53 protein-coding genes and 1 pseudogene are annotated in these 55,235 nt (G+C 62.4%); 45 read left to right on the top strand and 9 right to left on the bottom strand.

Annotated elements, in window-relative coordinates; translation table 11 throughout:
- The 3 genes from ACED67_RS20825 to ACED67_RS20815 form a co-directional block, all read left to right on the top strand.
- The coding region (locus tag ACED67_RS20825) for a hypothetical protein (RefSeq protein ID WP_395543661.1) at positions 1-239 on the top strand (239 nt) is incomplete at its 5' end.
- 4 nt (positions 240-243) lie between these two features.
- Positions 244-504: an I78 family peptidase inhibitor gene (locus ACED67_RS20820; protein WP_395543660.1), complete on the top strand. Its 261-nt coding sequence runs from the start codon at positions 244-246 to the stop codon at positions 502-504.
- 132 nt (positions 505-636) lie between these two features.
- Positions 637-915, top strand: coding sequence for an I78 family peptidase inhibitor (locus ACED67_RS20815; protein ID WP_395543657.1), 279 nt, complete (start codon positions 637-639; stop codon positions 913-915).
- Between the two features lie 78 nt (positions 916-993).
- Here the strand turns inward: ACED67_RS20815 and ACED67_RS20810 are convergent, their stop codons facing one another.
- Positions 994-1,446, bottom strand: a complete 453-nt coding sequence (locus ACED67_RS20810) for a c-type cytochrome (RefSeq protein ID WP_395543656.1) — start codon at positions 1,444-1,446, stop codon at positions 994-996.
- Between the two features lie 136 nt (positions 1,447-1,582).
- A complete protein-coding gene (locus tag ACED67_RS20805) occupies positions 1,583-2,401 on the bottom strand; it encodes an LOG family protein (RefSeq protein ID WP_395543655.1) in 819 nt (272 codons plus the stop codon).
- 154 nt (positions 2,402-2,555) lie between these two features.
- Here ACED67_RS20805 and ACED67_RS20800 point away from each other — a divergent pair, with 154 nt between their 5' ends.
- From ACED67_RS20800 to ACED67_RS20775, 6 genes are all read left to right on the top strand, one after another.
- On the top strand, positions 2,556-3,167 hold the full coding sequence (locus ACED67_RS20800; protein ID WP_395543654.1) for a hypothetical protein: 612 nt from the start codon (positions 2,556-2,558) through the stop codon (positions 3,165-3,167).
- Position 3,168: 1 nt separating this feature from the next.
- Entirely contained in the window at positions 3,169-3,948 is a 780-nt protein-coding gene (locus ACED67_RS20795) for a COG4705 family protein (RefSeq protein ID WP_395543653.1), read from the top strand.
- Positions 3,949-4,009: 61 nt separating this feature from the next.
- Positions 4,010-4,834, top strand: a complete 825-nt coding sequence (gene dapD / locus ACED67_RS20790) for a 2,3,4,5-tetrahydropyridine-2,6-dicarboxylate N-succinyltransferase (RefSeq protein WP_395543652.1) — start codon at positions 4,010-4,012, stop codon at positions 4,832-4,834.
- Between the two features lie 390 nt (positions 4,835-5,224).
- Positions 5,225-6,076 carry a DUF535 family protein gene (locus tag ACED67_RS20785; RefSeq protein ID WP_395543651.1) on the top strand — a complete coding sequence of 284 codons (852 nt, stop codon included), beginning with the start codon at positions 5,225-5,227 and terminating at the stop codon, positions 6,074-6,076.
- 49 nt (positions 6,077-6,125) lie between these two features.
- The gene (locus ACED67_RS20780; RefSeq protein WP_395543650.1) at positions 6,126-6,470 is read left to right on the top strand and encodes a DUF8846 family protein; all 345 of its coding nucleotides are present in this window, start codon (positions 6,126-6,128) and stop codon (positions 6,468-6,470) included.
- A 56-nt stretch (positions 6,471-6,526) separates the two neighbouring features.
- Positions 6,527-7,264, top strand: a complete 738-nt coding sequence (locus ACED67_RS20775) for a DUF421 domain-containing protein (protein WP_395543649.1) — start codon at positions 6,527-6,529, stop codon at positions 7,262-7,264.
- Here ACED67_RS20775 and ACED67_RS20770 read toward each other — a convergent pair.
- The gene (locus ACED67_RS20770; RefSeq protein ID WP_395543648.1) at positions 7,204-8,214 is read right to left on the bottom strand and encodes a Hint domain-containing protein; all 1,011 of its coding nucleotides are present in this window, start codon (positions 8,212-8,214) and stop codon (positions 7,204-7,206) included. The two genes, ACED67_RS20775 and ACED67_RS20770, sit on opposite strands and share 61 nt — an antisense overlap.
- Complete coding sequence (locus ACED67_RS20765) at positions 8,211-8,651, bottom strand: Hint domain-containing protein (RefSeq protein ID WP_395543647.1); 441 nt, start codon at positions 8,649-8,651, stop codon at positions 8,211-8,213. The genes ACED67_RS20770 and ACED67_RS20765 overlap by 4 nt, the downstream gene beginning before the upstream one ends.
- A gap of 286 nt (positions 8,652-8,937) precedes the next feature.
- On the opposite strand from ACED67_RS20765, the gene dapE reads away from it, so the two are divergent.
- From dapE to ACED67_RS20745, 4 genes are all read left to right on the top strand, one after another.
- The gene (gene dapE / locus ACED67_RS20760) at positions 8,938-10,086 is read left to right on the top strand and encodes a succinyl-diaminopimelate desuccinylase (protein ID WP_395543646.1); all 1,149 of its coding nucleotides are present in this window, start codon (positions 8,938-8,940) and stop codon (positions 10,084-10,086) included.
- Entirely contained in the window at positions 10,083-10,502 is a 420-nt protein-coding gene (locus tag ACED67_RS20755; RefSeq protein ID WP_395543645.1) for a GNAT family N-acetyltransferase, read from the top strand. Before dapE ends, ACED67_RS20755 begins: the two co-directional genes overlap by 4 nt.
- Positions 10,503-10,606: 104 nt before the next feature.
- Positions 10,607-12,835 carry a ribonuclease R gene (gene rnr / locus ACED67_RS20750; protein WP_395543644.1) on the top strand — a complete coding sequence of 743 codons (2,229 nt, stop codon included), beginning with the start codon at positions 10,607-10,609 and terminating at the stop codon, positions 12,833-12,835.
- A complete protein-coding gene (locus ACED67_RS20745; protein WP_395543643.1) occupies positions 12,832-14,061 on the top strand; it encodes a lytic murein transglycosylase in 1,230 nt (409 codons plus the stop codon). Before rnr ends, ACED67_RS20745 begins: the two co-directional genes overlap by 4 nt.
- 192 nt (positions 14,062-14,253) lie before the next feature.
- Here ACED67_RS20745 and maiA read toward each other — a convergent pair whose 3' ends face one another.
- From maiA to fahA, 4 genes are read right to left on the bottom strand one after another with little or no spacing between them, the layout of a single operon-like run.
- Positions 14,254-14,901, bottom strand: a complete 648-nt coding sequence (gene maiA, locus ACED67_RS20740) for a maleylacetoacetate isomerase (RefSeq protein WP_395543642.1) — start codon at positions 14,899-14,901, stop codon at positions 14,254-14,256.
- The gene (locus tag ACED67_RS20735; protein ID WP_395543641.1) at positions 14,898-15,593 is read right to left on the bottom strand and encodes a fumarylacetoacetate hydrolase family protein; all 696 of its coding nucleotides are present in this window, start codon (positions 15,591-15,593) and stop codon (positions 14,898-14,900) included. Before ACED67_RS20735 ends, maiA begins: the two co-directional genes overlap by 4 nt.
- A 15-nt stretch (positions 15,594-15,608) precedes the next feature.
- Positions 15,609-16,472, bottom strand: coding sequence for a fumarylacetoacetate hydrolase family protein (locus ACED67_RS20730; protein ID WP_395543640.1), 864 nt, complete (start codon positions 16,470-16,472; stop codon positions 15,609-15,611).
- Positions 16,472-17,740 carry a fumarylacetoacetase gene (gene fahA, locus ACED67_RS20725; RefSeq protein WP_395543639.1) on the bottom strand — a complete coding sequence of 423 codons (1,269 nt, stop codon included), beginning with the start codon at positions 17,738-17,740 and terminating at the stop codon, positions 16,472-16,474. The genes ACED67_RS20730 and fahA overlap by 1 nt, the downstream gene beginning before the upstream one ends.
- A 257-nt stretch (positions 17,741-17,997) precedes the next feature.
- On the opposite strand from fahA, the gene ACED67_RS20720 reads away from it, so the two are divergent.
- The 7 genes from ACED67_RS20720 to ACED67_RS20690 all read left to right on the top strand — a co-directional run bounded on the left by ACED67_RS20720 (position 17,998) and on the right by ACED67_RS20690 (position 25,725).
- The gene (locus ACED67_RS20720) at positions 17,998-19,617 is read left to right on the top strand and encodes an ABC transporter substrate-binding protein (protein ID WP_395543638.1); all 1,620 of its coding nucleotides are present in this window, start codon (positions 17,998-18,000) and stop codon (positions 19,615-19,617) included.
- A 105-nt stretch (positions 19,618-19,722) separates the two neighbouring features.
- The gene (locus ACED67_RS20715) at positions 19,723-20,688 is read left to right on the top strand and encodes an ABC transporter permease (protein ID WP_395543637.1); all 966 of its coding nucleotides are present in this window, start codon (positions 19,723-19,725) and stop codon (positions 20,686-20,688) included.
- The gene (locus tag ACED67_RS20710; RefSeq protein WP_395543636.1) at positions 20,685-21,590 is read left to right on the top strand and encodes an ABC transporter permease; all 906 of its coding nucleotides are present in this window, start codon (positions 20,685-20,687) and stop codon (positions 21,588-21,590) included. The genes ACED67_RS20715 and ACED67_RS20710 overlap by 4 nt, the downstream gene beginning before the upstream one ends.
- Positions 21,590-22,711 (top strand): ABC transporter ATP-binding protein, encoded by a 1,122-nt coding sequence (locus ACED67_RS20705; protein WP_395543635.1) that lies wholly within the window; start codon positions 21,590-21,592, stop codon positions 22,709-22,711. Before ACED67_RS20710 ends, ACED67_RS20705 begins: the two co-directional genes overlap by 1 nt.
- Entirely contained in the window at positions 22,708-23,820 is a 1,113-nt protein-coding gene (locus ACED67_RS20700) for an ABC transporter ATP-binding protein (RefSeq protein WP_395543634.1), read from the top strand. The genes ACED67_RS20705 and ACED67_RS20700 overlap by 4 nt, the downstream gene beginning before the upstream one ends.
- On the top strand, positions 23,820-24,977 hold the full coding sequence (locus ACED67_RS20695; protein ID WP_395543633.1) for an alpha/beta hydrolase family protein: 1,158 nt from the start codon (positions 23,820-23,822) through the stop codon (positions 24,975-24,977). Before ACED67_RS20700 ends, ACED67_RS20695 begins: the two co-directional genes overlap by 1 nt.
- A 25-nt stretch (positions 24,978-25,002) precedes the next feature.
- Entirely contained in the window at positions 25,003-25,725 is a 723-nt protein-coding gene (locus ACED67_RS20690) for a GntR family transcriptional regulator (RefSeq protein WP_395543632.1), read from the top strand.
- A gap of 514 nt (positions 25,726-26,239) precedes the next feature.
- On the opposite strand, the gene ACED67_RS20685 is transcribed toward ACED67_RS20690, so the two are convergent.
- Positions 26,240-26,962 carry a helix-turn-helix domain-containing protein gene (locus tag ACED67_RS20685; RefSeq protein WP_395543631.1) on the bottom strand — a complete coding sequence of 241 codons (723 nt, stop codon included), beginning with the start codon at positions 26,960-26,962 and terminating at the stop codon, positions 26,240-26,242.
- Positions 26,963-27,196: 234 nt separating this feature from the next.
- Between ACED67_RS20685 and ACED67_RS20680 the strand changes: the two genes are divergently transcribed.
- From ACED67_RS20680 to ACED67_RS20560, 25 genes and pseudogenes are all read left to right on the top strand, one after another.
- Entirely contained in the window at positions 27,197-29,926 is a 2,730-nt protein-coding gene (locus tag ACED67_RS20680; protein ID WP_395543630.1) for a nitrate/nitrite transporter, read from the top strand.
- A gap of 12 nt (positions 29,927-29,938) precedes the next feature.
- The gene (locus tag ACED67_RS20675) at positions 29,939-33,673 is read left to right on the top strand and encodes a nitrate reductase subunit alpha (protein WP_395543629.1); all 3,735 of its coding nucleotides are present in this window, start codon (positions 29,939-29,941) and stop codon (positions 33,671-33,673) included.
- On the top strand, positions 33,670-35,196 hold the full coding sequence (narH, locus tag ACED67_RS20670) for a nitrate reductase subunit beta (RefSeq protein ID WP_395543628.1): 1,527 nt from the start codon (positions 33,670-33,672) through the stop codon (positions 35,194-35,196). The genes ACED67_RS20675 and narH overlap by 4 nt, the downstream gene beginning before the upstream one ends.
- Positions 35,193-35,912, top strand: coding sequence for a nitrate reductase molybdenum cofactor assembly chaperone (gene narJ / locus ACED67_RS20665; RefSeq protein ID WP_395543627.1), 720 nt, complete (start codon positions 35,193-35,195; stop codon positions 35,910-35,912). Before narH ends, narJ begins: the two co-directional genes overlap by 4 nt.
- A 12-nt stretch (positions 35,913-35,924) precedes the next feature.
- Positions 35,925-36,644 carry a respiratory nitrate reductase subunit gamma gene (gene narI / locus ACED67_RS20660; RefSeq protein WP_395543626.1) on the top strand — a complete coding sequence of 240 codons (720 nt, stop codon included), beginning with the start codon at positions 35,925-35,927 and terminating at the stop codon, positions 36,642-36,644.
- Positions 36,641-37,438, top strand: a complete 798-nt coding sequence (locus ACED67_RS20655; protein WP_395543625.1) for a peptidylprolyl isomerase — start codon at positions 36,641-36,643, stop codon at positions 37,436-37,438. The genes narI and ACED67_RS20655 overlap by 4 nt, the downstream gene beginning before the upstream one ends.
- A gap of 135 nt (positions 37,439-37,573) precedes the next feature.
- Positions 37,574-38,364: pseudogene (locus tag ACED67_RS20650) on the top strand (IS3 family transposase); the annotation flags it as partial.
- A gap of 124 nt (positions 38,365-38,488) precedes the next feature.
- Positions 38,489-39,181 (top strand): DUF1989 domain-containing protein, encoded by a 693-nt coding sequence (locus ACED67_RS20645; protein ID WP_395543624.1) that lies wholly within the window; start codon positions 38,489-38,491, stop codon positions 39,179-39,181.
- An 823-nt stretch (positions 39,182-40,004) separates the two neighbouring features.
- Positions 40,005-41,162, top strand: coding sequence for a transporter substrate-binding domain-containing protein (locus tag ACED67_RS20640; protein ID WP_395543623.1), 1,158 nt, complete (start codon positions 40,005-40,007; stop codon positions 41,160-41,162).
- A gap of 14 nt (positions 41,163-41,176) precedes the next feature.
- Positions 41,177-41,812, top strand: a complete 636-nt coding sequence (locus tag ACED67_RS20635; protein ID WP_395543659.1) for an ANTAR domain-containing response regulator — start codon at positions 41,177-41,179, stop codon at positions 41,810-41,812.
- 179 nt (positions 41,813-41,991) lie between these two features.
- Positions 41,992-43,278, top strand: coding sequence for a transporter substrate-binding domain-containing protein (locus ACED67_RS20630; protein WP_395543622.1), 1,287 nt, complete (start codon positions 41,992-41,994; stop codon positions 43,276-43,278).
- A gap of 126 nt (positions 43,279-43,404) precedes the next feature.
- Positions 43,405-44,298 (top strand): urea ABC transporter permease subunit UrtB, encoded by an 894-nt coding sequence (gene urtB, locus ACED67_RS20625; protein WP_395543621.1) that lies wholly within the window; start codon positions 43,405-43,407, stop codon positions 44,296-44,298.
- Between the two features lie 10 nt (positions 44,299-44,308).
- Positions 44,309-45,406: an urea ABC transporter permease subunit UrtC gene (gene urtC, locus ACED67_RS20620; protein ID WP_395543620.1), complete on the top strand. Its 1,098-nt coding sequence runs from the start codon at positions 44,309-44,311 to the stop codon at positions 45,404-45,406.
- A gap of 44 nt (positions 45,407-45,450) precedes the next feature.
- On the top strand, positions 45,451-46,212 hold the full coding sequence (gene urtD, locus ACED67_RS20615) for an urea ABC transporter ATP-binding protein UrtD (protein ID WP_395543658.1): 762 nt from the start codon (positions 45,451-45,453) through the stop codon (positions 46,210-46,212).
- A complete protein-coding gene (gene urtE, locus ACED67_RS20610; RefSeq protein ID WP_395543619.1) occupies positions 46,205-46,900 on the top strand; it encodes an urea ABC transporter ATP-binding subunit UrtE in 696 nt (231 codons plus the stop codon). Before urtD ends, urtE begins: the two co-directional genes overlap by 8 nt.
- Positions 46,901-46,909: 9 nt before the next feature.
- Positions 46,910-47,368, top strand: coding sequence for an urease accessory protein UreE (ureE, locus tag ACED67_RS20605; RefSeq protein WP_395543618.1), 459 nt, complete (start codon positions 46,910-46,912; stop codon positions 47,366-47,368).
- On the top strand, positions 47,361-48,044 hold the full coding sequence (locus tag ACED67_RS20600) for an urease accessory protein UreF (RefSeq protein WP_395543617.1): 684 nt from the start codon (positions 47,361-47,363) through the stop codon (positions 48,042-48,044). The genes ureE and ACED67_RS20600 overlap by 8 nt, the downstream gene beginning before the upstream one ends.
- 16 nt (positions 48,045-48,060) lie before the next feature.
- Positions 48,061-48,753: an urease subunit beta gene (gene ureB, locus ACED67_RS20595; RefSeq protein ID WP_395543616.1), complete on the top strand. Its 693-nt coding sequence runs from the start codon at positions 48,061-48,063 to the stop codon at positions 48,751-48,753.
- Between the two features lie 3 nt (positions 48,754-48,756).
- Positions 48,757-50,469, top strand: a complete 1,713-nt coding sequence (ureC, locus tag ACED67_RS20590; protein WP_395543615.1) for an urease subunit alpha — start codon at positions 48,757-48,759, stop codon at positions 50,467-50,469.
- 8 nt (positions 50,470-50,477) lie between these two features.
- On the top strand, positions 50,478-51,134 hold the full coding sequence (gene ureG / locus ACED67_RS20585; RefSeq protein WP_395543614.1) for an urease accessory protein UreG: 657 nt from the start codon (positions 50,478-50,480) through the stop codon (positions 51,132-51,134).
- On the top strand, positions 51,127-52,002 hold the full coding sequence (locus ACED67_RS20580; protein ID WP_395543613.1) for an urease accessory protein UreD: 876 nt from the start codon (positions 51,127-51,129) through the stop codon (positions 52,000-52,002). The genes ureG and ACED67_RS20580 overlap by 8 nt, the downstream gene beginning before the upstream one ends.
- Complete coding sequence (locus tag ACED67_RS20575; protein ID WP_395543612.1) at positions 51,999-52,643, top strand: HupE/UreJ family protein; 645 nt, start codon at positions 51,999-52,001, stop codon at positions 52,641-52,643. Before ACED67_RS20580 ends, ACED67_RS20575 begins: the two co-directional genes overlap by 4 nt.
- A gap of 103 nt (positions 52,644-52,746) precedes the next feature.
- Positions 52,747-53,448: a helix-turn-helix domain-containing protein gene (locus ACED67_RS20570; protein WP_395543611.1), complete on the top strand. Its 702-nt coding sequence runs from the start codon at positions 52,747-52,749 to the stop codon at positions 53,446-53,448.
- Between the two features lie 250 nt (positions 53,449-53,698).
- Positions 53,699-54,103, top strand: a complete 405-nt coding sequence (locus ACED67_RS20565; protein ID WP_395543610.1) for a nuclear transport factor 2 family protein — start codon at positions 53,699-53,701, stop codon at positions 54,101-54,103.
- A gap of 144 nt (positions 54,104-54,247) precedes the next feature.
- Positions 54,248-55,093 carry an IS3 family transposase gene (locus ACED67_RS20560; RefSeq protein ID WP_395543609.1) on the top strand — a complete coding sequence of 282 codons (846 nt, stop codon included), beginning with the start codon at positions 54,248-54,250 and terminating at the stop codon, positions 55,091-55,093.
- Positions 55,094-55,235: the final 142 nt, after the last annotated feature.

Below are 55,235 nucleotides of genomic sequence, written 5' to 3'. Positions count from 1 at the left end.
GGGCCTTCAAGGTTCACTTCCATGATTTCAAGCGGTTTTCCGGCGGCAACGGCAACGGCGGCACGGGTGCGCATGGGGTGTTTCCTTCCTTCTGTCGTTTCGGCGCAAGCTGTGCCAAAGATCGTGCAAAAGCAACGCAGGAAACGACCCCTCATGCCGCAAAACCCGCGCCTGCCCCGCCCGCTCTGGCTGCTTCTTTGCCTTTCCGCCGCGGCCTGTGCCGCACCGCCCGCGCCTGAACCCATGCCCAGCGCCGCTCCGGTCTTCGACCCGTCGGTCGATGTCACCCCCGGCTTCAACGATCGCGAGCCCGACACCTGCAAGGCCTCCGGTCTGCAGGGCTATGTCGGCCAGCCGGTCGCGGTGGTGCAGGGTCTGGGCTTGCCCGGCCCGCTGCGCATCATCGCGCCGGGCGAGATGTACGACCAGGAAGAATATCACGCGAACCGGGTCGATGTGCGCGTCGATGCGACGGAGACCATCACCTCGATCAGCTGCGGCTGACGCGGTTCGGCGGATTTCTGCGCTGGTGGGGATGTCCTGACTGCATCCTTTCGCGCTTTCATGCGTTGGTCCGCGCAGAAGGGGCGCGCGGACCAGCCCACGGGTCCGGTTACGAGAGCAGAGGATGACGCCATGACCTACAAGATCTTGCTTGCCACCGGCCTTGCGATAGGCCTTTCGGCCTGTGTCGAAACCATTCCAGCCGAGCCTGAGCCCAACCCCAATGCCTGCGGCGCGGCAGAGTTGCAGTTCCTTGTCGGGCAGAACCGGTCTGTGCTGGCCATGATGACGCTGCCCGCCCCGGTACGGGTGATCGAGCCGGGCACCGCCGTGACGATGGACTATGTCGAATCGCGGCTGAACATTGAGCTCGATGCCAAGAACCGGATCACCCGCGTCTATTGCAGCTGACCCCACGCAAGAAAAACCCCCGGCCTTGCGGGCCGGGGGACGACTTTGCGATCTTCAGGCTGATGCGGCAGGGCCGGATCAGTTCATCACGCGATACTCGGTGTGGCAGTCCTTGCAGGCCGCGCCCAGCGCGCCCATCGAGGCCTTGATCGTGTCGACCGAGGACACGTCCGCCGCGTCCGCCGCGACTTTCAGCGCTTCGGCATCCTTCAGGAAATCGTCCCAATTGGCCCAGATTTCGGCCTTGGCCTCGCTGTTCGGGTCGGCCGCGCCCTGCGTGGCGAAAGAGGTCGGGATCTCGGCGACGGCGGTGATGAGCTTGGCCTTGGCCTCTTCGGCGGCGGTGGCGTCATAGGCGGCCTTGCCGCCTGCCATATCGCCCAGGACTTTCATGCTGCCGCCAATGGCCTTCATCGTGGTCTGCCGCAGCACAGCATTCGGATCGGTCGCTTCGCCTTCGGCGAAGGCGACACCTGCGGCGAGAAGGGCGCCGACAAGGGCAGTGCGGGCGGCAATGCGGGCAAATTTCATATGGTAGGCTCCATGAGTGAAAAAACGGCGGTTGGCGGCGCAAAGCTGGCACGAACCCCAGGGCCTGTCCTTTCACAGTCATGTGTAGGGCGAGCAATATCGGCGGAAATCCGGTCAACAGCCGCTGCCTGCCACATCATACCGCAGGCCAGCCGTCGATTTCGGACAAGGCCTCTTCCGCCGTCTCGACCAGGCGGAACAATGACAGGTCACTTTCCGAGATCACTCCGGCTTCGGCCAGCATCGGCCAGTCCACCACGCGGGTCCACCAATCGCGTCCGAAAAGCAGGAAGGGCACGCGCTTCATCCGCCCGGTCTGGATCAGGGTCAGTGCTTCGAACATCTCGTCCATCGTGCCGAAACCGCCGGGGAAGACACAGACCGCCGCCGCGCGCATCAGGAAATGCATCTTGCGGATGGCGAAGTAGTGAAAGTTGAACGACAGCGCGGGCGTCACAAAGGGGTTCGGCGCCTGCTCATGCGGCAGAACGATGTTGAGCCCGATCGAAGCACCGCCCGCCTCGGCCGCGCCGCGGTTGCCCGCCTCCATCACACCGGGGCCGCCGCCAGTGCAGATCACCCATTTCGTGCCATAGCTGTCCAGGCTGCGCTCAGTCATCGCGGCGGCAAAGCGACGCGCCTCGTCATAGTAATGCGACAGCGCCGCCAGGGCCGGAGTGCGCGCGGTGTCGCGATGTTCCGGCGCGGGGATGCGCGCACCGCCAAACATGACAACGGTCGATTCGATGCCCTTTTCATCCATGAGCATCTGCGGCTTGAGAAGCTCCAGTTGCAGCCGCACCGGCCGCAACTCCTCGCGCGTCATGAAATCATGGTCGGCAAAGGCCAGACGATAGGCTGGCGAGAGGGTCTGTGGCGTATCGGGGATACGCTTGGCGGCCTCGATGTCCTGTGTCGAATCGCGGAAGGGATGGTTGCGGGGTTCGTCTTTCATCTCGGCTCCGGTCCCGGAAAGTGTAAGCACAGGCTTATCCGCTTAAGCGGTTGAAAACCAGTTGCGGTCAGAAAGACCGTCTCACGGCGGCGTGACTTGCGGGCCGCCTGCCAGCGGGCGCAGGCCTTGCACCCATGGCATCGGAGGATGAGGCGTGAGGCAGTTTCTTCTGGCGACGGCGCTGGTGGGCGGAGCGGTGGCCCTGTTCTTCGGCGGTCGGGCGTTTCTGCTGCCCTTGGCAGCGCAGCCCCTGGGCGACCTTTCGGCCCTGTCGACGATCGTGAGCGATGTTCAGGACATCGCCGGAACGGGCAACCTGGCCGGGGCCAAGGTGCGGATCAAGGATCTTGAAACCACCTGGGACGCGGATGAGGACGCGATGCGGCCAAAGGACCCCGAAGCCTGGGGCCGGGTCGATGCGGCGGCGGATGACGCGCTGTCTGCGTTGCGCGCGGTTCAGCCCGATGATGCCAAGGTCACCAAGACGCTGGCCACTCTGCAGACCGTGCTGGCCGATCCAGCCGGGGGCGGGGATGTCCCCGGGGGCGTCCAGATGGTGAAAGGCATCGCGGTAAGCGATGCGTCGGGCCATCCCTTGCCCTGCGAGGTGATGATCCAGCAGGTCCGCGATGAGCAGACGGCCAAGCCCGGCAGCGCTGATGTGGCCGATCTGCTGTCGAAAGCGACCGAGCGCTGCAACGCCGATGACGACAAGAATGCCAATTCCTTCAGCGCGCAGGCGCTTGCGGCGCTGGCAGGAGGCTGAGATGGAAAGGACCGCACCGATGGCCCGCAGCGAACCCCTACCCCCTGCCAACCGGGTGCCCGAGGTGACGTTGGATTTCTGGCTGATCAAGCTTTTGGCCGTGACCATGGGCGAAACGGCGGCCGATTATCTTGCCGTCAACCTTGGCCTTGGCCTCGCCGCGACCTCGATCCTGATGACCGGGGTTCTGGTCGTGGCGCTGCTGTTGCAATTCGCCCAACGCCGCTATGTGCCGTGGAGCTATTGGTCGGCCGTTGTCCTGATCAGTGTCGTCGGCACCCTGGTGACCGACAATCTGGTCGACAATCTGGGCATACCACTTTGGGCAACGGCGGTGGCCTTCACCCTTGCGCTGGCCGCGACCTTCCTGCTGTGGTTCCGCGCCGAAGGCACATTGTCGATCCATGCTGTCACGACTTTCCGGCGCGAGGCGTGGTATTGGCTGGCGATCCTGTTCCCCTTCGCACTGGGAACGGCGGCGGGCGATCTGATGGCCGAACAGTTCGGTCTGGGCTATTTCGCCACCGGCATTCTCTTTGCCATGATCATCGCGGCGCTGGCGCTTGGCTATTTTGTCCTGGGCCTGGATCCGATCCTGGGCTTCTGGCTGGCCTATATCTTCACCCGGCCGCTGGGCGCCTCGATCGGGGATTTCCTGTCGCAACCGGGCGATTATGGCGGGCTTGGGCTGGGCACGGTTCTGACGAGCGCGCTGTTCCTTGGGGTGATCGCGCTGATCGTCATGTACATGACGACGCAGCAGGCGCGGCGGACAAGCTGACAGATTGCGGTGCGGCGCCTGGCAGGCTAACAGGCTGGGCATGTCCGGGAAGGAGAACCCCATGTCGAACGCCGCGCTTGAGACCGCCATCGAAGCCGCCTGGGAGGGCCGCGACGCCATCACCCCCGCCACCAAGGGAGAGACGCGCGATGCGGTTGAGGCAACGCTTGCGGCTTTGGGCGCGGGCACGCTGCGCGTGGCCGAGAAACGCGGTGGCGACTGGCATGTGAACCAATGGGCGAAGAAGGCGGTGCTCTTGGGCTTTCGCCTTCAGGACATGGGCCTGCAATCGGGCGGCCCGCAGGGCGGCAGCTGGTGGGACAAGGTCGACAGCAAATTCCTGGGCTGGGGCGAGGCCGAATTCAAGGCCGCGGGCTTCCGCGCCGTGCCGAACTGCATCGTACGCAAATCGGCCCATATCGCCAAGGGCGTGGTGCTGATGCCCAGCTTCGTCAATCTGGGCGCCTATGTCGATGAAGGCACCATGGTCGATACCTGGGCCACTGTCGGCTCCTGCGCACAGATCGGCAAGAACGTGCACCTGTCGGGCGGTGTCGGGATTGGCGGCGTGCTGGAGCCGATGCAGGCCGGCCCGACCATCATCGAGGACAATTGCTTTATCGGCGCCCGCTCCGAAGTGGTCGAAGGCTGCATCGTGCGCGAAGGATCGGTCCTGGGCATGGGCGTGTTCATCGGCAAGTCGACCAAGATCGTCGACCGCGAGACGGGCGCCGTCATGTATGGCGAAGTGCCTGCGGGCTCGGTCGTCGTGGCAGGGTCGATGCCGTCGAAGGGCGGGATCAACCTTTACTGCGCGGTGATCGTGAAAAAGGTCGATGCGCAGACCCGGTCGAAAACCTCGATCAACGAGCTGCTGCGCGACTGAGCGGGTGGGGCGCCCCCTGAGCCATCGCTCAACCACAGGCGGCATTTGTATGCGCCTGCCGCACCAATTGACGCCCTCTGTTGCCCGGCACGGTTGCGGATGCGATTGACGCGCAGAGCTTATCCGCAGAGATTTAGCGTGGAAAGCAGGGCATCGGGCTTATCCCCGATGTCCTTTCCGCCGGGTCGGCAGCCATCGCGCCGTTGGCCCCAGTGCAAGCAGGCCGGATGATGCGAGCAAGGTTTGAGACAAGACCAGATCAGCATTGAGGTTGGCTCGATTGCCGGCATAGGCTTGGACAACGACCTCCGTGGAAAGGCGGGCGTTCTGGCCGCTCTTGCTGCTGGTCTTCGGTCGGATGCGGGCGTTTACAAACCGTGGAGCATGGTGATGCGTGCGGTCCGGCGCGCTCATGTTGCGGGCAAGAACCACGATCACGCCGCCCTGTTGGCCTCGCCCAGCCTGATCCGCCACGCAGCGGCCGAAGGCGAAGGCGACCCGCTTTTCTGCTTGTCGCATCGCTATTATCTGGCCAAGGGACTGTCGCCCCAAGAAAGGCTTGTGGCGGCGCGGCACCACTATGAGCAGGAAGACCGGCTCTACCGCAGTGCCTATTCCGAACAGGTCTATCAGGCAGGCGGTCTGGTGCTGTGGAGCGCCGACAGCCCTTTGCACCATTACGACATCGTGTTGCAGCCGGGCCGGGACGTCGCCTATGAGGGCGGTTTGAGCCTGGCCCTACGCATGGATGGCGGCTGCCTTTGCGTTCTGTCTTTTTCCCAGATCCCCACCCGGATCTTCCATGCGGGCACGGACCTGCCGGACACGATCCATCTGGTCAGCCGTCGGCACCTGACCAAAGAGCGTGATCATCAGGCCGATTATAACAAGACCTTCCATCGCTCGACCCCGGCGCATATGGTCTTTGCCGCGTTGGAGGGGCTTGTCCTCGCGCAGGGACGCAGCCATGTTCTGGGCATCGCACCAGAGCGGCACCCGTCAGACCGCAAGGATTTGAACCCCAGGTTTCGCGAGAGCTATACCGAGTTCTGGACCTCGCTCGGGGGAAAGTCGCTTGGCCCGGCCGGGTATCTGGTCGAGTTGCCGATGCGGCTTAGCTCGCTGCACGACCTTGACGCCTCGAAACGCAAGCGCGCCCTGCAGCGCCGGGCGCATCTTGACGCCGTGCGCCAGACCGCCCGCGCCAGGATTGCGGCGATGCTTCTGCCGCAAAGGGCTTGACGGATCGCCTGCCTCGCCTCAGGGATCACAGCAGTATGCGAGGATCGCGATGGACGAGAAGCCCGAACCCGAAGCCAAAGCCAAGCGGCGCCAGCAGGTTTACACGCTGGTGGTCGAGGTCGGGCGCAAGACAGGCGACGGTCTGCCGGACAAGGCGACAGGCGCCGCCCTGATCTGCTATGCCAGCGGCGTCGACGAGGCCGAGGCCGTACGCGAGACGGTGGCCATCCTGAAGGATGCCGATCTTGCACCGCTTGAGGTGCAGGGGCTTGGCACGCTGGAGGAGCGCCGCAAGGCCGGTGAGGAGATCGGGGCCGAGGAAGAAGGCCTGATGGATCGGGCCCTGGCCGAAAACTCGGTCGTCGTGGCGCAGATGACGCCCTTCTACGACTAGGGAACCCGCAGCTTCGCGCCCGCGTTGCCAGCCGACAGTTGCGGCAGAGGCGCGTTTTGGAGAGCATCATCCCGTTTGATTGGCCCCGGATCTTCTGGGGCGCGGCGCCACCGCTTTTCCTGGCCGAAATCGCCTTTCGTGTTCTGGTGATCTGGCTTTGGACCGTTTGTCTTCTCCGCTGGATCGGCGGCCGCAGCATTTCGCAGCTTTCCCTGGTCGAGTTCCTGCTGATCATCGCGCTTGGCTCTGCGGTCGGCGATGCGATGTTCTACCCCGAGGTTCCCCTGATCCATGCGATGCTGGTGATCCTCGTTCTCGTCCTGCTGGACAAAGGGGTCGACCTAGCGATCCGACGCTGGCAGGGGGCCAAGCGGGTGATCGACGGCACGCCGCTTGAGGTGATCCGCGACGGGCGCATCCTCTGCGACGGGATGGCGGTCCGCGGGATGGGTGCCTCGGAACTGATGGAAATCCTGCGGATGAAGGGCATCGAGAACCTTGCCGAAGTGCGCGCGGCCTATCTGGAGCCTTCAGGGATGGTGTCGACGTTCCGGGCCGATGCGCCCGGCCCCGGCCTGCGCATCTGTCCGCCGATCGAGATCACCAAGCCCGAGCCGCCGCAGCCCGGCAGCCCCGCCTGCTGCCGTTGCTGTGGTCATGTGGCAACCGATAGTGCTGTTTCGTGTGGGGAATGTGGCGGGAACGCCTGGGTGCGGCCCGAGCTTCCCGCCCGCTATGCAGCGTCCGACGGTCGCAGTCGGCGCAGCAGCGACATGAGCGGCGCAGCCTCGTAATCGCGAATCGCGCGCAAGGGCATCAGTGGCGTCAGTGCGGCCGGGCCGTGATGCGCGGACATCAGAACGCAACCGCCTGCATCGATCAGATGCAACGCGCCACCGAAATCCAGCGAGATGCCCTTGGTCACGGCGCGGCGATTGTCCTGCACGGCGCTGCGGCCATCGGCCAGGCCACCCGCCGCGACCAGGACGTCTTCCTCGCCAAAAAGATACTCGGCCTCGGGCCCACCCAGCGCCACCATCTGATCGGCCGAGACCAAGATGTCGCAGTGCCTGGCGTGGTAGGGCGCCCGCAGGACGATGGCGGCATGGCTGCCCCGGCTGGGCATCACCAGTTCCCGCACCTCATGCAGACGCATCGGGCCCGCATCCTGCGTCATCACCCAGTTCCCGGCCCGCAGCGCAGAGGCCGGAACCATGCCCGAGGGCGTCAGGACGGGCGTCGACCGCCCAATCCAGGGGGCGCGGGTCGGTGGGGCATCGCCATCAAGCAGTCCGAACCACAGAACCGCTACATCGCGCCGCGCCACGCCCTGCCCCGCCGCCATCAGCGATACCGCCGCGAGCGAGGGGACCGCAGGGTCAAGGCCCATGGTGGCTGCGATCTCGGTGCCATCGCCGCCGTCCAGCCGCAGATGCCAAGTGTCGGCACGTAGGTCCCAGCGAAAAGTCAGGCGCGCCACCCGCACGCCATCGGCCGAAAGGCTGCCGGGCAGCAGGTATCGGCGGAGTTGTGTCCCCTCGCGCCACAGAAGCGCAAGGCCCGACTGGCGCGAATGAAAGACCGATAATGCCCGGTCGGCACCGGAAGGATCGCGCCAGTCCAAAAGCACGCCCTGGGGCAGCGGCCAGGAGAATTCGGCCACCAATGCGGCGCGCGGCAGGGGGGCCGCCTCTTGCGCGCGCGGCTGCTCACAATCTGACAGGATCAGCCAGCGCGCGCTCATGCCTCCACCTGCGGGGCGCCGATCCGCGCGCGGGTCTCATCGCTCTTGAGGCAGTGGCGAGCCGGCGAGCCATAGCCCTTGCCCGTCCGGGAACAGGGCGCGGGGAACAGGACGTGCAGATCATTCACGTCGCCCCCAGGCAGGCGCCGGACCGAATGATCATTCACAAGGTCTTTGGCCGCGGCCGAAAGCTCGCCACGAGTGCCGAAGGTCCCGACCCTGATGCAGACCGACGCCTGCGGTCGGGTGGCGGGCCCCCTGTGGCAGCCGATCCCGCGCGGCGGTTGCGGAGCATCTTCAAGCGTCTCCACCGGCACTTCGTCCTGCGGCGGCCAGATCAACGTTCCGGGAACGGTGAGGCCACTGCCAAGGATCGTATTGGCCATCGGAAACGCCGAAGCGCTGGTATCGTAGGATAATTCGGCGCCTGTCGCCATCGTCCCGCCCTGTGCTGCCCGTGCATTGCCGGTCCCGGGACATGGGTTCAAACGCCGATCGCGCGCCCGGTTTTCCGGGTCGTCGCGGTCTTTCCTGCTCGGGTCGGGCGCTTTGGCCCGGCGTCTGCCCTGCCTCGGGGGCTTGTTATTGCGGCGAGTCTAGGGCGGACAGGCGATCCTGTCACCTGCGCGGGCGGTCAGCCCGGCGCTGAGGTGGCGATTGGGTCACAGTTTGCGGTCCGGGCGGCGGCGCGCTAGGAACGGGAGAGAGAACCGGAGATGCCTGATGACCGCCCCCCTTGATCCCGTCGCCCTCACCGCTGCCTTGATCCGCTGCCCCTCGGTCACCCCGGAGGAAGGCGGCGCCCTGCAGCTTCTCGAGCGGGAATTGTCGGCGGCGGGCTTTGCCTGCACGCGGGTCGACCGGGGCGGCATTGCCAATCTGTTTGCCCGCTGGGGCGCGCGCGGCGCCAATCGCAGCTTCGGCTTCAACGGCCATACCGATGTGGTCCCTGTGGGCGATGCCGCCGCCTGGACGCAGGATCCGTTCGGGGCGGCGGTGGTCGATGGCTGGATGTACGGACGCGGCGCGACCGACATGAAATCCGGCGTCGCCGCCTTTGTCGCCGCGGCGGTGGATTTCGTGCGCGAGACGCCGCCCGATGGCGCGGTGGTGCTGGCGATCACGGGGGATGAGGAAGACGTGGCCACGGATGGCACGGTCGCGCTGCTGGACTGGATGGCGCGGAATGGCGAGCGGATGACGCATTGCCTCGTGGGTGAACCCACCTGCCCCGAACGCATAGGCGAGATGATGAAGATCGGCCGTCGCGGCAGCCTGACCGCGCGTTTTGCCGCGACCGGCGTTCAGGGCCATTCGGCCTATCCCCATCGGGCGAAGAACCCGATGTCGGCGCTGGTCAAGCTGATGGCGCGGCTTGAGGACAAGCCGCTGGACGAAGGCACCGGCCATTTCGACGCCTCGACCCTGGCAATCACCACGATCGACTGCGGCAATCCGGCGACCAATGTGATCCCGGCCAAGGGCAAGGCCACGGTGAACATCCGCTTCAACGATGCCCATTCTGGCGCCTCGCTGACCGAATGGCTGCAAGGGCATGTCAACGCCGTTCAGCAGGAAACCGGGGTGCGGATCGAGATGGCGGTGTCGATTTCCGGCGAGAGCTTCCTGACCCCGCCGGGCGATTTCTCGGCGCTGGTGCGGGCGGCGGTTCAGGCGGAAACCGGGGTCGCGCCGGACTATTCCACCAGCGGCGGCACATCGGATGCGCGTTTCGTCAAGGATCACTGCCCGGTGGTCGAGTTCGGCTTGGTCGGCAAAACCATGCATCAGGTCGATGAACGGGTCGAAGTGGCGCAGATCCGCCAGTTGAAGGCGATCTACAGCCGCATCCTGCGCGACTATTTCGCATGATTTCCATCGCCTCCACGCGGGACATCGCCACCTGCCGCCTGCTGCGCCGCAGGGTCTTTATCGAGGAACAGGGCGTTTCCGAGGCCGATGAGGTCGACGATCAGGACGAGGGGGCGATCCATCTTCTTGCTACCGAAGGGGATATGCCGGTCGGGTCGGCCCGGCTGCTGCTGCAGGCAGAGACGGGAAAGATCGGCCGGGTCTGCGTGCTCGCCACGCATCGCGGGCAAGGCATCGGTGCCGCCCTGATCCGCGCCGCTGTGGAGGAGTTCCGCAGAGTGCCGGGGTTGAAAAAGGCCAAGCTTGGCGCGCAGACCCATGCCATCGGCTTTTATGAAGGTCTCGGCTTCTCTGCCTATGGCCCGGAATATGACGATGCGGGCATCCCCCATCGTGATATGATGCTGTCGCTCTAGCCTTCATCTTGGTTCAATATTCTGGGGGTTCGCGGGCTGGCCCCCGGCATCGCCCACCAGAATCCGCCATTTCCGATCCGGGCGCGCCATGCTAGGGCTGGCCCATGGTGCCGCTTCCCTCAAAAGACCAGATCCGCCAATGGCTGACCGACAATCCCGGCCTCAGCTCGAAACGTGACATTGCCAAGGCCTTTGGCCTGAAAGGCGACCAGCGCGCCGATCTGCGGCGGCTGTTGCGGGAATTGGAGGACGAGGGCACGGTCACCAAGGCGTCGCGGCGCTTCAGACCCAAGGGTGAATTGCCGCCCGTGGCGCTCCTGCGCGTGCTGAAGCCCGACGATGCGGGCGACCTTTTCGCCGAGCCGATGGAAGAAGGCGTCGACAAGGATGCCGGGCGCATCCTGATCATCCCGAAAAAGGGCGATCCGGCGCTGGCCGAGGGCGACCGTATCCTGGGCCGCCTCGCAAAAGTCGACCTTGACGATTACACTTGGGAAGCGCGGCTGATCCGCAAGATCGGCTCGAACCCGCTGAAGGTGCTGGGCGTCTTCCGCAAAGGCTCGGAAGGCGGGCGGATCGTTCCGATCGACAAAGGGATCGACAAGGACTGGCGCGTCCGGGCCGAAGATGACATGGGCGCCCGCGAGGGCGAACTGGTCGAAGCCGAGGCCATGGGCAAGCCGCGCCTTGGCCTGCCGCAGGCGCGGATCACCGCGCGGCTGGGCGATCCTGCGGGGCCGCGCGCCGTCAGCCTGATCGCGATCCATCAACACGGCATTCCCGACCGTTTCCCCGATGCAGCGATGGCAGAAGCCGAGGCACCGCGCCCGGTCACCATGGAAAACCGCACCGATCTGCGCGACCTGGCCCTCGTCACCATCGACCCGGCAGATGCCCGCGACCGCGATGACGCCGTTTTGGCCGAAGCCGATGCCGAGCCCGGCAATCCCGGCGGCTTCGTCCTATGGGTCGCCATCGCCGATGTCGCCCACTACGTCCGCCCCGGCGGGGCGCTGGACCGCGAAGCGCGGCGGCGCGGCAATTCCACCTATTTCCCTGACCGGGTGGTGCCGATGCTGCCCGATATCCTGTCGGGCGACCTGTGCAGCTTGCATGAACATGTCGACCGGCCCTGCATGGCCGTGCGGATGCGGATCGACGCGCAAGGGGCGAAGCTTTCCCACCGCTTTCATCGTGGCCTGATGCGTTCGCGCGCAAGCTTGGAATATGCGCAGGTGCAAGCCGCACAGGACGGCAATCCCGATGACAAGACCGCGCCGCTTCTGGAAAGCGTCATCAAGCCGCTTTATGCCGCCTACGCCGCCTTGCTGCGCGCCCGCGCGCTGCGGCAACCGCTGGAACTGGATCTGCCCGAGCGTCAGATCGTCCTGTCGGACGAAGGCAAGGTCACTTCGGTCGCCTTCAAGGAACGGCTCGATGCACATAAGCTGATCGAGGAATTCATGGTGCTGGCCAATGTGGCCGCCGCCGAAGAGCTTCAGCGCCTCAAGCAGCCCCTGCTCTACCGCGTGCATGAAGAGCCCAGCGCCGAGAAGCTGGATGCGCTGCGCGAGGTGGCCGAGGCATCGGGCTTCACGCTGGCCAAGGGGCAGGTGTTGAAGACCGCGCATCTGAACCGGCTGCTGGCCCAGGCCGAAGGGTCGGATCAGGATGAGCTGATCAACATCTCGACCCTGCGATCCATGACGCAGGCCTATTACGCGCCGGACAATATGGGCCATTTCGGGCTGGCTTTGCGGAACTATGCGCATTTCACCAGCCCGATCCGGCGCTATTCCGACCTCATCGTCCATCGCGCGCTGATCCGCGGCCATGGCTGGGGCGAGGATGGGCTGTCGGCCTTCGACCTTGAAAACATGGCCGAGACCGGAAAGCTGATTTCCGATGCCGAGCGGCGCAGCATGGCGGCGGAACGCGATACGGTGGACCGCTATCTGGCGGCCTATCTGTCGGACCGGGTGGGTGCCACCTTCACCGGTCGCGTCTCGGGCGTGCAACGCTTTGGCCTGTTCGTGAAGCTGGATGAAACCGGCGCCGACGGGCTGATCCCGATCCGCGATGTCGGGCGCGAGTTCTTTCATTTCGACGCCGACAGCCAGACGATCATGGGGGCCGATACCGGCCTGACCATCGGCATCGGCGCTAAGGTGACTGTGCGCCTGGCCGAGGCGGTGCCGATGACGGGCGGGTTGCGGCTGGAAGTTCTGGAGATCGACGCGCACCCCCTGCCCGCCGGGCGCCATGCGCGCGGCAAGGGGCGGCCCGTTTCGCGCGGTGCGCCGAAACGACGCGTGGTGCGGAGGCGCAAGTGAGGGCTTTGGCACTGGCGGCAGCCCTGGCCCTGACCGGGCCGGTTGCGGCGCAGACGCTGGATGACCCGGAGGGGACGATCTTGGGAACGGGGCGCGAAGACGGGTCCGAGACGGGCTTTCGCGATTGGGTGACAGGGTTCCGCGCCAAGGCGCTGGAAGCGGGCGTTCCGGCGGCCACCTATGACGCAGCGATGCGCGGGGCGCATTACCTGCCCGATGTGGTGGCGCGCGATCGGCGGCAAAGCGAGTTCACCAAGACGATCTGGGACTATCTTGACGTGGCCGTGTCTGAAGACCGGGTCGCCCTGGGCAAGCAAGCCCTGGCCAAACAGGCCGATCTGCTGGACCGGATCGAGGCGCGCTATGGCGTCGACAAGGAAGTCGTCGTGGCGATCTGGGGGCTGGAAAGCGCCTATGGAACCTGGCGCGGCGATGTGCCGACGATCTCGGCGCTGGCGACGCTGGCCTATGACGCGCGGCGAGCATCCTTCTTCGAAGGGCAGCTCGTGCAGGCGTTGAAGATCCTTGACCAGGCCCATGTCGCGCCCGGCGCCATGGTCGGAAGCTGGGCCGGGGCCATGGGGCATACCCAGTTCATGCCGTCAAGCTGGGCCGAATTCGCGCAGGATTTCGATGGCGACGGGCGGCGCGACATTTGGGGCGACGATCCGGCCGACGCGCTGGCCTCGACGGCGCATTACCTGGCGAAATGGGGCTGGCAGAAGGACTTGCCCTGGGGTCTTGAGGTGAAGCTGCCCGCCGACTTTGACTATGACCAGACAACCGAACGGGTGAAGAAGCCGGTTGCCGACTGGCGGCTGCTCGGAGTGCAGCCGATGGCGGGCGGCGATCTGCCCGAGGGGCCAGAGGCGAGCATCCTTCTGCCTGCTGGCCATACCGGTCCGGCCTTCCTGATCTTCCCGAATTTCCAAGTGATCGAACATTACAATCTGGCAGATGCCTATGTCATCGCCGTCGGCCATCTGGCCGACCGGCTGAGAGGCGGCCCGACAATCGCTGCAGCTTGGCCGCGCCAATGGCGGGCGCTGACCCAGGATGAACGCAAGGAGCTTCAGGCGCTGCTGGCGGCGGCGGGGTTCGACGCGGGCGGGGTCGATGGCCGGATCGGACCCAAGACCATCGCTGCGGTCAAGGCCTGGCAAAAGGCGCAAGGCCTGACGCCGGATGGCTATCCAAGCCCAGATCTTCTCGAAAAGCTAAGATAGGGGCGCCTGCGCATCTTTGACCTCGGATATCGCAGCACATGCGACGCATGAGGGCGATCTGGGCGATACCGAGCCCAAGATGGCGGCCGCTGGCCTGGCCCAAAGGCGAAACGGTCGAAGTATCCCTATGCCGTCCAGGGCGGGGGGGCCTGAGCCACTCGCATCGGCCGCAGGCCGTGGCTTGCTCTCATGTTATTGCGCGTCAGGCTGTTCTTCAGGGCTGGCGGCGCGGAACGCCGGCAATTCCATGCAAGCCGCCTGGATACGGGCAAGCACCGGCCATTCGGTATGCGGCAATCCGAACCGACGATTATTAAGAAGCTGCGCAAACAGACAGATATCGGCCAGGCCAGGCTGGTCGCCATGACAGAATGTGCCGGTCTGCGGCGCGGCTGCAAGCATCGTTTCCAGCGGATCAAGGGTCGCGCGACTCCAATGACGGAACCACGCCGCCTGCGCATCTGCAGTCGCGCCGAAGGTGCTTTCCAGATGGCGCAGGACCCGCAGGTTGTTCAGCGGATGCACCTCGCAGGCGATCATGGAGGCCAGCGCCCGTACCCGCGCCCGTCCGGCACTGTCGGCGGGCAAAAGCGCCGGATCGGGAAACCGCTCTTCAAGGTATTCGATGATCGGCAGGGACTGGGTCAGCACCAGGCCGTCGATTTCCAGCGCGGGAACAACGCCCTGCGGGTTGACCGCCAGATAGGCGGGAGAGCGATGCTCTGCCTCCCGCAGGTTCCAAGCCACATAGTCGTAGTCCAGACCCTTCATCGCAAGCGCCACCCGCACCCGGACCGATGTCGAGGAGCGGAAGTAGCTGTGCAGGCGAATTTCACTCATGCTTTCGGGCCGATCAGGGTGGTGATCGGCGTCAGCCCGTCGATGGAGACCGAGCAGCGGTCGCCCGGCTGCAGCGGCCCGACGCCCGCGGGCGTTCCGGTGAAGACCAGGTCGCCGGGCTGGATCGTGACCGAGGCGGAAAGCGCGGCGATCACCTCGGCCACGTTCCAGATCATGGTGTCGAGGGTCGCATCCTGCCGCGTCTGATCGTTCACGGTCAGCAAGACCCGGGCGGAACCCGGCAGCGCCTGCCCCGGCATCGGCGTGATGGTTCCGACCACGGCGGAACGGTCAAAGGCCTTGCTCCAGTCCCAAGGCCGACCGCGGTCGCGCAATGCGAATTGCAGATCGCGCCGGGTCAGGTCATTGCCGACAGCATATCCGTAGACATGGCCCAGCGCGTCTTCGACCGTGATATTCGCGCCCGCCTTGCCAATTGCGATGACCAGTTCGGCCTCGTGATGAAAGTTCTCGGTCATCGGCGGATAGGCGACGGTTTCACCATCCTGCACCAGCGCATCGATCGGCTTGGTGAAAAAGAAGGGTGGCTCCCGCTCTGGCTGGAAGCCCATTTCCCGGATGTGGTCGGCGTAATTGCGGCCAACGCAGAAGATGCGACGCAGGGCAAAGCGGCGATTCTCGCCCAGAACCGGAACGCTTTGAACGGGAAGCGGCGGGAAAATATAGTCCATCTTGTCCTCCTGCGGTCAGCGGACCGCGACTTTCATTTCGCCGATGCCCGCGATACGGGCCGTCATCACATCGCCCGCCACGACCGGCGCCACGCCTTCGGGCGTGCCGGTGAAGAGCAGATCCCCCGGCACCAGAGTGTAGAAGGCGGACGCCTTTTCGATCAGCGCCGCCACTTGGCGCAGAAGATTTGCGGTCGAGGTTCTCTGGCGGGTTTCACCATTGACCATCAACTGCATCTCGAGCGCGGAAGGATCAGGAATTTCATCCGCCGTCACCAGCCAGGGTCCCAGCACGGTGTAGCTGTCGCAGGATTTGCGCATGCTGCGTTCCTGTGTGCCGCGGACGGTCATGTCGAGGCCGATGGCATAGCCCGCCACATGCGAAAGGGCCTGATCCTGCGACACCCGATCCGCGCGGGTTCCGATCACGGCGACCAGTTCGATTTCGTGGTCATTGCGCGCTTCGGGAAAGCGGATCACCACCGGATCAGAGGGGCCGATCAACGAGCTTGTAGCCTTGAGAAACAGCCCGGCCTTGTCGATGGGCAGGATATTGGTGCCGTGATGCAGTGTTTCGTCAGCCAGCGCTTCTTCATGGTGCAGCCGGTAATTCACCGGCGCGGCCACGATCTTGCGCGGCGAGGCAACGGGTGGCAGCAGGCGCAGGTCCTTCAGGGGGATGGCGGGCGCGGCATCCGCCAGCGCCTCGATGCGCGGGCGCAGGACGGGCAGCGCCGCGATCAGCGGGTCGTGATCGGGCAGCGGATAGCGGAAGGAGGGCAGCGCTTCCAGAATGCGGGTCACGTCATGGACGACGGGGGCCTCGGACGTGCCGCGCACAACACCCAGACGGTTATCCTCAAAACGACACAGGCGCATCAGAATGCCTTTCCGACAGCTTTGGGCGCGGGCGCGATGCGGCCCTCACACCCGCCGAAACCTATGCGCTGGCCATCGACCTCGCCCCAGCCGGTCAGGATGACGCTGTCTCCGTCCTCGAGGAAGATGCGGCTGCCGCCCTGTTCCAGCGCGATCTGATCCCGACCGCCCCAGCTTTGTTCCATCAGGCATCCGAAGCTCTGCCGCTCCGGCCCTGAGATGGTGCCTGACCCCAAGAGATCGCCGGTCTGCATCCGGCAGCCGCAGACAGCATGATGCGCCAGAAGCTGCGGGGCGGAATAGTAAAGATGTGCGGTGTTGGTCTGGACGATCCGGCTGGCTTTTGCGGCACCCTCCGGTTTCAGATGCGCCTCAAGTTTCACGTCGACGAAGTAATCCGCATCCTCCTGCAGATAGGGCAGTAGGTCGTTGTCGCGTTTAGGGGCCGGACGGCGGCAGGGTTCCAGCGCCGCGCGGGTCACGATCCAGGGGCTGATCGAGGTGGCGAAGGCCTTGGACTGGAAGGGCCCCAGCGGCTGGCCCTCCCATCGCTGGATGTCGCGGGCGGACCAGTCGTTCAGAAGGACGAAGCCGAAGAGATGCTCCCAAGCCTCGGCCACGGTCAGGGTCTGGCCCAATTCGGTCGGCAGCGCGACGATGGCGCCAAACTCCACCTCGATGTCCAGCCGCTGGGACGGGCCGAATTTCGGACCATCCGCGCTCATCAGCTGACCCAGAGGACGGCGCACCGGTGTGCCCGACACCACCACAGTCGAGACCCGGCCATTGTAGCCGATCGGCATATGCGTCCAGTTTGGGGTCAGCGCATTCTCGGGCCCGCGAAGAATCGAGCCGGAATTGAAAGCGTGCTGTCGACCGGCGTAGAAATCGGTATAGCCCCTCAGATCGACCGGCAGGTGCATCTGTGCCTTGTCCAACGGAACCAGCGCTCTGTCGCGCAAGGCGACATTCTCGCGCAAGGCGGGGTCACCGCCTTCGGCCAGCAGATCCGTCAGCCGCGCCCGCACCGCGGCCCATGTCTCGGCCCCCAACGTCATGAAATGATTCAGCGCGGGCCGGTCGAAACCCAGATCGCCGCCGGTCAGCAGCTCTTCGGCCGCCAGCTCCGACAGATCCAGAACGCTGTCGCCGATGGCCATGCCGCAGCGCGGCCCCCGCTCGGCGGTGGAGAAGACCCCGTAAGGCAGGTTTGCCAAAGGGAAATCGCAGTCCGGTGCCTGCGCACCGGCGACCCATGACTGTTTCACGCAAGCCCTCCCAAACTCTTTCGCGGTATCGCGCAATCCCTCGGCGCCACGGCTGTACAGGTGCCGCAGCAAAGAGGCGCGCATCAAAACTGCATCCAAGTTTGACAGTTTAATCCTGAAATCAAGCAAAAAGTGATTGACTGACCATATAATCGTATACACTTTAGACTCACACCGATCCAGAAAGAGAAAAGGCAACACGGCAGAGGAGTGCCGTGCAGCCCGTGGACAGGCTCGGTGCATGGGAGGAGAAAACGATGACTGCCACCGTCAGGAGGCTGCCGTTCTGGCTTGCCACGGGACTTGTCACGATTGCCGCGCCCGCCATGTCGCAAGACCTGGGAGAGCCGGTACCGGAACTGAAAATCGCCTATTATGCTGCCGATATGGGTCCGATGTACGAACAATCGGCACGCGTGCTATCGGAAGAATGGGCCAAGCTGGGCATCAGCTTCCAGATGCAACCGGTGCAATTCAGCACCTTCATCTCGAACATCATGGTCGGCGGCGGGCTGGAAGACATGGCGGTCTTCACCGTCGGCGCCGACCCTGACCGCGTGGACCCAACCTATTGGCTGCACGATCTGGGGGCCTGCGGCGCGCGGCGCAACGGCGCCAAATGGTGCGATGAAGCCTATACCAAGATGGTGCAGGATCAACGCGCGATCATCGACCAGAATGAGCGCATCGCCGCCGTGCACGCGGCGCAGCAGCATTTCTACGATGTCATGCCCTGGTGGCCCGCGACGAACACGGTCTACGGCATTCTGTGGAACAACGAGAAATGGGAGAACGTGACATCTCCCGCGCCAGTCGCCGCGCATGAGGGGCTGATCGACCCCTGGCTTTCCGCCAAGCCGCTGACCGATGACCGCTGGCTCGACTGGGCGCATTACGAGGACGTGACCACCTACAATCCGCTTGCCGAAGAGGGTGCAGTGGGCTGGCTGCGCTTCGTCTATGACACTTTCGCCAAGAACAATTCCGAGGGGCAGACCATCCCCTGGGCAGCCAGCGCATGGGAATTCACCGATCCGACCACGGTGAAGATCACCTTGCGCGAGGGCATGAAGTTCCACGATGGCGAGCCGGTCACCGCCGATGACGCGGTCTTCACCCTGAACAAAGTGGTAGAGTTGCAGCCTCCGGCGATGTCGTCGCGCATCGCCAATATCGCCTCGGCGGAAAAGATCGACGATCTGACCTTCACCGTCAAACTGAAGGCCCCGGATGCGTCTTTCATCACGACGGTGCTGCCCTATGCCTTCATCCTGCCGGAACATCTCTGGGCGGATTACACCGGAGATATGGTGGCGCGGGATGTGGTGGCGGATGGCGTGGCCATCGGCAGCGGCCCGTTCAAGTTCAAGACCTGGCGTGTGAACGAGGTGCACGAGCTGGACGCGAACCACGACCACTTCCATGCCCCCGGCTATGACGGGGTGCGCCGTCTGGCGCTGGGTCAGGCCGATGCCATCCGCTCCGCCATGTTGGCGGGCACGGGCGACATCGCGACCATGGTGCTGCCGGTGGCGGCGATGAGCGATCTCGCGGATCAGGAGGATTTCCTGGATTTCCTTGAAATCCCGTCGCATGGCACGATGCTGATCTGGCTCAACAACGAAAAAGAGCCGTTCACCAACCCGGCCTTCCGCAAGGCGTTGCGCCTGGCGACGGCCAAGGAGCGTGCCGCGATTGAAGGCTGGCTTGGCTTTGCGGTCCCTGCGGGCGAAGGCCCGGTGCCGAAGCAGCTGGGCATGTGGTACAACCAGAACCTGCCGGAAATTCCCTTCGACGTCGAAGCGGCGCGCGCCGCCCTGGCCGAGGCGGGCTTCGGCTGGGACGATCAGGGCCGCCTGCACTATCCCAAGAACTGATGATCCCTGATCCGGCCCGTCTTTCTGACGGGCCGGACCCTCGCGCCGCCGATCCCGCTCCAGGGCAGGCCGCCGCCCGCAAACTCAAACCAGCCCGAGATTCCGATGCGCGCCTATATCCTCCGCCGTCTGGCACAGAGTGTGCTGGTCGTCTGGGCGGTCACGACGATCATGTTCTTCATGTTCCGCGTGATGCCCGCTGACCCGACCGCCCTTCTTCTTGAACGCGGTCTGACCGAAGAGGCGCGACAAGCGCTGCTGGAGGAATGGGGCCTGACCGGCACGCTCTGGGATCAATATGTCGCCTATCTGGGCAATATCCTGACCGGTGATTTCGGATCGTCCTTCCTGTACCGCAAGCCGGTCTGGGAGGTGCTGACGCCGCTGATCATCAACACGCTATGGATCGCTGTTCCGGGCCTGCTGATCGGCGCCGCGCTGGGTGCGGCCATCGGCACCGCGGTCGGCTGGGCCAAGCGCGGCGGCAAGCTGGAACGCGCCGGAATCTTCATGGCCACGGTGATCCGTGGCGTGCCGAATTTCGTGATCGGCATCGCGCTTCTGACGGTGTTTTCCAGTACGCTGGGCTGGTTTCCCGGCTTCGGCATGGGCGATCCGGGCACGACCACGGGCTTTGCCCGGTATATGACGCTGGATTTCCTGCATCACCTGACGCTGCCGCTGATCGCTGTCATCATCTATTTCATGCCCGAGAACCTCCTCCTGATGCGCTCGGGCGTGGTCGAGAACCGGACCGAGGACTACATCGAACTGGTCCGTGCCAAGGGGGTACCGCAGCGGCGCGTGGCCTGGCATGCCGCACGCAATTCGATGCTGCCGCTGATCACCTGGCTCTTCCCGGCACTGGCCGAAACCATCGCGGGCATCGTGGTGATCGAGATCGTCTTCTCCTGGCCCGGCGTCGGGCGCGAACTGGTGCTGGCGGTGACCCGGCAGGACTATCCGGTAGCGCAGGCAGCCTTCTTCCTGCTGGCAGTGATGATCGTGCTGGCGAACCTCGCCGCCGACCTTGTCTATGGAAAACTTGATCCGCGGGTGGTTTACAAATGAGCAATCCCCAAACCCCCGCTGCCATCCAGGGCCGCAGCCCCTGGCGCGCCGCCTGGGACTCGCTGAAACTTGTGATGCAGGACAGTTTCGCCGTTGTCGGTGTGGTTATCCTGCTGCTGTTCATCCTGATCGCGCTGGCCGCGCCGATGCTGGCCCCGTATGACCCGTTCAAGGCGATGATGACCGAGACCGGCCGTCTTGCCCGCCTGCGTCCGCCCTCGGGCGAATTCCTTCTGGGCACCACCGCCTTCGGCAATGATGTGCTCAGTCAGTTTCTGCACGGCTTCCGCGTTGCCCTTCTGGTCGGGCTCGTCGCGGCCATCGCCGTGGGCTTCATCTCGACCGTCTTCGGCGTCGTCTCAGGCTATTTCGGTGGCTGGGTCGACGATGTGTTGATGCGCATCACCGATGTCGCGCTGTCGATCCCGACGCTGCCTTTTTCCATCGTCGCCGTGGCCCTGCTGGGACCGAGCGTCGAGAACATCATCCTCGTCATCACCATCCTCTTCTGGCGCAACGGCGCGCGGATCATCCGCTCGGCCGTGCTGACCGAGCGTGAGCGGGTCTATGTCAAATGGGCGCGGGCGGCGGGAGCATCGCATTTCCACATCATCATGCGGCATATCCTGCCCAATATCGTTCGGGTGATCTTCCTCTGGGTCACGATGTCGGTGGCCTTCGCCATTCTGACCGAGGCGAGCCTGTCCTTCCTTGGCCTTGGCGACCCGACGGTCATCAGCTGGGGCCAGATGCTGAACACCGCTTTCTCCAGCGGCAATCTGCGCACCGCCTGGTGGTGGGTGGTGCCGCCCTCGCTTGCGCTCGTGATGCTGGTCTCGGCGCTCTACCTGATCGGCCGTGCCTATGAGGAACAGACCAACCCCCGACTGAGGAGGCGCTGATGGCGACGGCCACACACCCCCGCCCCGGCACCCGTCCGGCCAGTGACGCGACCCTGGCCGAGCTTGCTGATCTGAATCAGCGACTGGATCGCAAACCCGCCGCCCAGCTTCAGGTCGAGGGGTTGTCGATCGGCTACTCGACCCTGCGGGGCCGGTTCCACGCGGTCGAGGACATCAGCTTCGAGGTGCCCGCCGGCACCAACCTTGGCCTTGTCGGCGAAAGCGGTTGCGGCAAAAGTACCGTGGTCAAAGCGCTGATGGGGCTGCAGCCGGCCAATACCTCGGTCTCGGGCCGGGCGCTGCTGGATGGTCAGGACATCCTGGGTCTGGACGATCATGCGCTGCGCGACATCCGCTGGAACCGGATCTCGCTGATCACCCAAAGCGCGATGAACTCGCTGGATCCGGTCTATACCATCGGCGACCAGATCTGCGAGGCGATCCGCGCGCATGAACGGGTCAGCAAGGCGGTGGCCTGGGCAAGGGCGGAAGAGATGTTCGCACTGGTCGGCCTGCCCGCCGGGCGACTGTATGAATTCCCGCATATGTTCTCGGGCGGGATGCGACAGCGCGCCGTCATCGCCATGGCGCTGGCGCTGAACGCCGGAATGCTTCTGGCGGATGAGCCGACAACCGCGTTGGACCCGATCATGCAATCGCAGATCATGACGCGGATCCGGGGCATCCATGCGCATATGCGCCGCTCGATGATCCTTGTGACGCATGACATCGCCGTGGTGGCCGAGACCTGCGAGAACACCGTGGTCATGTATGCCGGCAAGATGGCCGAAAGCGGACCCACGGCGGATGTGCTGGAGCGGCCCCTGCATCCCTATACCATGGGCCTGCAGAACGCCTTCCCCCGCCTGCCGGTGCCCGGCGCGCCGCGCCAGCCGCTGATCTCGATCCCGGGGGTGGTGCCGAACCTTCTGCTGCCGCCTCCAGGCTGCCGTTTTGCCAGCCGCTGCCCCTTTGCCACCGACCTGTGCCGCAGCATGGCGCCGCCGGTGGTGCGGTGCGGCGCACAGGCCGCGACCTGCCACTACACCGACCGCGCCGGCGAGTTCCGCGAGGCTGCCGCCCGCCCGGAAACCTGGCGCAACATGAGGGGTGCCGCATGACCGACCGCCCGACCATCGCCCCCGATGCGACCGCCGTGATCGAGGCGCGCGACCTGAAGACCCATTTTCAGGGGCGTACCGGCATTTTCAACGCCTTGGCGGGTGGCAAGGCCCCGGTGGCCCGCGCGCTGGACGGGGTGGACTTGCGCATCCGCGAGCGCGAGATCGTGGGCCTGGTCGGGGAATCCGGCTGCGGGAAATCCACCCTCGGCATGTCGCTGGTGCGGATGTATCAGCCGACCAGCGGCCAGATCCTGTACCGCGGGGATGACATCACCAAGGCCGAGGGCCGGCCGCTCAAGGACTATCGCAAGCAGGCCCAGATCATCTTTCAGGACCCATATTCCTCGCTAAACCCCCGCCTGACCATCGGACAGGTGATCGAGGAACCGCTGATCATCCACGGCATCGGTAATGCGACCGAGCGGCGCGAGAAGGTGATCAAGGCCATGGAACTGGTGCGCATCCCCGCTGCGGATAATATGGACCGTTACCCCTCGGACCTGTCCGGTGGGCAACGCCAGCGCATCGCCATTGCCCGCGCCCTCGTTCTTCAGCCGAAGTTCATCGTCGCGGATGAGCCGGTGTCGATGCTCGACGTGTCGATTCAGGCCAGTGTGCTGGAACTGCTGGACGAGTTGTCCCGCGATCTGGGGCTGGCGGTTCTGTATATCTCGCATGACATCGCGACCGTGGGCTATATCTGCAACCATGTCGCGGTGATGTATCTGGGCCGCATCGTCGAAGAGGGCCGGGCCGAAGATGTGCTGGCCCGCCCGCTTCACCCCTATACCCAACGCCTGATGGCCGCGATCCCTCGCATGGAGCCGGGTGAGGCACCGGAGCGGGTGGAGCTGCGTGGCGATGTGCCTTCGCCCATGGCGGTGCCGCCCGGCTGCCGCTTCTCGTCGCGCTGCCCCTACACCACCGCGCTCTGCGAGGCGGTGGAACCGGATCTGTCCGCTCAGCCCGGGGGTCAGCGGGTGCGCTGCCATATCCATGACGACAGCGCAGCCCGGGCCTATCCCGAGTTGACCGCGCCCCGCGCTGGTCATGTCACCGAAACCGCAGATGCCGGCATCCTTGCCGAAACCCTGGACCCCGCCTGATGACCGAGCTGACCTTCGACTGGAAACATCTGGCCTTTGCCGCGGGGCGGGCCTTTACGGAAACCTACGGCTTCAACGGTTCGCAGGGCCTGACGCATCTGGAAGGGGTGCTGATCACCCCGCAGGATCGCCTCTCGCGGACATTGCTGATCTTCATGCACCCCGCCTCCACCCTGCAACTCTTGCCACTGCCGCGCGCGATGGCGCGGGCCGGCTATCATGTGCTCTGCGCGGGCAGCCGCTATCAGCGCAATGACACCAGCCTGATCATGGAGAACGTGCTGCTGGATCTGGGCGCATGGGTCCATGCCGCCCGCAATGACTGGGGCTATGACAAGGTGGTTCTCTGCGGCTGGAGCGGGGGCGGCTCGCTGACCATGCTGTATCAGTCGCAGGCCGAGCGCCCGACGATCACGGCCACCCCCGCAGGCGATCCGGTGGACATTGCGGGCGCGGGCCTGATCCCGGCGGATGCGGTGCTCAGCCTTGCCGCCCATTCGTCGCGCGCGCTGTTGCTGACCGAATGGCTGGATCCTTCCATGCGCGATCCGCACAATCCCGATGATCGCGACCCCGAGCTGGATCTGTATCGCGCCGGACGCAGCGCGCCGTTCAACCCGGCGTTTCTGACCGCCTACCGAATGGCCCAGAAGGACCGGATGGACGCCATCACCGAACGGGTGCTGGAAACCCTGGACCGCCTGAAGTCAGCGGGCGGAAAGGAAATGGAGCGGGTCTTCGTCACCCACCGCACCATGGCCGATCCCCGTTTTCTCGACCCGACAATCGACCCGAACGCTCGCCGCCCCGGCTGGACCTATCTGGGCGAGCCAGAGACCGTGAACAGCGGACCGGTCGGGCTGGGGCGGGTGTCGACGCTGCGCAGCTGGCTGTCGCAATGGTCGCCCGCCCATACCCGCGCGGATTCGCTGGTGACGGCGCGGGATGTGACGGTGCCCTTCCTTGCCGTGGAATGCGGTGCCGATGATGCGGTACCCCAGCCCCATACCGCGCGCATCTTCGCAGCGGTTGGCGCCCGGGACAAAGCGATGCAACTGGTACCCGGAGCAAATCATTACTTCGTCAATCAGCCCGCAGAACTGGCCGCTGCGGCGACGCTGGTTTCGGATTGGCTGGCTGCACGAAATTTCGGATAGTGGACAAGCGCAACAGAGACGCGACATGGCTGACGATATCTACGCAAAGATCCGCGCGCTCATCGCCGAAGGGGCCTATATCGGTGGCGATGCCATTCCTGAAAGCGAATTGGCTGTGCGGCTGGGCGTCAGCCGCACGCCCATCCGCGAGGCGATGCGCCGCCTGCAGGCGGAAGGCATCATCCAGCGCGAGGCCTATCGCCGCGCGGTTCTGGTCGAGGTGGACCCGAACGAGGTCATCCACATCTTCACCGCCCGGGCCGCCCTGGAGCCGGTCGCAGCTGGCATGGCGGTGGCAAAATCGGATGCGGCCTTCATCGATGGGCTGCGCGATCTGCATGACAGGATGGACCATGCCATTCACATGCCCGACCCCGACCGCCGCGCCTATCGCGACTGCAATGCGCGGTTTCACCGGCTGATCTGGCGGCAGGGCGGCAATACCATCTTTGCCGATCTGGTCAATCTGGTGGCGCGCAAGCCGGTCGTCAGCCCTACATTCAACAGCTGGACCCGCGATGAGCTCATCCGCAGCAACCGTCAGCATAGCGATCTGGTGGCCGCCTTTGCCGCGAACGACAAGGACTGGGCCGAGGCTGCAATGGCCGCGCATCTGTTCAGCTCCCGCGCCACATACCGTCGCATCAGCGAAGAAAAGACGGTCGCCGCGGCCGGGCATGATACGGGCGCCGTTGACAAAAAAGCCCGACGGCGGGTCCGCGTGCGGAACGAGGATGAAAGTTACTAGCGTCAGGCCTCGGTCTTGCGTCGCGATCTGAAAATGACGTGCAGGCAAGGGTGACGGCGGAGCGGAAGGCCTTCGGCCACCTGGCGCGGTGTTTGTAGCGCCTGAGTCCCGATGCGCCCGACTGAACCCGTCCTCACCCCGTCGATGGCATCCGCCACCGTCTAAGTCGCATCAATCACCGCGACACAGGCGCAGCGCATTGCAAAGATCAATGCGCTGCGCGCCGACATTCTTGAACGTTCCAAGAGCCGCAGGCGAAACTGGCACGTCAACGCGGTGGCCGGGCGTTCGTTAAACCTGCTCAAGCGTGATGGGATCAGGCGGTGCACTGGTCGAAGCCGCGACGAAGCCCTGCGGGATGCGTTCGATTGCATCGAGATGTTCTGCAACCCAATGCGCAAGCATGCGAGGGACGGGAAGGTGCCGCCCGGCGCGTTCGAACGTCGCCAGAAGACGAGGCACGAACGCTTCCAAGAGATACAGGGATATTCCCGCAGATATCCCGCGCAGCAGTTCAGGCCGAAAGATCGTCGATCAATGGATTGGGTTTGGCGAAGCGTTCCAGTTCGATCTGGTCGGTAATATGGATCCGCGCGCCCTGCACCCGCACCCCGTAGGCCTGGAGGTTCTTGAACGCCCGGCTGAGGTTTTCGGGGGTCATCCCAAGCCTTGAGGCGAGCCGGCGCTTGTCGATGGGCAGATCGAAGCTCTGATCGCCAGCATGTCGGGCGCGCTCCCGTAGCAAATAATTGGCCAGCCGCTCGAGCGACGTGCGGAGCTTCAGGTCCTTGGTGTTCTTGACGACCGTGCGATAGCATTGCGCAAGCTCGACGATGATCGAGCGGGCGAAGGGCATGTCCTGTTCGAAGACCGCCCGCACATCCAAGCTTGGGATCAAGACGACGCGGCTTTTTTCAAGCGTGCGGGCCGACATCAGGTAGGGCGCGTCCCTGATCGTCGCGGCAAGGATGAAGGTCGACACCGGCAAGACCGTGTCCATCACCGTCTCGCGCCGGTTCCAGGTCGAGAAAAGCTCGACCGATCCGGCGATCAGGATATGCAGGAAATCGCTTGGTTCCCCTTCCGTGATCAGTTCGATCTGCGGCGGAAAGGTTTGCACATAGGCACCGCGCATCAACGTCATGAAGCTCTCGTCGGACATGTCCGAAAAGAGATGCAAGGCCCGAATTTCACCGAAATGTGAGTCGGGCGGTTCTGTACGGTTCGTGTTTCGCATGCAAATAGGTTCCGTCAAAAACTTGATAAATGTCAAGAAATTTTCACGGATACGTTGCTAGTCGGATTGTCCGCTGGATATCCCCGCAATGACAATTCTTGATAACCTATTTATTCTAATATGTTTTCCGCCAGCATCTGATCCAGATCAAGTCTCTCGGCCCTTCCACAGCGCAGGTCTCCTGAAAATTCGCGATCTGGCATCGCGAACAGTCCGCCCCGTGGAGAGATGGCCATGCACACACTCGAAGATGTCTCACGCGCCGAACAAGGCCGGGCTCTAGGATTAAGCACCGTCGCGTTCACAGCCTGTTTTGCGGTCTGGACGATCTTCTCGATCATCGGTGTGGCGATCAAGAAAGAGTTGTCGCTGACCGAGTTCCAGTTCGGCCTGCTGGTCGCCACACCGATCCTGACCGGCTCTCTGACCCGGCTCTTCCTGGGCGTCTGGACCGAGAAATGGGGCGGGCGGATCGTCTTTTCGGTTCAGATGATCCTGACAGGCCTGGCAACATGGATGCTGACCTGGGCGCATACCTATCCCATGTACCTGATCGCCGCGCTTGGCGTCGGGCTTGCCGGCGGGTCTTTCATCATCGGCGTCGCCTATGTGTCGCGCTGGTATCCGGCCGGTCGGCAGGGCACGGCCCTTGGCATCTTCGGAGCGGGCAACGTGGGCGCGGCGGTGACGAAATTCGTCGCCCCCTTCGTGCTCGTCGCCTATGGCTGGCAGGGCGTGGCCCATGTCTGGGCCGCGGGCATCATCCTGATGGGCGTCTTCTTCTTCCTTTTCGCCAAGGATGACCCCCAGCTCTTGAAGCGCCGCGCCGAAGGCACGCCGGCACCGACGATTGCCGAACAATTCGCTCCGCTGAAGAACCTCCAGGTCTGGCGCTTCTCATTATACTATTTCTTCGTCTTTGGCGCTTTCGTGGCGCTGGCGCTGTGGTTGCCGAACTACCTTATCGACGTCTACGGCGTCGATATCGAGACGGCCGGCATGTCGGCCGCCGCCTTCTCGCTTTCGGCCTCGGTTTTCCGGGCCTATGGCGGCCATCTCAGCGACCGGTTCGGCGCGCGGTCCGTGATGTACTGGAGCCTCGGCTTCTCGCTCATCCTGCTGTTCATGCTGTCTTACCCGCCAACCGACTATGTGATTTCCAGCAAGAACGGCCCGATCACCTTCTCGACCCAGATGGACCGCTGGCCCTTCGTCATCGTCCTCTTCGTTCTGGGCTTCTTCATGTCGCTGGGCAAAGCGGCGGTCTACCGGCACATCCCGGTCTATTATCCCAAGCATGTCGGTGCCGTCGGCGGTCTTGTCGGCATGATCGGCGGCCTGGGTGGCTTTGTGCTGCCCCTGGCCTTCGGCGCGCTGCTTGACCTGACCGGGATCTATACGAGCTGCTTCGCGCTTCTGTTCCTGATTGTCGGCGTGTCGCTGATCTGGATGCACATGTCGATCCGCTCGATGGAGCGCAAGGCGCGCGGCGAGGAAGTGGACGCGCTGCCGGAACTGCCGGAAATGGCCTCGATCCACGTTCCGGGCAAGACCGTGATGAAAGGCGCGCTCGAGGACTGGCGCCCCGAGGACAAGACGTTCTGGGAGGAGCGCGGCCGCCGCATCGCGCGCCGCAACCTCTGGATCTCGATCCCCGCGCTGCTTCTTGCCTTCGCGGTCTGGATGGTCTGGTCGGTTGTCGTGGCGAAACTGCCCTCGATCGGCTTCGACTTCCCCTCGGGTCAGCTGTTCTGGCTCGCGGCGCTGCCGGGCCTGTCGGGCGCGACGCTCAGGATATTCTACAGCTTCATGGTGCCGATCTTCGGCGGCAGGCTCTGGACGACGATCTCGACCGCCTCGCTTCTTCTTCCCGCCATGGGCATCGGCTATGCGGTGCAGAACCCTGAAACGCCCTATTTCATCTTCCTTGTGCTGGCACTTCTGTGCGGCTTCGGCGGCGGCAACTTTGCCTCGTCCATGGCCAATATCGCCTTCTTCTTCCCCAAGGCCAAAAAGGGCAACGCGCTGGCGCTGAATGCAGGGCTTGGCAACCTTGGCGTGTCGCTCATGCAGTTCCTGGTGCCGATCGTCATCACCACGGGCGTCTTCGGCGCGATGGGCGGGGCGCCGCAGCCCCTGTCCGACGGCGGCCAGCTTTTCATGCAGAACGCTGGTTTCGTCTGGGTGCCGTTCATCCTTGCCGCCACCATCGCGGCCTGGATCGGCATGGATGACATCGCCGATGCGAAGGCAAGTTTCGCCGAACAGGCGATCATCTTCTCGCGCCTGCACAACTGGATCATGTGCATCCTCTACACCGGCACCTTCGGCAGCTTCATCGGTTATTCCGCAGGCTTCCCACTTCTGACGAAGCTGATGTTCCCCGAGGTGAACGCTCTGCAGTTCGTCTTCTTCGGCCCCCTTGTCGGCGCCTTGAGCCGCGCGGGGACGGGCTGGATCAGCGATCGCTTCGGCGGCGGGCGTGTGACGTTCTGGACCTTCATCGGCATGATCATGGCCGTCTTCGGAGTGATCTTCTTCCTTGGCATCAAGGAGCAGCCGGGGGCGTTCTGGGGCTTCTTCGCGGCCTTCATCGCGCTCTTCTTCCTGACCGGGATCGGCAATGCCTCTACGTTCCAGATGATCCCCGCGATCATGGGGCGCGAGGTGCCGCGCCTGATGCCGGGCCTTGATGCGCAAGCCACCCGCCGACAGGCGGAGCGCGAAAGCGCTGCGATCATCGCCTTCACCAGCGCCATCGCGGCCTACGGCGCCTTCTTCATCCCGAAGGCCTACGGCACCTCGATCGCGATGACGGGCGGACCGGTCGCAGCGCTCTGGGGCTTTCTCGGCTTCTACGTGCTCTGCCTTTTGCTGACCTGGTTCTTCTACACCCGGCGCGGCGGCCTGTTGCGCAACATCGAACAAGGCGGGGCGGCCACCTTCGCCCCGCCCGCAGCTTAGAAAGGAAATGCCATGAGCCAACTGCTTGACCGCCTGAACTTTCTTCAGTCGAAGCAACTGGAGCAGTTTTCAAACGGCTACGGCCAGGTCACGCGCGAAAGCCGGACCTGGGAAGACACCTACCGGAATCGCTGGCGCCACGACAAGATCGTGCGCTCGACCCACGGGGTGAACTGCACCGGGTCCTGCTCGTGGAAGATCTATGTGAAATCGGGAATCGTCACCTGGGAAACCCAGCAGACCGATTATCCCCGCACCCGCGCCGGCCTGCCCAACCACGAACCGCGCGGCTGCGCCCGGGGCGCCTCTTACAGCTGGTATCTCTACTCGGCGAACCGGGTGAAGAACCCGCTGATCCGGGGCCGTTTGATGAAGATCTGGCGCGAGTTGCGCCGGTCAAAATCACCGATCGAAGCCTGGACGGCGATCCAGTCCGATCCGGTCTTGCGATCTTGCTACGTGATGACGCGCGGCAAGGGCGGTTTCGTGCGCGCAAGCTGGGACGAGGCAACCGAGATTGTCGCCGCGGCGAACGCCTACACCGCCCGAACCTACGGCCCCGACCGGATCTTCGGCTTTTCGCCCATTCCGGCAATGTCGATGATCTCTTATGCCGCAGGCACCCGCTACCTGTCGCTTCTCGGCGGCACCTGCATGTCGTTCTACGACTGGTACTGCGACCTGCCGCCCGCTTCGCCCATGACCTGGGGCGAACAGACCGATGTGCCGGAATCGGCCGACTGGTACAACGCGGGCTACCTGCTGCTCTGGGGGTCGAACGTGCCTCAGACGCGGACGCCGGATGCGCATTTCTACACCGAGGCGCGCTATCGCGGCACCAAGTCGGCCGTGATCTGCCCTGATTACTCCGAAGCCGCCAAGTTCGGCGATGTCTGGCTGAACCCCAAGCAGGGCACCGATGCGGCCCTGGCCATGGCTTTCGGCCACGTCATACTGCGCGAGTTCCACCTCGACCGGCAGGCCGAGTATTTTGAGGATTATTGCCGGAAATATTCGGACTTCCCGATGCTCGTGGCGCTTGAGGAAAAGGAAGGTCGCGTGCTGCCGGGCCGCTTCCTGCGCGCCGACGATTTGAAGGGCAAGCTGGACGAGACGAACAATCCAGAATGGAAGACCCTCGCCTGGGACGAGATTTCGTGCGGCCTCGTCGCACCGAACGGCTCGATCGGTTACCGCTGGGGCGAGGCGGGCGAATGGAACCTCGAAGAGAAGGCCGCCAAGGCCGAAACCCGGCTCAAGCTGTCCTTCATCCTCGATGAGGACCATGATGAGGTGGCGGGCGTCAACTTTCCCTATTTCGGCGGCGCTGCAAGCCCGGCCTTTGCCACCGACGCGAAACACCCTGATGTCCTGACCCGGAACATCCCGGTCAAGACGATCAAGACGGCGGGCGGCACCGTCAGGGTTGGCACCGTTTTCGATCTTTTCTGCGCCAATTATGGGCTTGATCGCGGCCTTGGCGGCGAATTGGTCGCGACGGGCTATGACGACGATGTTCCCGGCACCCCCGCCTGGGCCGAGAAGATCACCGGCGTGAAACGCGACCGCATCATCCATGTCGCGCGCGAGTTTGCGCTGACGGCCGAGAAGACGAACGGCAAGTCGATGGTGATCCTCGGGGCCGGTCTGAACCACTGGTATCACATGGACATGAATTACCGCGGCATCATCAATATGCTGGTGATGTGCGGTTGCGTCGGCCAGTCCGGCGGCGGCTGGAGCCACTATGTCGGTCAGGAAAAACTGCGCCCGCAGACCGGGTGGCTGCCCCTTGCCTTCGCGCTTGACTGGAACCGCCCGCCGCGGCACATGAATTCCACTTCGGCCTGGTACGCCCATACCGACCAGTGGCGCTATGAGACACTCGCGGCCTCCGAGATCCTGTCGCCGACCGCGCCCGAGGGCGACTGGGACGCGTCGATCATCGACTACAACATTCGCGCCGAGCGCATGGGCTGGCTGCCTTCGGCCCCGCAGCTCAAGACCAACCCGCTTGACGTTGCCAAGGCCGCGAAGACGGCGGGCAAGGAAATTCCGGCCTATGTCGCGGAACAGCTGAAGTCCGGTGCACTCCAGATGTCCTGCGAAGACCCTGACGCGCCGGAAAACTGGCCGCGCAACCTGTTCGTGTGGCGGTCGAACCTGCTTGGGTCTTCCGGCAAGGGACACGAGTATTTCCTGCGCCACCTGCTGGGCACCGACAATGGCGTGCTTGGAAAGGACCTGGGCGAGGAAGGCCGACAGAAGCCGAAAGAGGCCGTCTGGCGCAAAGAGGCGCCGAAGGGCAAGCTCGATCTGCTTGTGACGATCGACTTCCGCATGTCCACGACCTGCGTCTATTCCGACATCGTCCTGCCGACGGCCAGCTGGTACGAAAAGAACGACCTCAACACCTCGGACATGCACCCGTTCATTCACCCGCTTCAGGCGGCGGTGGACCCGGCTTACGAATCGAAGTCCGACTGGGAAATCTTCAAGGCCATCGCGAAGAAATTCCAGGAGGTCGCGCCCGAGATCCTTGGGCAGGAAACCGATATCGTCGCCCTGCCGATCCTGCACGACACGCCGGCCGAAGTGGCGCAGGATCAGGTCAAGGACTGGAAGCGCGGCGAATGCGAGCTGATCCCGGGCAAGACCGCGCCAAGCTACATCGCGGTCGAACGCGACTACACCGCCGTCTACGACCGTTACGTGGCGCTCGGGCCGCTGATGGACAAGCTTGGCAATGGCGGCAAGGGCATAGGCTGGAAGACCGAACACGAGGTCGAGGCGCTGCGCAAGCTGAACGGTGTCTGGCAGGACGGCCCTGCCAAGGGATGTGCCAGGATCGTGACGGATATCGACGCGACCGAGGTCGTCCTGATGCTGGCCCCCGAGACCAATGGCGAGGTTGCGGTCAAGGCGTGGGAGGCGCTGTCAAAGACCACAGGCCGCGAACACGCCCACCTCGCCCTGCCGAAAGAGGACGAGAAGATCCGCTTCCGCGACATCGCCGCGCAGCCGCGCAAGATCATCTCTTCCCCGACATGGTCCGGCATCGAGAGCGAGGAGGTCTGCTACAATGCAGGCTATACCAACGTCCACGAACTGATCCCCTGGCGCACGCTGACCGGGCGCCAGCAGCTCTATCAGGATCACCTCTGGATGCGCGCCTTCGGCGAAGGCTTCATGTCCTACCGTCCGCCAGTGGACCTGAAGACTGTCACGAGTACGATCAACAGTGACAAGGGCCAGCCGCATGTCGTGCTGAACTTCATCACCCCGCACCAGAAATGGGGCATCCATTCCACCTATACCGACAATCTCCTGATGCTGACGCTGAACAGGGGTGGGCCGGTGATCTGGATTTCGGAGAACGACGCGAAGACGGCCGGGATCGTCGATAACGACTGGGTCGAGCTTTATAACGCCAATGGCGCGCTCACCGCCCGCGCGGTCGTTTCCCAGCGGATGAAGGACGGCACGACCTTCATGTATCACGCGCAGGAAAAGATCGTGAACACGCCCGGATCGGAAAAGACCGGCAAGCGGGGCGGCATCCACAACTCCGTCACCCGGACGGTGCTGAAGCCCACCCACATGATCGGCGGCTACGCCCAGCAATCCTATGGTTTCAACTATTACGGCACCGTGGGATCGAACCGGGACGAGTTCGTCATTGTCAGGAAAATGCGGAAAGTCGACTGGCTCGACCGGCCCGCGACCGCGAAGGAGTCCGCCCAATGAGAGTGCGCGCGCAGATCGGCATGGTGCTTAACCTCGACAAATGCATCGGCTGCCATACCTGTTCCGTCACCTGCAAGAACGTGTGGACCAGCCGCGACGGCGTCGAATACGCCTGGTTCAACAATGTCGAGACCAAGCCCGGACTTGGTTATCCGACCGATTGGGAAAACCAGAAACGCTGGAAAGGCGGCTGGGTCCGCACGAAATCGGGCAAGCTGCAACCGCGGCAGGGGTCGAAATGGCGCATCCTGGCGAATATCTTCGCCAACCCGCATCTGCCCGAAATCGACGATTACTACGAGCCCTTCGATTTCGACTATGACCACCTGAAATCCGCCCCCGAGATGGAAGCTTTCCCGACCGCGCGGCCGCGTTCGAAGATCACCGGCGAACGGATCGAGAAGATCGAAAAGGGCCCGAACTGGGACGAAATCCTGGGCGGCGAGTTTTCCAAGCGCAGCCAGGACTACAACTTCGAAGGGATCCAGAAGCAGATCTACGGGGAATATGAGAACACCTTCATGATGTATCTCCCCCGGCTCTGCGAGCATTGCCTGAACCCGGCCTGCGCCGCGTCCTGCCCCTCGGGCGCGATCTACAAGCGCGAGGAGGACGGCATCGTCCTGATCGATCAGGAAAAATGCCGGGGCTGGCGGATGTGCGTCTCGGGCTGCCCCTACAAGAAGGTCTATTACAACTGGTCGACCGGCAAATCCGAGAAATGCACGCTGTGCTATCCCCGGATCGAAAGCGGCATCCCCACGGTCTGTTCGGAAACCTGCGTCGGGCGCATCCGGTATCTGGGGGTGATGCTCTATGACGCGGACAAGATCGAAGAGGCGGCGAATGCTGCCGCCGAGACGGATCTTTACGACGCGCAGCTGGGTGTCTTCCTTGACCCGAGCGACAAGGGCGTGATCGAAGCCGCCCGCGCCGACGGAGTGCCCGAGGACTGGATCAAGGCCGCCCAGCAAAGCCCGGTCTGGAAGATGGCGATGGAGTGGAAGGTGGCCTTCCCGCTGCATCCTGAATATCGGACGCTCCCGATGGTCTGGTACATTCCGCCGCTCTCGCCGATCCAGAACGCGGCCGAAGCTGGCGCGATTGGCATGGATGGTGCCATGCCCGATGTCCGCAATCTGCGCATCCCGCTGAAATACCTCGCCAACATGCTGACGGCAGGGGATGAGGCGCCGGTGGCGCATGCCCTGGAACGGATGCTGGCGATGCGGGCCTACATGCGCACCAAGACCGTGGACGGCGTCATCGACGAAGGCATTGCCGCCCGTGTCGGCCTGTCTGGCCGGGTGATCGAGGACATGTACAAGATCATGGCGCTGGCCGATTACGAGGACCGCTTCGTCATTCCGACCACGCATCGCGAACAGGTTGAAGAGGCATACGACCTGCGCGGCGGTTGCGGCTTCACCGATACGAACGGCTGTTCGACAGGCACGTCCAAGACCTCGCTTTTCGGGGCGTCGAAACGGCCGCTGCAAATGCCTGCGGAGGTGCGCAGATGACCACGCATCTGAAAGACCGGACGCTGAAGGCGTTATCGCTGATCCTCAGCTATCCGACCCGCGATCTTCAGGCCGCAATGCCCGAGATCGGCGGCGTGCTTGCCGCCGAGACCCGGCTGACGACGGCGGCCCGGCACGATCTGCGCCCTCTGCTGGAGACCATTGCCGCAGGCGACATCTACGATCTCGAAGAACAATATGTCCTGCTCTTCGACCGCTCGCGCACGCTCTCGCTCAACCTCTTTGAACATGTCCACGGCGAAAGCCGCGACCGGGGTGGCGCGATGGTCTCGCTCGTCGAGACCTACCGCGACGGTGGCTTCGAACCTGCGACCAGTGAATTGCCCGACCACCTGCCGGTGCTTCTGGAGTTCCTCGCCACCCGGCCCAGGGACGAGGCGCGCGCCACCCTTGCCGATGCGACACATATCTTCGAGGCCCTCCGCGAGCGCCTGACCCGTCGCGACAGCGCCTATGCCGCCGTCTTCGCGGCGCTGGCCCAGCTTGCGGGAGGCGCAGCCGATGCGGAGACCGTGGCCAGACTTCTGGATGCGCCCGACGCCGATCCCGACAATCTCGCGGCGCTCGATGCCGTCTGGGAAGAAAGCGAGGTCCGCTTCGGGCCCGATCCCAACGCCGGCTGTCCGCAGGTGCGCGACATGCTCACCCGCATGGACAAGCCCGGCAAAGCCACGCCCCACATGGCCGCCGAGTAACGGAGAGGACATATGCACAACTTCATCTTCGGCATCTATCCCTATATCGCGCTCGCCGTGCTTCTGATCGGATCGGTCGCACGGTACGACCGCGATCCCTTCACCTGGAGAAGCTCGTCCTCGCAACTTCTGCGGCGCAGGCAGCTGATGGTCGGCTCGGTCCTGTTCCATTTCGGCGTGCTGGTGATCTTCTTCGGCCATCTCTTCGGCCTTCTGACACCGCTGTGGCTGATCGAGCTGTTCGGCATCGGCCATGGCGCGAAACAGGTGCTGGCCATCGTGGCTGGCGGGGTTGCAGGCGTCATCGCGCTGGTTGGCGGCATCCTCCTGATCCACCGCCGCCTCGCCGATTCACGCATCCGCGCGACCTCCAGCAAGATGGACATCGTGATCCTGTCGCTGCTGCTTGCGCAACTGGTGCTTGGACTGCTGACGATCTTCGCCTCGCTCCAGCATCTCGATGGAGAAGAGATGGTGCGCTTCATGCTCTGGGCGCAGGGCATCTTTACCTTTGATCCCAATGCCGCCAGCTACACCGAAGGCGCATCGATCATCTTCCATTTGCATATCTTCCTTGGGTTGACCATCCTCCTGCTGTTCCCGTTTTCGCGGCTGGTTCACATGCTTTCGGCACCGATCCGCTTCCTCTGGCGGCCAGGCTATCAGATCGTCCGCTCGCGTCGGCAGGCGCCTTTGCCACAGCGTGGCCGCACAGCGAAGGAACTGCCATGACCGCCTCGCTTTTTCCCGACCTGATCGTCAACGGCGAAGTCGTTCCCCATACGCTCGTCGCCGCCGAGGTGCAGAACCACGCGGCGCCATCGGGCAAGCCCGGCATCGCGTGGCGCAAGGCGGCGAATGCGGTCGCGGTGCGGACACTGCTCTTGCAGGAAGCGCGGCGGCGAGGGCTTGTCGCCCACCCGGCCGAGGTCGGCCCCGGCCGGTTCGAGACCGAGGAGGAGGCGCTGATCCGCGACCTTCTCGACCAGACGGTCAATGTGGATCCGCCCGGCGATGAGGCCATCCGCGCCGAATGGTCCCGCGATCCGACCCGCTTCCGCACGCCGCCGCTGTGGGAGGTCTCTCACATCCTGATGGCCTGCGATCCGCGCGACCCGGAGGCGAAGTCTGCTGCCCTTGCCAGGGCCGTTGCGGTGCAAGAGGAACTGCGCGACCGCCCGGGCGATTTCGCGCGGCTTGCGGCCCGGCACAGTGACTGCGGATCGCGCATGGCGGGTGGCGCACTGGGGCAGCTTGGCCCCGGCGACACAGTTCCCGAATTCGAGGCCGCCCTGCGCGGCCTTGCCGAAAGGGAAACGACATCTGCGCCGGTTCTGACCCGCCACGGCTATCACATCATCCGCATGGATGCGCTCGCCCTGGGTGCGGAACTGCCATTCGAAACCGTCCAGCCTCGGATCGCCACCGCCCTGGAGAAAGCCGCCTGGTCCTGCGCCGCGCGGGACTTCATCAGCAATCTCGTGGCGGGCGCCAAGGTCACGGGCGCGGAGCTTGGCGCCATGTGAAACAGATCTGTGAGGTGCCCCTAGATTTGTAGACGCTTTGCCCCCCAACTTTGAGGCAAGGAGGCCGAGATGGGGAGGAGCAACTACAGCGATGAGTTCTAGCAGGACGCGGTGCAGCAGATTCGGGTTCGTGGGTATGCGTGGCTGAACGAACGTTAAACCACCGCGCGCAGGAAGATTTGCGGCAGACGGCCCTGAGACGACAGGCTCGGCCCGAGAGTGGCAAGGTCTATGGTTATCGCAAGCTCGCCGACGACCTGCGTGACCAGGGAGAGCAAATTTCCGAGAAACACGTGGCCAGGCTGGCTGGCCTGGCAGGTATCGCGGCGCAGATCGGATACAAGCGCCGCCCTGGATGCTATGGCGGAAAGTCTGCTGTCATCGCGTCCAACGGCTTGGACCGCCAGTTCGAGGTCGATGCGCCGGACAGGGCCTGGGTGAATGACATCACCTACATCAAGATCCATGAGGGCTGGCTGTATCAGGCGGGCGCGATCGATCTTTTCTCGCGGCGCGTGGTCGGCTGGTCCGCCCAATCTCGGATGGCGACCAACTTGGCGCAGCAGGCTCTGCTCGCGGCCGTCTGGAGGCGCAAACCCAAAGCCAAGGTGTTGATCCACTCAGACCAGCGATTGCAGTTCACCAGCCGCGAGTGGCAGCTGTTCCTCAGCCAGTACAATCTGGATGCCAGCATGAGCCGCCGAGGGAACCGCCATGACAATGCTGTCGCGGAAAGCTTCTTCCAGCTCCTGAAGCGCGAACGTATCCGCCGCCGCACCTACCCGACCCGCGAAGCCGCAAGGCAGGACGTGTTTGACTACATCGAGATGTGCTACAACCCGAAACGCAAGCACACGAACAACGGCATGCTATCGCCCGTTGACTTCGAAATCAGGCAGCAGAAACTGAACGAAGCGGGCGTCTAGGAAACTAGCGGCACCTCCAAAACATTGCTGCGCATGTCTCACGGATGAGAGCCAGCAGCGTCTGGAGCTCGACCGTTGAGCCCACCCGCCCCTACGCTGTGCCGATTTTCGAAGGAATTCCGACATGACCGATCTTCGCCATCCCTTCACCGCTCATCAGCCAGACGGACGCAATGCTTCCGCAACCGAAGTGCTGGGGAAATCCGGTCGCTCTGATCCGGGCACCATTCTCGAGATCCCCGCCCGCCAGGGCCGCGCGGTCCGGGTCAGCAAGGGCCAGCATTTGCGGGTCATCAACACCCATGGCAGCCAGGTCGGCGACTTCTGGGCGTTCTCCGAAGCGGATCCCGGCGAGCATCTGTCAATGGAGCATATGCGACCGGATCTCCGCAAGCTCACGCCGCAGCCGGGTGATGCTATGGTGACGAACCGGCGTCGGGCGATTCTGACTCTCCTCGAAGACACCTCCCCCGGCGTGCATGACACCCTGATCGCTTCCTGCGACATCCACCGGTATCACAAGCTTGGTCACCAAGGGTATCACGACAACTGCACCGACAATTTGCGCATGGCCCTTTCTGCAATCGGCATTTTGCTGCCTGAAATCCCCTGTCCGTTGAACCTCTGGATGAACACGCCGCCACGCGAGAGCGGCGATATTCTGTGGCTTCCCCCTGTCTCACGCCCGGGAGATCAGGTCACCTTCCGCGCTGAAATGGATCTGATTGCGGTGATCTCTGCCTGTCCGATGGATCTCCTGCCAATCAACGGTGAAGACTCCATCATCCGTAGCCTTTCGGTATCAATCCTCGCCTGAATGGGCAGGTCTTGCCTGTTCAGCGGTATGCTTTAAGGCTGTCGCCGGATCCACTCCAGCACAATAGGCGGCCGGTCTCTTGCCGGATGGCCGGGCAGAAATACCGCCCATAAGTTTCGCCTTGGCACCGCGATACCGGAAAGCTGAACCAGCCTACCCTCGCGAAGAAGGGCGGCAATCAATGCCCGCGAAACCAGCGCCACACATGACCGGCCACTGCCGCGTCAATGGCGTGAATTTCCTCGGAAAAGCTCTGGCTGATCTTTAGGGAGGCTACGGCAATACCAGCAAGACTTGCCAATGCGATCTTCCATGCGAATACCATTCTTTCCTTCAGGCGTTACTGAAGCGGGCGATGGCCGCGCGCCAGGGCCAAAACAAGGCCGTGTCACTGATGCGGTCACGCAGCCAGATCTTGCAGAATGCGAGCAAGTCTAACGGCGGACCCAGGCGTCAGTAGCGCTGACCGCAAAGACTCTGATGGGGCGGCGATCTCGGAGCAACGCCGCCGGAGAGTCGGCAATACTCTCGCATCGCTGTACAGCGCACAAAAGCGGAAGCTCGGGTACAAAATCTACTGTAGCATAAGGCCTTGTGCTCCTCGACGCGGAGGGACCGGCGACCCGGCCTGTCGGGACAGTTTTCCCATCTTGGCAGCCCGATCACGTTGTGGTAGCACCCTTGCGAAGTGGACAGCGCATTCGACAACGAGGTCGAGCTGGACCGCCGCGCGAAACATCATACCTTGGACGCTCGAGGGTGATGCTGGGCGATGCAAAACCCAAAACTTGAGTTTGAAGGGAGCATTGTATGCTCTGGCGTGATGAATTCTGATGACAGCTGGCGTATCGGCGTTCTTTTCTCGCAAACGGGGCCGACGGCTCTGGCAGAAAGGGCTTTGCTGAACGGTACGCGCCTCGCGATCGAAAAGATAAACAAGGCCGGCGGGGTGCGGGGGAAACCGATCGTCGCGACCGAAATGGATCCGGCTTCGGACGAGGCCCGATACCGAGAATTCTCGCGTGTGTTCACGGAAGAGATGGGCATATCGGTGATCTTCGGTGGATACACGTCCGCCGGGCGCAAGGCAATGATTCCGAACATAGAGAAGACCAACAGTCTTCTGTTCTACCCGACCTTCTATGAAGGCTTCGAGTATTCGGATCACGTATTCTATTTCGGCTCCAGTCCAAATCAATACACTGTCCAGCTCGTCGATCATATGATGCGGAAATTCGGCGACTCGTTCTATCTGGTCGGGGCAAACTACGTCTTTCCCCGGGAAAGCAACCGGATCGTCAAGGAACTGCTTGGGCAGGCCGGTGGAAAGGTCGTGGGTGAGCGATATCTCCCGCTCGATTCCAGCCCGAGACAGGCTGAGAACGTCGTCCGAGATATCGTGAATGCCCGGCCAGATGTCGTGTTTTCCATTCTGGTCGGTGATCAGATCGTCGACTTCTATTCGGCATTCCATCTGACCGAGTTGCGCAAGGCCGGTGTGCCGATCGCCAGCATCGTCACAACCGAGACCGAGATTGATCGCATGGGCCATGATGTCGCGAGGGGGCACTACTGCGCGGCCAGCTTCTTCGACTCGGTCGATCTACCGGCGAGCAAACGGTTCGTGGATGAATTCCGAAATAGGTTCGGCGCTGGCTGCCGCGCGAACTCGGCCGCCGAGGCCGCCTACAATCAGGTGATGGTGTTCGCGAAGTCTCTGGACAGGTGTGGGACCACATCGACGCCGGCACTGCGCGACGCCGTCTTGGGCGCACAATTTGCCGCACCGCAGGGTGACATCCGCGTCGACGCGGAAAACCACCATGCATACCTGTGGTCGCGCATCGGCGTTGTGGATGCAGCCGGCAGGATAGAAATCCACTATACCTCCCCTCGAAGCGTCCCACCCGACCCCTACCTCATCAACCACGACATGGGACGCCCGTCTGCGCCGGTCACGGATAAACTGTCCTTAGGATAGGATTGAGCTTTGCGATGCGGAATACGAGGTCCATTCGGATTCTGCTTGTCCAGCCCCCCGGTCACGATCGCGAAACCTTGCAGCGCCACCTTCAGCGGGTGGGGTTCCTGACCGAGGCCAGCTGGCCCCCGTCGCCTCCACTGTACGAACTTGCCGATGTCGTCTGTGTCGCTTTTCGGTCGGTCGCCGAAGGGAACGTCAAGCTGCGTTGGAACCGTGATGACCCGCCGGCCGCGCTGCTTGCTCTTCTGGACTTCGAAAATCCTGCCATCGTCCGCGAAGCCATCAAGCTGAACGCACACGCCGTTCTTGGCTTGCCGGTCCGAAGTTTCGGCGTCGTTGCGAATATCTTCGTCGCCCAAAATAACTTCAAGCTGCACAAAGATTTATCAAATCTGGCCAAGAGACTCAAAACCCGAGTCGAGTCCGAAAAAACGCTCAACAAGGCCAAGCAGGTCCTCATGGCCTCGCACGGGATGACCGAACAAGATGCCCACAAGGCGCTAAGGACTTATGCGATGAACCGGCGGGTCAACATGCTGGAAATTGCCAAGGTGATCGCAGGTGCCGACGACGTGTTTAACGCATTAGAAAAGCTAGATAAAATTGAAACCAGCGCAGCCGAGACTTCTCCTGAAGCCAAGAGTTGACAAGTAACCGAGAATCGGGCAGCGTTTTTCAACGGAGTGGACGCAACGATGCGTCGACCAGTCAAGCGCGACGCTATAGCGCTCTGACCGACACTCCTGATCACAAAAATAATCTAATGCACAGAGCCTTGGCTTTGCCGTGGGAACTACTGTGCCCAATGGACCGACGGGAGGTCTTGATGCCTAATTTCTGGAGTCGAAGAGAATTTCTTAAAACCTCGGTGCTTGCAGGCGCTGCAGTGAGTGGTGTTCCCCATATCTGGATCAAAGATGAAAGCCTGATGGCAAATGCAGCCACCGGCGATACGATCGATGTGGGCGTCCTATTTTCGTTGACTGGCGCTCTCGAGGTGCCCGAGAGATCGCTGTCGGATGTAACCCGGATGGCAATTGAAGAGATCAATGCGGCGGGCGGGATCGCAGGCCGAATGATCAAGCCGATTGTCGAAGACGGCGCTTCCGACCCGAAAGTCTACAGCGAAAAAGCCAGCAAGCTGGTGATCAGTGACAAGACGGTCACCACTTTCGGCTCCTACACGACTGCATCGCGACTTGCGGCGAGACCGGTCTTCGAAAAGAGAAAAAACCTGTATTTCTATCCGACTTTCTACGAAGGATCCGAGTGCTCGCAGAACATCGTCTATACAGGCGCCGTCCCGAACCAGCAGCTTTACAACCTGATCCCCTGGATGGTGAAGACGCTGGGCAAGAAAAAAATATTCATCGTGGGTTCAAACTACGCCTATCCGAAGGGAATGGCGCAGGTGTCGAAAGCCTTGCTTGCGGCAAACAACGCTGAATGGGTCGCCGATGAATATCTTGAGCTGGGCGACACCGAATGGGGCGCAATGGTTGCCAAAATCAAGAACTCGGGTTGCGACGCCATTCTGTCAAACGTTGTCTCCGGACCCTCGATCTCTGCCTTCTACCGTGAGTTCCGCAATGCCGGCCTGGCGCAAGAAGACGTGCCGATCTGCGCTACCGTCGCGTCCGAGATCGAGATCGCGGCGATGGGTGCCGAATTTGCAGCCGGATCGTATTCGTCCTTTCCTTATTTTCAAGCGATCGACCGTCAGGAAAATCAGGACTTCATCCAGAGGTGGCGTGATTTCAGCAAGGATCCCAAAGCTGTCACCCATCACCCGCTCGAATCCTCCTATTTCCAAGTCTACATCTGGAAACAGGCGGTCGAAACCGTGTTGAATGCGGGTGAAGACTTGACGCCAATGGCCATTCATGAAGCGGCGCGGGGTCAAGAATTCGATGCGCCAGGCGGCACCGTGAAAATCCATCCGGAGAACATGCACACTTACCTGCGGCCGCGCATCGCGCAATGGGGTGCAGACGGTCAGGGCAAAATCATCGACGAAGAGGAACTGACCTGTCCGCTTCCCTATGCCATTGCCGGTGAGACCGAAGACAATCTGTACTGCACTGCGAACGGTCTCGATTCCAGCAAACTCTGAAAATTTGACCTAAGTGATCTAACGGTTCCGCGCATAAAACCTTTTGCGCGGGGCCTAGTCACACAGTGTGGGCGACGAGGACCGTCGCCCCGACACCCGATTCTCGGACGACAGGACAAGATAACAATGATGGAATCCGTCTTCCTAGGATTGAGCGTGGGCTCGATCCTTCTGCTGATCGCCCTGGGGCTCAGCATCACGTACGGCGCCATGGGCATCATCAACATGGCACATGGCGAACTTCTGATGATAGGCGCATATTGCGCAGTTCTTACACGTATTCATCTTGGTTTCAGCATGTATTTCGCGATCCCTGTCGCATTCCTTGTCGCCGCTGGTGTCGGCTTCATGATCGAATATTTCGTCGTGCGAAAGCTTTACAGTCGCCTAATGGACACGCTCCTTGCAACCTGGGGCATTGCCATCATTCTGCAACAATTGATAAGATTGGAATTCGGCCTCACCTTCCTGGGGATTCATATCGATGGACTTGGCCCGGGTCTTCAGAATTCCGGAATGCCGGTCGGACTGCAGGGCAGCTTTCACCTTCTCGGAGCAAACATCCCAATCTTCCGAACCTTTGTCATCGTGGTTTCCATCGCGACCTTCTGCGTGACGTGGGTGATCATCTACAAGACATCGCTGGGAACACAACTGCGGGCAGTAACGCGGAATCCCAAGATGGCGGCGGCTTGCGGAATCAATGTCAAGCGGATCAACACGCTTGCATTCTCATACGGCGCGGGCATTGCCGGTGTCGCCGGCGTACTGCTGTCTGGCTTTGAATCGGTAAAGCCCGACATGGGGTCGTCCTTCGTGATCGATGGGTTCCTTGTCGTTGTTACAGGCGGCGTCAACAGCCTTCTCGGGACACTCTTCTCCGCCGGCATTCTTGGGGAAGTGCGCGCCCTGCTTGCAATTCTCTGGAATGATGTGCTCGCGCAAGCCGCCGTCTTTGCGGGGGTGATCATCATCATCCTTGTCCGGCCCCAGGGCCTATTCTTTACGAGATCGCGGTGAGGCCAAGCAAATGTTCTCTGAGAAAAAGCTCGAAATTCTTGGCTATGTTGGCTTTATTGCCTTCATCTTCATCCTTCCACTGTACATGGATGAATTCTGGCTCAGCCGCTTTGCCAAATACTTGGTTTTTGGAATGTGCGGTGTCGCGATCAGCCTAAGTTGGGGTTATGCGGGTATCCTGAATTTGGGTCAGGGCATGTTCTTCGGCGTCGGGGCCTATGCGATTGCCTTTTCACTGAAGCTCGCGGGGTCATCACCGGCCGGCGGGAGCACACCTATCCCCGATTTCATGCTTCTGAATGCCGAACCGAAGGCTATCCCGGAGCTGGGCCAGATTGTCACCGGATCTTGGATATGGGTCCCGTTCCAATCCCAATGGTTCGGTTTTGCGATGGGCCTGCTTGTGCCGGGTATCTTTGCCGGGCTGGTTGCCTATGTCCTTGGCCGCAGCCGGGTGTCGGGGGTCTATGTGGCCATCATAACATTGTCATTGACCCTGTTGACCCGGCTTTTGCTGGTGGATCAGCAGCAGGTGACGGGTGGCTTCAACGGCATTACTAATATGGCATACTTTAATCTCTTCGGTCTGGAACTCGACCCTTATTTGAAGAGCACCTATTATGTGGTCGCGATCTGCCTGACTGGAGTTCTACTTGGCCTGCGGTGGCTGGTTTCTACAAAGGCCGGTTTGATCCTTCAGGGAATTCGTGACAATCAGAACCGTGCGCGTTACCTGGGCTATTCGGTTTCGGCCTATCAGATCTTCTTTTTTGTCGTCTCTGCAATGGTTGCCGGTCTAGCCGGTATGCTCTATGTGATCGTTTCGGAGTTTGCCTCACCGACCTTCCTCGATATCTCTTTCTCGGTAACCATGGTGGTATGGGCGGCGGTTGGTGGCCGAACATCGCTGCTGGGTGCATGTATCGGGGCGATCTTGCTTAATTACGTCGGTGCGACGTTGAGCGAGACCGAAAGCTTCCTGTATGCTTGGCAACTTCTGATCGGGATCATCTTCCTCGCAATCGTTCTGTGGCTTCCGATGGGTTTGGCCGGACTTGCGACAGATTTTATGCGGAAGCTGAATGGCCGCAAAAGGACAACGATCTGATGAAACACGCAAGCCATGAACTGAAACTCGGCGAACGGGTAGACATGACACAATCCAATGCTAACTTTGTCGTCGAGAATCTGGAAGTCAGCTTCAATGGTTTCAAGGCCGTTGATGGTATGAACCTTAGGGTATCCGATGGCGAACTGAGGGTTCTTCTTGGCGCGAACGGTGCCGGCAAAACGACGTTGATGGACTTGATCAGCGGCCGGACAAAATCCACCGGTGGCAAGGTTCTTCTCAACGGGAAAAACATCACCAATTGGGAAGAACATCTGATTGCCCGTGAGGGCATCGGCCGTAAGTTCCAGATTCCGAATGTGTTCAAGGAGCTGACTGTCCGTCAGAACTTTCTGATCGCCGATTGTCGGCAGACCGGGGTGTTTTCGAACGTGCTCAGAAGCATCGGTCGACGCCTGCCTTCGGATGTAGAGAATGCGGTGGAGTTGACCGAACTCGGCGATGTTCTGGATCGGGAGGCTGCAATTCTAAGCCATGGACAGACCCAGTGGTTGGAAATCGGAATGCTCTTGGTCCAGAATCCGCGCCTTATTCTTCTGGATGAGCCCACGGCGGGCATGACCGCGCAGGAAACGCAGAAAACAGCCGAAATCATTACGCGGCTCAAGGGTCGGCATACAATCCTTGTCGTCGAACACGACATGGGTTTCGTCCGGGCAATTTGTGAGCGGATTACTGTCATGCATCAGGGTCGAAATCTTGCCGAAGGCACGGTGCATGAGATCGAGAACAGCGAGGCCGTTCGCGCAGCTTATCTGGGCAGCGGGGGCATCGGACATGCTTGAGCTGAACAAGGTCAACACCTTTTATGGCAAAAGCCATATCCTTCATGACATCAATATGATCGTGGAGCGGCATTCGATCCATGCGGTTCTTGGCCGGAACGGTGTGGGCAAGACAACCTTGCTTAGCTGTATCCTTGGATTGACCGACAGTTCGCGCGGTTCGATGAAATTGGATGGGGCAGAAATCATTGATCTGCCGACCTATCAGAGGGCGCGGTCTGGAATTGCGATCGTACCGCAGGGGCGGCAGATCTTTCCCGATTTCAGTGTGCGCGACAATATTTTGATGGGCGGCTTCGCCCATCCGCAAGGCAAGCGCAAGATCCCGGATCTGGTGCCCGAGCTGTTCCCCTATCTTCGTGACAATATGGACCGTCAAGGCGGTCTGTTGTCGGGCGGGCAGCAGCAGCAGCTGGCAATCGCGCGGGCATTGGCCTCTGAGCCGAAGATCTTGCTCATGGATGAACCGACAGAGGGGATCCAGCCCAACATCGTCAAGCAGATCGAGCATACGATCATGCGGCTGAACGCCGAGTTCGGGCTGACGATCATCCTGGTCGAGCAGAATGTCCGATTCTGCCGTGTGGCGGCGAAGCGGTTTCACATTCTCGAAAAGGGAAGTCCCGTGGTTGGCGGGCCGATCGAGGCGCTGACCGAGGGACTGGTTCACAAGCACCTGTCGGTCTGAGGAGGAGACATGGTTCAGATACTCGATACGATCCTGGGATATGCTTCGGAGCCGCGCTTTTCCGAGGCATTGCACGAGTTGGAGCATCACGATCGCGTCGAGGTGCTGACGATTGCACCCGACGATGTCGCACGGCGGCGGTTCCGGCTGACGACCGACCGCGGCACGGACTGTGCGATCAACCTGCCGCGAGAGATCGGTCTGTCGGACGGTGCTGTGCTGGCGCTTTCGAAGGATCGCGCGATCGTGGTGCGGTTGAGCCAGCGGGAATGGCTGGCGCTATCCGCCCCCGATCCCAGCGCGGCGCTGGAGTTGGGCTATTTCATCGGCAACCTGCACTGGAAGGTCCGCTTTGCAGAGAACCGCATCTATGTTGCACTTGAAGGCCCGCGCCAGACCTATCTGGACCGGCTGGAGGGGCTGCTGGCCGAGGGGAAAGTCGCGGTCGGGGGCGAGGGAGATGCCTGATCCCCTGCTGACCATGCTGTCGGCCCTGCAACATGCCGACACCATGTTTCCCAACGGGGCTGTCAGCTTCTCCTGGGGGCTAGAGGCCTTATGCAATCGCGGCATCGTGGCCGGCAGGGATGATCTGGCCGAATTCCTCCTGACGCAGATCGAGGGACGCTGGGCCGATCTGGACCGTCCGGTTGTTGCCCATGCGCTTGCTGCCGGCAAGGATCTGGACCGACTGGCTGTTCTGGATGCGCTGGTTGATGCGCAATCTTTGGGAGCAGAGCTTCGTCTTGGATCCACCCGAATGGGGCTGGCGTTGCTGAACGTGCATCGGCGCCTCAAGACCCCGCTGGCCGCCGAGTATCGGCAGCTTGTGCAGGACGGGTTTGGCTTCGGCCATATCGCGGTGGTGCAGGGTATGCTGTGGGGGCAGCTGGGTTTCGATGCCGCGCAGGCGCAGGTGATGTCGGCGCATGGCCTCTGCACCGGAATATTGGGCGCGGCCGTCCGGCTGTCGGTCATCGGTCATATGGATGCGCAGGCCATCCATGCCTGGCTGTTGCCGCGGATCGAGGAGGTTCTTCGGCAACCGCTTTGTCCACCGGAAGCACTGCACAGCTTCACCCCCCAGATCGAAATTGCATCGATGAACCACGAAACCGACGAGATGCGTCTGTTCGTGAATTAGAAGCAGGGAGACAAGGATGCTTCTGACACCTACCGAGATGGAGCGGCTGACGATCTTTACCGTCGCCGAAATTGCCCGCCGCCGCAGGGCGCGCGGGCTGAAGCTGAACCATCCTGAATCCGTGGCCTTCATCACAGACGAGATTCTGGAAGGCGCACGCGACGGGCGCAGCGTCGCCGAATTGATCTCGTTTGGATCGACGCTGCTCAACACAGACGACGTCATGCGGGGCGTGGCCGACCTGATCTCGATCATCCAGGTGGAGCCGCTGTTCCCCGATGGCACCAAGCTGGTGACGGTGCACGACCCGATCCGCCCCGGCAAGGTCATGGTCCAGGGTGTGGAACCGGGCGAACTTGTGGTGGACGAGGGCGAGATCGAGATCAACGCTGGGCGCCGCACCGTCGCGATCAAGGTGCGCAATACTGGCGACCGCCCGGTGCAGATCGGCTCGCATTACCATTTCTTCGAAACCAACCGGGCCTTGGATTTCGACCGCGCGGCGGCCTACGGACTGCGGCTCGATATCCCGGCCGGCACCGCGGTGCGGTTCGAGCCGGGCGAGGCCAAGGAGGTCACGCTGACCGAATTCGGCGGCAACCAAGAGCTTTACGGGCTGAACGGGCTGACCAACGGTTCCGCGAAAAGTGCGGAAAACAAGAAGCTTGCCCTGCAACGGGCCCGCGAACGCGGTTTCAAGGGAGCGTGACGCATGGCCTGGATGACACGGAAAGAATATGCCCGCATGTATGGCCCGACCAAGGGCGATGCGCTGCGGCTCGGCGATACCGGGCTGTTTGCCGAAATCGAGCATGATTTCCTGGTGCCGGGCGACGAATGCCTGCACGGCGGCGGCAAGACCCTGCGCGATGGTCTGGGCCTGATGGCCGGCTATGACAGTGCGATGGGCGCGCTGGATATGCTGTTGTGTAACGCGACGGTGATCGACCCGGTGGTTGGCATCGTTAAGGGCGACATCGGGATCAAGGATGGCCGGATCGTGGCCATCGGCAAGGCCGGCAATCCTGATGTGATGGACGGCGTGCATCCAAAGCTGATCTGCGGGGCAGCCACCACGGTGCGAGATGCCGAAGGGCTGATCGTGACGCCGGGCGGCATCGACGTGCATGTGCATTTCGACAGCGCGCAGCTGTGCGACCATGCCATCGCCACCGGCATCACCACGCTGATGGGCGGCTCGCTGGGGCCGATCACGGTGGGCATCGACTGCGGTGGAGCCTTCAACGTCGGCAAGATGATCCAGGCCTCCGAGAGCTTTCCGCTGAATTTCGGCTTTCTGGGCCGCGGCAACACGTCGAAGCCGCGCTCGATCTACGATCAGATCCTGGGCGGGGCGGTCGGCCTGAAAATTCACGAGGACTGGGGCTCGATGCCCGCCGCCATCGACACCTGCCTGACCGTGGCGGACGAGCTGGATTTCCAGGTGCAGATCCATACCGACACGCTGAACGAAAGCGGGTTTCTAGAAAGCACGCTGGCCGCGATCAAGGGACGCACGATCCACATGTACCACACCGAGGGCGCAGGCGGCGGCCATGCCCCCGATGTGATCCGCGTCGCGGGCGAAATGAATTGCCTGCCCTCGTCGACCAATCCGACAAATCCCTTCACCGTCAACACCTTCGACGAACATCTCGACATGACGATGGTGTGCCACCATCTCAGCCCGTCGATCCCCGAGGACGTGGCCTTCGCCGAAAGCCGCATCCGCGCCCAGACCATCGCGGCGGAAGACATCCTGCACGACGTCGGCGCGATCTCGATGCTGGGGTCGGACAGCCAGGGCATGGGCCGGATCGGCGAGGTCATCGCGCGGACCTGGCAGCTCGCCTCGAAGATGAAGGCGCAGCGCGGGCGACTGCCGCAGGAGACATCCAGGCGCGGCGACAATGAACGCATCAAGCGCTACATCGCCAAATACACCATCAACGCGGCCAAGAGTTTCGGCATCGACGCGCATATCGGCTCGATCGAACCAGGCAAGCTGGCCGATCTGGTGGTGTGGAAGCCCGGCTTCTTCGGCATCAAGCCCGAGATCGTGATCAAGGGCGGCTTTATCGCCTGGGGCGCGATGGGCGACAGCGCCGCCTCACTGATGACCTGCGAGCCGGTTCTGATGCGGCCGCAATGGGGCGCCTTCGGCATGGCCAGCAAGGAAACCTCGGCGGTCTTCGTACATCCTTCGGCGATCGAGGACGATCTTGCCGGCAAGTTGCGAATCCACAAGATGCTGCTGCCAGCGCGCGGCACCCGAACGCTGACCAAGCGCGACATGCTGCACAACGATGTCTGCCCGCATATCCGGGTCGATCCGCAAACCTTCGATGTCTTTGTCGACGGCGAAAAGGCCTGGTGCGAGCCGGCCGAGAAGCTGCCGCTCGCCCAGCTTTACATGTTCCGATAGGGGGTCCCATGAACCAGTCAGCATCCATGCGGGGCAAGGGCAGGCCCGCGTTGAAATCCGCCGCGCGCATCGGCATCGGCGGGCCGGTCGGGTCTGGCAAAACTGCCCTGATAGAACGGCTGATCCCGGCGCTGACGGCGCGAGGTGTCGATGTGGCGGTGGTGACCAACGATCTGGTCACAAAGGAAGATGCCCTTCGGCTGCAACGCTCGGGCCTGATCGACCCCGCGCGGGTGCTAGCCGTCGAGGCCGGCGCCTGTCCGCATACGGTGATCCGCGAGGACCCGTCGCTGAACCTGGCCGCCGCGGAACGGCTGAACCAGATGTTTCCAGAAGCCGATGTGATCTTCATCGAAAGCGGCGGCGACAACCTGGCCTCGACTTTCTCGCTCGATCTGGTCGACTACTGGCTCTTCGTGATCGACACGGCGGGCGGCGACGACATTCCGCGCAAGAAAGGTCCGGGGATCATCCGCTGCGACACGCTGGTGATCAACAAGATCGACCTTGCCCCCCATGTCGGGGTCAGCGTCGAGGGGATGCTGGAGGAGGCGCTGGCGGTCCGCGCCGGGCGCCCGGTGATCCAGACCGATTGCAAACGCCTGACCGGGATCGACGATCTGGTCGAGCGGCTGTTGCATGACGTGTTGTTCACCCATGCCTGACGGAACGCTTCCCGACACGGCGCTGCACCCGATCCTAGCCAAGCGCGGCCGGCTCCAGCTGTCCTTCGCCCGCGCGCCGGACGGGCGGAGCTTTCTCGACAGGCAGTTCTCATCCTATCCGTTTCACCTTTGTCGGCCATTTTATCTTGACGACGGCCCGACGCATGGAATGGCCTCTATCTACACCCAATCCTGTTCCGGGGGTCTCTATTCTCTCGACAGGCTGGAAACGGAAATCGATGTCGGCCCCGGAGCGCAGGCCCAGGTGACCTCGCAGGCCTCGACGATCATCCATCGCGCGACCTATGGCGGGTCAGAACAGCGCTGCGAGATTGCTGCCAGCGCGGGCGCGCTGGTTGAATATCTGCCAGAGGCCTCGATCCTGTTTCCTGGCGCAAGATTGAAATCCTCGACCACGCTGCGCATCCACCCAACGGCGAGCGCGATCCTGTTCGACAGTTTCCTTGCGCATGATCCGGCGGGTGGGGGCGAGGTCTTCGATCTGTTCGAGAACGAGTTGCTCGTTCTTGCACCGGGGGACAAGCCTCTGGCAATCGATCGATTCCGCCTTGCAGGGCCAGAGTTCGCAAAGCGGCAGATCGGGCGGATGGGTGCATACACCTGCCATGGTAGCGTGATCGTGATCGCACCGGACATCGACATGGAACACTGCCTCGAAAGCGCGCGTGCGGCGGTGCAAAGCGATGAGGGATGCGCGATCGGTCTGTCGAAGCTTCCGCTGGTAAACGGCTATTCCGCGCGAATCCTCGCACGTGATGCAGTGCCTCTCAGACGTGCGACGCTGGCACTGTGGCACCTCGCACGCACCGCAATCACCGGCCACCCGCCGAAGCAGCGTCGAAAATGACCAGACGACGCATCAAAGATGCACTTTCCGCACCGTCGAACCAACTCACCCAACAGGACCGAACCATGAAAACTGCACATATTGCGACCGCCCTTATCCTGTTGCCCTCCGTCGCGCTTGCGCATACGGGCAGCCGCAGCCTCGACGGGTTGGCGACCGGGATCCTTCATCCGCTGTCAGGGATCGACCATCTTGCGGCAATGATCGCTGTCGGCATCCTGGGCGTCACACAGGGCGGGCGCGCCGTGTGGCAGTTCCCGCTCACGTTCGTCTGCATGATGGTTTCGGGTGCCCTGATGGCAGGTGCCGGTTTGCCACTTATGGCGGTCGAACCCGCGATCGTCCTTTCGGCGATCGTGCTTGGCACGATGATCATGACGAGCCTGCAGTTCCGCACCGCAATCGGACTGTCGATCATCGGCCTATTCGCCCTGTTTCACGGCCATGCGCATGGCACCGAAGGTGTCTCGGGAACGGGTTGGACGACGTTTGTGATTGGTTTCGTGTTCGCTACCGCAGCGCTGCACCTTGCCGGCATCGCCTGCGCCGTAGCTGCGCGCGGATATGCCGTGACTTTCAGGCGCTCGGCTGGCCTCGTCATTGCCGGCGCTGGGGCTTTGGTCGGTGCGGGGCTCATCTGAGAGTGCATGATCAGCGGCCGGCGTCTTTCGGGACGGCGGCCATGCGACTTGGCAATAGCCCAGCCAATCTCTTCACGCGCGGCCAATGTCAGGAATTCGGAACATGCGTCCCGCAATCAAGGAAGATGCGGCGTGCAAACGCCAATTGGCCAACGCGAGCAGTGCGCGGGAGCCGATCCACGCGTGCGCCGATATCAATTCTGCCGCCGATCTTCTGCACAAGAAGGCAGATAGCGTCATCAGCCACGCCATAGGGCAGGAACTTCGCGCCATCAGGCGCAGCAGAAAGATGACAATTTCTGATCTCGCGCAAGAGACAGGTTTGTCAATCAGCATGATGTCTCGAATGGAAAACGGCAGTGCCTGTCCATCGATCAATACTTTGCGTCTCCTCAGCCGCGCGCTGTCAACCCCGCTCATGGCGTTCTTCCGCAGCTATGAGAAGGAATTTAACGTCCAGTATGTGAAATCGATTATCGACACGGATGTCAGCTTGCCTCCAGGGTTCGAAGATGCTCGGCACCTGCTTCTGAGACACTCGCCTTCACCTGAATCCAGGCTTTTCGTCGAACCATATCTTTTTGTCCTCACGCAAGGATCTACTCTGGAATGTGATGCTCCACGAGACGGCGTCAAGCTGATTTACATTCTTTCCGGTGAGCTAACCTATCGCCATGGAAAGCAAATTTCTCAATTGCGTTCAGGCGACACCCTCTTCTTCTATTCAGGCGTTCCTCATGGCCCTGAGCGAATTGTCACGTCAATAGTGCGGTACATTTCTGTCTGCAGCAGATTGCGCAATTGAAAGACACTTTACGGATATGAGGCGAAGCTCGTGCGTTCTTCTCTGATCAAAAGCTGGTGCAGTTCGAGATATTGTTTGGCATCTTAGATTGACATCGATTGACGTCTGCCGTAGCGTCTTCAGCGTCATGTGATGTGATCAGAATCAAATGGGTCAGATCGCGCCTAATGGCGCACCTTGACTTCAGAGGCAACGCCGCCTCCGTCAGCTTGAACCGCTGCCGGAGGATTTTTATTTTTGGGAGGGAAGAATGACGCGATCTATTCGTAAGCTCGTTGATCGATTCTACGCGATCGTGAACACTGGGGACGGCGACTTTGCCGAGATCTTCGTGGACGATTTCAAACTTGGTATCATGAAGGGATTCCCCTATGGCGGAGACCACAACAGCCTTGCCTTGACCAAAAAATTCTTCTCAGACTTCGGCGCACATTTTGATGGGTGGGAGGTCGTTACGGATCAGTTCATTCAACCGAACGACGAGACGATAATCGTCACTGGCAAGTACCGTTCAAAGGCGTTGTCCACTGGAAAGCCCTTCGAAATGGAGACCATACATCTGTGGACGGCTCGCGATGGTAAACTCGCGACCTACAAGCACTACTGCGACACTGCAATTGTTAGTGACGCGCTGAATCACAACGTTCCACGCTAAGTATTTGCAATCGTTGACGATGACGGCTGCGGGCGAGAGCGGCGGCGACCTGTTCAGCGGGTCGCCGGATCATCATCATAAGCCCAGGTGGCTAGCCGAGCAGATGCTCGATATGGCAGCGCTGAAGGAACTGCTGTCAAAAAAATGGTAACACCCGCTGTGAAGCGCGAGGCTGTCGCGCATCTGAAGGTCCTGTTCGGGCTGTCGGAACGGCGGGCGTGCGAGATTGCCGGGGCGGACAGGAAGACCATCCGCTACCAGTCGCGTCGGGCGCCTGATGCAGCGCTGCGGGGCCGATTGCGCGACCTGGCCAATGAACGGCGCAGGTTTGTTTGGCTACCGGCGGCTCTTCGTCCTTCTCAGGCGGGCAGGCGAGGCCTCCGGGATCAACCGCATCTACCGGCTCTACCGCGAGGAAGATTAACGGTCCGTAAAAGCAAAGCGCGCCGCAAGGCGCTCGGCACCAGGGCACCGATCCTGGTCGAAGCGCGGGCCAATGCGCGCTGGTCGCTGGACTTCGTGCATGACCAGTTCGCCTGCGGGCGGCGCTTCCGGGTGCTGAACCTGGTCGATGACGTCACGCGGGAATGCCTGGCCGCGATCCCCGACACCTCGGTCTCGGGCCGCCGGGTGGCGCGGGAGCTGACGGAGCTGATCGAACGGCGCGGCAGGCCCGGGCTGATCGTGTCGGACAACGGGACTGAGCTGACCTCGAACGCGATTCTGAAGTGGTGCGCAGAACACCGGGTCGAATGGCACTACATCGCGCCGGGCAAGCCTATGAAGAACGGCTTTGTCGAAAGCCTCAACGGCCGGAAGCGGGACGAGTTCCTGAACGAGACCTTGTTCCGCAACCTGGCCCATGCCCGCCATCTGATCAACGCCTGGGTCACAGACTACAACACAACTCGGCCCCACTCGGCACTCGGATACCAGACCCCCGCAGGCTTCGCCCTGCATCTGAAAACCGCAATCGCCCGACAGGCGTAAATCACCAAAGGGCTCCGGTCGTGGCTGGATGAAAGACCCGTGGCAGGTCAGTCATAGCAGGTCAGCGCCGTTTGGACAGCAAAAAGCCCCGCTGGATGGCGGGGCGTAAAGCATTGATCTGTATTGTATTATTTGGTTGCGG

The sequence above is a fragment of the Neotabrizicola paludis genome (genome assembly GCF_044142105.1).
In the GTDB taxonomy this organism is placed as follows: Bacteria; Pseudomonadota; Alphaproteobacteria; order Rhodobacterales; family Rhodobacteraceae; genus Pseudogemmobacter.
This window is presented reverse-complemented; position numbering and strand designations above follow the sequence as displayed.

Bases quoted from the DNA above. Each gene is read 5' to 3' on its own strand.
- ACED67_RS20765 (WP_395543647.1), bottom strand. From the start codon at position 8,651: ATGGCGACAGGCGCCGAATTATCCTACGATACCAGCGCTTCGGCGTTT.
- urtE (WP_395543619.1), top strand. From the start codon at position 46,205: ATGCTTGAGCTGAACAAGGTCAACACCTTTTATGGCAAAAGCCATATC.
- ACED67_RS20795 (WP_395543653.1), top strand. From the start codon at position 3,169: ATGGAAAGGACCGCACCGATGGCCCGCAGCGAACCCCTACCCCCTGCC.
- ACED67_RS20560 (WP_395543609.1), top strand. From the start codon at position 54,248: ATGGTAACACCCGCTGTGAAGCGCGAGGCTGTCGCGCATCTGAAGGTC.
- ureC (WP_395543615.1), top strand. From the start codon at position 48,757: ATGGCCTGGATGACACGGAAAGAATATGCCCGCATGTATGGCCCGACC.
- narJ (WP_395543627.1), top strand. From the start codon at position 35,193: ATGACCACGCATCTGAAAGACCGGACGCTGAAGGCGTTATCGCTGATC.
- ACED67_RS20715 (WP_395543637.1), top strand. From the start codon at position 19,723: ATGCGCGCCTATATCCTCCGCCGTCTGGCACAGAGTGTGCTGGTCGTC.
- ACED67_RS20580 (WP_395543613.1), top strand. From the start codon at position 51,127: ATGCCTGACGGAACGCTTCCCGACACGGCGCTGCACCCGATCCTAGCC.
- ACED67_RS20820 (WP_395543660.1), top strand. From the start codon at position 244: ATGCCCAGCGCCGCTCCGGTCTTCGACCCGTCGGTCGATGTCACCCCC.
- ACED67_RS20635 (WP_395543659.1), top strand. From the start codon at position 41,177: ATGCGGAATACGAGGTCCATTCGGATTCTGCTTGTCCAGCCCCCCGGT.
- dapD (WP_395543652.1), top strand. From the start codon at position 4,010: ATGTCGAACGCCGCGCTTGAGACCGCCATCGAAGCCGCCTGGGAGGGC.
- ACED67_RS20655 (WP_395543625.1), top strand. From the start codon at position 36,641: ATGACCGCCTCGCTTTTTCCCGACCTGATCGTCAACGGCGAAGTCGTT.
- ACED67_RS20785 (WP_395543651.1), top strand. From the start codon at position 5,225: ATGCGTGCGGTCCGGCGCGCTCATGTTGCGGGCAAGAACCACGATCAC.
- ACED67_RS20600 (WP_395543617.1), top strand. From the start codon at position 47,361: ATGCCTGATCCCCTGCTGACCATGCTGTCGGCCCTGCAACATGCCGAC.
- ACED67_RS20730 (WP_395543640.1), bottom strand. From the start codon at position 16,472: ATGCGCCTGTGTCGTTTTGAGGATAACCGTCTGGGTGTTGTGCGCGGC.
- urtC (WP_395543620.1), top strand. From the start codon at position 44,309: ATGTTCTCTGAGAAAAAGCTCGAAATTCTTGGCTATGTTGGCTTTATT.
- ureG (WP_395543614.1), top strand. From the start codon at position 50,478: ATGAACCAGTCAGCATCCATGCGGGGCAAGGGCAGGCCCGCGTTGAAA.
- ACED67_RS20630 (WP_395543622.1), top strand. From the start codon at position 41,992: ATGCCTAATTTCTGGAGTCGAAGAGAATTTCTTAAAACCTCGGTGCTT.
- ACED67_RS20735 (WP_395543641.1), bottom strand. From the start codon at position 15,593: ATGGACTATATTTTCCCGCCGCTTCCCGTTCAAAGCGTTCCGGTTCTG.
- ACED67_RS20685 (WP_395543631.1), bottom strand. From the start codon at position 26,962: ATGCGAAACACGAACCGTACAGAACCGCCCGACTCACATTTCGGTGAA.
- ureE (WP_395543618.1), top strand. From the start codon at position 46,910: ATGGTTCAGATACTCGATACGATCCTGGGATATGCTTCGGAGCCGCGC.
- dapE (WP_395543646.1), top strand. From the start codon at position 8,938: ATGACCGCCCCCCTTGATCCCGTCGCCCTCACCGCTGCCTTGATCCGC.
- ACED67_RS20815 (WP_395543657.1), top strand. From the start codon at position 637: ATGACCTACAAGATCTTGCTTGCCACCGGCCTTGCGATAGGCCTTTCG.
- ACED67_RS20700 (WP_395543634.1), top strand. From the start codon at position 22,708: ATGACCGACCGCCCGACCATCGCCCCCGATGCGACCGCCGTGATCGAG.
- ACED67_RS20770 (WP_395543648.1), bottom strand. From the start codon at position 8,214: ATGAGCGCGCGCTGGCTGATCCTGTCAGATTGTGAGCAGCCGCGCGCG.
- rnr (WP_395543644.1), top strand. From the start codon at position 10,607: ATGGTGCCGCTTCCCTCAAAAGACCAGATCCGCCAATGGCTGACCGAC.
- ACED67_RS20720 (WP_395543638.1), top strand. From the start codon at position 17,998: ATGACTGCCACCGTCAGGAGGCTGCCGTTCTGGCTTGCCACGGGACTT.
- ACED67_RS20690 (WP_395543632.1), top strand. From the start codon at position 25,003: ATGGCTGACGATATCTACGCAAAGATCCGCGCGCTCATCGCCGAAGGG.
- urtB (WP_395543621.1), top strand. From the start codon at position 43,405: ATGATGGAATCCGTCTTCCTAGGATTGAGCGTGGGCTCGATCCTTCTG.
- maiA (WP_395543642.1), bottom strand. From the start codon at position 14,901: ATGAGTGAAATTCGCCTGCACAGCTACTTCCGCTCCTCGACATCGGTC.
- ACED67_RS20675 (WP_395543629.1), top strand. From the start codon at position 29,939: ATGAGCCAACTGCTTGACCGCCTGAACTTTCTTCAGTCGAAGCAACTG.
- narI (WP_395543626.1), top strand. From the start codon at position 35,925: ATGCACAACTTCATCTTCGGCATCTATCCCTATATCGCGCTCGCCGTG.
- ACED67_RS20570 (WP_395543611.1), top strand. From the start codon at position 52,747: ATGCGTCCCGCAATCAAGGAAGATGCGGCGTGCAAACGCCAATTGGCC.
- urtD (WP_395543658.1), top strand. From the start codon at position 45,451: ATGACACAATCCAATGCTAACTTTGTCGTCGAGAATCTGGAAGTCAGC.
- ACED67_RS20805 (WP_395543655.1), bottom strand. From the start codon at position 2,401: ATGAAAGACGAACCCCGCAACCATCCCTTCCGCGATTCGACACAGGAC.
- ACED67_RS20755 (WP_395543645.1), top strand. From the start codon at position 10,083: ATGATTTCCATCGCCTCCACGCGGGACATCGCCACCTGCCGCCTGCTG.
- ureB (WP_395543616.1), top strand. From the start codon at position 48,061: ATGCTTCTGACACCTACCGAGATGGAGCGGCTGACGATCTTTACCGTC.
- ACED67_RS20680 (WP_395543630.1), top strand. From the start codon at position 27,197: ATGCACACACTCGAAGATGTCTCACGCGCCGAACAAGGCCGGGCTCTA.
- ACED67_RS20710 (WP_395543636.1), top strand. From the start codon at position 20,685: ATGAGCAATCCCCAAACCCCCGCTGCCATCCAGGGCCGCAGCCCCTGG.
- ACED67_RS20695 (WP_395543633.1), top strand. From the start codon at position 23,820: ATGACCGAGCTGACCTTCGACTGGAAACATCTGGCCTTTGCCGCGGGG.
- ACED67_RS20705 (WP_395543635.1), top strand. From the start codon at position 21,590: ATGGCGACGGCCACACACCCCCGCCCCGGCACCCGTCCGGCCAGTGAC.
- ACED67_RS20640 (WP_395543623.1), top strand. From the start codon at position 40,005: ATGAATTCTGATGACAGCTGGCGTATCGGCGTTCTTTTCTCGCAAACG.
- narH (WP_395543628.1), top strand. From the start codon at position 33,670: ATGAGAGTGCGCGCGCAGATCGGCATGGTGCTTAACCTCGACAAATGC.
- ACED67_RS20780 (WP_395543650.1), top strand. From the start codon at position 6,126: ATGGACGAGAAGCCCGAACCCGAAGCCAAAGCCAAGCGGCGCCAGCAG.
- ACED67_RS20810 (WP_395543656.1), bottom strand. From the start codon at position 1,446: ATGAAATTTGCCCGCATTGCCGCCCGCACTGCCCTTGTCGGCGCCCTT.
- ACED67_RS20645 (WP_395543624.1), top strand. From the start codon at position 38,489: ATGACCGATCTTCGCCATCCCTTCACCGCTCATCAGCCAGACGGACGC.
- ACED67_RS20565 (WP_395543610.1), top strand. From the start codon at position 53,699: ATGACGCGATCTATTCGTAAGCTCGTTGATCGATTCTACGCGATCGTG.
- ACED67_RS20575 (WP_395543612.1), top strand. From the start codon at position 51,999: ATGACCAGACGACGCATCAAAGATGCACTTTCCGCACCGTCGAACCAA.